Genomic DNA, 57,287 nt, shown 5'->3' on the forward strand with positions numbered 1-57,287 from the left:
TGCTCGACATGCAAACGGGCACGAAATATCCGCCAGATGACCCTGGTCAATTTGGTGTCACAGTCACTTTGTAAGGAGCAGTTATGCGAGTTCGTAAGTTAGAGATAGTGGCTGATGGCATTCAAAAGAATGGTCAGCCTGTCACTAAAGCGCAGTTGGAATCGGTGGTTCGCAACTACAAACCGGACGCTCGTCCACCGGTGACCCCAGGTCACCCAACCAAAGGCAGCGATCAGATTGCCGCGTTGGGGCGAGTGTCCAACCTTCGAACCGAAGCTGGCAGTGGCGATAAAGCCGGAAAGACCGTGCTGGTTGGGGAAATTATTTACACCCCTGAAATGGAAGCTCTGGAGGATTCGGGCAAGTTTGAAGGCTTCAGCGCCGGTATCCATCCGGTGCCGGACAAAGACGGTGAATGGTACATGCATCACACCGCGTTCTTGGGTCAACTTCCTCCGGCGGCTGAAACCAAAACCCGTGATGTGGTGAACCTAAGCGATAGCGACTTTTGCGATGGCGCTATCTATCTCAGTGCAGAAGTCGGCACTCAGTCTGGCTCTGATGACAATGAAACAGGAATAACGATGAAGAAAGACGAACTGAAAGCGCTGTTAGGCGATGCCGTCAAAGAGCAGCTCGAAGCGATGGGTATAAAACCCAATACGCCTGCACCGGCTAAAAAAGACGGCGAACCAAATAAGGATGGTGAAGTCACCACCGATGGCGATAAGTCAAACGTTGCGGTCACCGCTATGCAAGACACGTTAGCTGGCGATCGCAAAGAAACGCTGACTGAACTCGCGGACTCTCGTGAGATGAGCGATGAGCTGCGCAAGAGCGTGAAAGCCATGATTGATAGCGCTTCTGCTATTGAGCTTTGCGCCTCGGGTGATGGCAACCGCTACAGCCAACTCAAAGGCATGCTGACAGCCATGCCAGAGAAGAAAGCGGCTCCAGCGAAACCATCGACGTGGGACCAGTTAACCCAAAACTTAGAGCTGGCTGATAACGGCGGCGCTAAAAAAGACAACTTTGATCCGGAGGGTTGGTAATGGATTTTGGAATGAAAAAGACCATCAAAGGCGCACCTGCAATTGTCGGTAGTTACAGCGGTGGTAACGTCATCCAACAAATGATGGTTAATGGCGTAGCCGATTTAGAGCCTGGTCATGTAGTCGTTATTGCAGATGGTGTCATTACGGCGCGTTGGAACGGTTCCCCTTTAATAACCGCGCAGGATGATGGCGCAGGAAACCTAACTGTTACTCAAGTTACGCTGGGTATTGTGACCACCAAACAAATGGAAGGTGATGCATCGGTTTCTACACTTCGCCTTGGCGCTTACCTTCGCGATCGCGTTGTGCTTGCCGATGGCAGTGCGCTTTCCGCTTCCAATGAGTTCACGTTGTCACTATCTCATCTATTCACTGAAGGGGCTTGGCTATGAGTCCGTTAGAGCAACAAAAAGCCAAGCAAGATGGCGTTTTTTCAAAAGCGCTGCGTGAAGCCTCCAACGCCTTTGTTCAGATAGGAGCACACCCGCGTACCTTGCTGCATCACTCACGTCGAAACGATTTGATTGAGCAAGCCATTGCGAAATTGCAAATCCTAAAACGTGAAGGCGATGCGTATCACCAACTGGGTCAGCCTGCAGTGAAAGCCTCCACTGAATCTATCCAAGATAAAAGCCTTGAAGATGATTCAACGTTGGGGCACGTCGGCTTTGTGAAAGTGGATGATGTGCCAGTGCCTTACACCACTCTTGTGTTTTCTGATGGTGATAACGAAGGCAAGTTCAGTTTGGGCATCAACAACCCATACGAGCAAGTTGTGAAGTATTCATCCAGTGACACTTCGGTGGCCGCTGTGGATGAGAAGACAGGCGTCATCACCCCAGTGGGTAATGGTGAAGTCTCCATTCAAGTGGCGTTTACCAAAAAAGGTGACTACCCACGTGTTGAGGACAGTTTCGGCTTAGTGATTGAAGATGCATCACCAAACGAGAACGCCCCATCAACGGATGGCTCACCACAACCCAGCGTCGATGCGCCTGAGTCAAGCTCAGAGAAGTAACCACTCCCATTAATGCACACAGCCGTTCAATAGGCGGCTGTTATAAAGAGAAAAAAGTATGGATATTATTGATATTTTACGCGGCCTGTTAGCGCCACAAGAATGGGCAGAGCTGCTGAATAAGTACAAAAAACGTAAACCGGTGCCAATGCGCATCCGTAATAAAGTGTTTGGCCAAGCCATCTTTTACCCAAGTGTGCGTATCCCTTGGAGTGTGTTGAAAGAAACCCTTTCGAATATTCCGGTGGTGCGTCGTGGCACCAAGGCTTATCAGCTAGGTGGTGATGATGTAGAGACACAAGCCATCGAGCCTCAAGGTTTCTCAACCGTGTCATATATTTCAGCGGCAGAGCTGAACAACATGAAAGCGTTAGGTTTACAGAACATTCAAAAGTTCTTCGACATGCTTCAGTTTGGCGTGATGCGCAAGATTGAGTTCTCCACCGAAGCGCTGTGTGCTCAGTCATTGACAGGTAAAATTTCTTACCCAATGAAAACCGCTGAAGGTGCCCTAGAGACGTTTGACGTTGACTATGGCGAGACGCTGCGCCACAACTTTGCAACCTCATTGAATGCCGCAGATGCGACGATTGAAATGGTCTATACCGCACTGCAAGAAATGGATGAAGCCATTCAGGCAAAAGGCTATGGCATTAACGTAGAAACCTTGTGTGGTAAAACGTTGTTTGCTCGTATTGTCACGCTGGCAGGTAAAAATCAATCTAACGTGTTGGATGTCAAAGTGAGTAAAGGTCAGGTGAATGTGGGTGGCTACATTATTAACCTTGAAAATGGTTCGTACGAAACCATGGCAGGCGGTCTCAAAACGCGCGTAAAAACCGTTGATGACGACAAGATGGTGATGGTTGACCTCGATGCAGGTCACAACCTTTACTACGCCGCACTGGATGATTTAGATGCGGGTCTTCAGGCGTTGCCGTTCTTCTCGAAAGTGAAAAAAGTGGATGATCCAAGTGGAGCCGATGTCTACACCATGTCTAAACCTTTGCCTGCGGTTGTCGTTGATGCCATTTGCTGGGCGGATAACGCTCTGGCGTAAGGAGCGATAATGGCTGTTACCCTTACCCAGTTAAGAGCGATGGTCACCCCCCAGGGAGTATCTGACTCCCTGGAGGAGCAAATCTATCAATCGTTAACTTACAACGATGGCAATAGCGCTCAAACGGCCTGCCAATCAGCGGCCCGTTGGTGCTATGCCTACCTTGGTCAAAAGAATGCACTCGCTCGATTCTACAGCGATGATGATAACGAAGTGCTGGCTGAAGCCATGACTCAAATGGCTATCTATGAGTTGGGTGAAATCAGTGAGTTTGATTTTGACGATCGCAAAGATGAAGCCATCGCATTAATCAATTCGTTGCTTGGTCTTAATAACGGCGCTGACAGTGGCGCTCAATACACAGGAGCTGCGATTGCCCGTGATAAAGAATCTCACATTATCGTCCCTTATCGCTCGGCTTCCCACCGACGTTATCGTTAATCACTACCCATTGCCAACTGAGCTGGGCAATGCGCGATACCAAAGCAGTAACTACTATTTTGGTGCCATTCGTGCCATGTTACTCGATGAAGAGGTCGCCTCAGACATTGAAATGCGACATGCCACAGCAATGACAGTGCCTTATGTGATTGAAGGCTCAGCCAATGACATTGCGTTTTACAACGATGTGATGGCGGACTTTGATTTAGAAATGCTGATGGAGCAGATGCTCAGTGCCACCGAGTTTGGCTTTATGCCGGTGGAGCTGATTTGGGAGAAAGACGGCTCTCAGCTTGTTCTTACCAATTCTGAGCAAAAACGTCCTGAAGACTTTCGTCTATTAAAAGATGGCACCTTGGTGTACAGCGCGGTGGACTACACCGCAAGAACACCGGTGACAGGTAAAGTCATTCCCGTTCTGCGCAATGCGACCACTGAGCGTCCATACGGTGAGACCATCTTAGAATCGGTCTGGCCAATCTGGCAAAGTAAGTGGATTAGCTGGGCTAACATCGAGCGCTTGGGTGAGAAGTATGCCATTCCGACTGCCATTGCATTGGCGGAGAATGCCAATGGCGAAACTGACTTGCAAGCGATTGCAAACTCATTGGCTCCTGTGATGAACGGCGATGCGGTTGCCCTGTCTGGCGTGAAAGAGATTGTTGCGCTCGATGCGAACGGCAAGGTGGACGAACTGCTGCGCACCATTGAATACATCGACAATAAAATCTCCAAGCGCATCACTGGGCAGACTCTCACAGGCGGTAACCAAAAGTACGGCTCTCGCTCTTTGGGTGAAGTTCACGAGCGCGCAGCCATGCGCGTCTCCAAGCGTGATGCTCGAATGGTGCATAAGACGCTTAACGATACGCTGTTTAAGTGGATTTTCTTAGCCAACGGTCGTGAGGGTAATATCAAAATCCGAGTGGATGAGGAGGCCTACAAAGCCATGTTGGAATCGGCTCTGGCGAATGGCTCAGGGGTTGAACCCGTACAAGGTTTTAATCAACGTCCAAGTCTGGAGTTTTCAGACGTACCAGGAAAGCATCTATGTCTGCTTTAAAGAGTCTCGACAAGAAAGAGACCAGTAACCTCACCAAATTACAGCGCCTCGAAAATGAGGCGTTATCGATGACGATTAAGAGCCTTTCAAGAGAATTAGAAGCGGCTTTCAAAGCCCATTCAAACCCTGACGATATCGATATTACCCAAGCCACCAATCAGTACACCAATCTCTACGCCGCATCGATGATGGTGAGTTGGTTACTTGGTCAGGCGCATATTAATAATGCCATCACTGAAGCTGAAGATAAGCCCATCGAGCTGACCTATGCCCCCATTTATCTTGCCGTGGATGATGTACCTTTTCAGGAAGCGATTGATTCACTCAAAGCGATGATACCGACCGATACCAAAGAGTATCGTCAAATGGAAGCGGCGATGAAACTTCGTGCTTTTACGGTTGCGAACGTCTCCAGTATTGATGCGGTAAACAGAGTGAAAAAGCGCTATGAAGCTGCATTAGAAAGCGGTGCATCTCGCTCTGAAACCTTGGGCAATATCCGTCAGCTTCTCGAGCAAGAAGGAATATCTGAAGCCAGCCCGTACTGGCTAGAGTTGCATTATCGCAACAATATGATGACGGCGTACAACTCTGGCCGCTGGACCCAGATTGCGAATAACGACTTGGTTGAGTTCCTGGTTTATTCGTCCGTGCTGGACTCGGGAACAACAGAGCTGTGCAGAAAGCTCGATGGCGTGATCAAACCTAAGGACGACCCGTTTTGGGAAAGCTTCTATCCACCAAACCACCATAAATGCCGAGCCACTGTGTCTGTACTTTCACGTAAGCAGTATGAAGCACTGCCTGCATCGATGCGACAAGCCTCAGAACAAGTTAGTGGTAAAGCCTTAGATAAAGATGCGGTTACAGGTAAAGAGCATCAGTTCACCAGTTCGCCATTGGTATCAATGAAAACATTGCCTGCATCGATGATGGAGCGAGCGCAAGAGTATGGACTGACGCAAAGCATCTTGAATTACTCTCAGGCGCAGAGTAAAAGCGTATTAAAGGAACAAGCCAAAACGGTGACCAAGCAAGGCTTGTCTGCGGCAACACTCAGCAAAGCGATAACACAATCACCCGAACTAGAGCCGTTCCGCGAGATGATACAGGATAAGCTAATCAGATCTCCCGATGAAGTGTGGTTGGTTTTTGATGACCTCAAGGATGGAAACTTTTTACCTAGCTTGCAGTTTATGCTTGAGCTTGATGACTCACTCAGAGCCGTAGCCTTTGCAAGTGCATACGATAGTAGCCAAATTTACCGGCTTGTCAGCATGACGACATCCGAATTAGAGCAACAGACATTTGTAACACTAAAAATGTAGCAGAGGTCTCCTCGCAGAAAGGAGCCCCCAAACTGGATAACTAATCATGCTGACTTAAAGCCGAACACAACTCTTCATTGATCGCATACGTTCGGCTTGAATAACGACTGGAAATCTTTCGTTCACTTTTACATTCGACATAACTAGAAACATTAGATTTAGTTTGGCCGAATGTTACGATCGTTAGTAGAGGCGCAATAACAACAAATATCAGTATCCCCACTTTGTTGACATTGCCGATATTTATTGAAAGGTGAAACATGTCTTTTAAGTAATAAATCGTCAGATAAGTACAGATAAGTAAACCACTATAACTCGCCCAAACATTCAACAAGCCGTCCACCTTTATCACTGAATTGGTTGAGAATGCTGAACCTATTTGTTCATAAATCTGAAAATAAGCTAGCCCCCCCAGCAACCCCAAAAAGATGACTCTTAAGTAGTTCATTGAAAATATTCCTTAACTGCTTCAGTAATCGTTTCTGAATAACCGTTACTTTCATCAACTACATCTAATGCGTTGCCAAGTATAAATGACGCTGCCGCAAACGTCATTCCACTGAATAAAACACCAACTGTTGTTGGTACTACAACAGCGGTGAACAACGCAGCTCCTACCAGTGATATAAATCCTTTAGCTAAATCGCTAGCCGTATTGACTCCAAGCTCTGCCAACGTCGCCTCATCACGTAAAATGTAATCGGCAGCATTAATTCCCACCGCAAACGCGATTTCAATACCTGCGTTAAACCGAACATACCGAACTGCACCTTTGAGATCGTTCAAACCGAGTCCAGCTTGAACCACTTTTGGATTACTTGCTCCCCACTTATTTCCTTGCATTAAGGTTTGTTGATGACGACGAAAATCACGAATAATCACCCAGTCTTGACCATGAATGTTTTTCGTTGATGATTTAACACCGAGCCCACCCAGCCCTTTTGCAGTAGCGTAAGCTTCCGCTGTTCCTTTAGCTAAATCACTATAAGACTTAGTGGTGCCTATCGTTTCTTTCCCACCTAAATTGCTGTATAGCTCTTGGGCTTCCTCCAACGACAGCACCGCGATACTCACTATCGGTTTCACATACTCTATCTGGATGTCTTTCTTACCTTCTGGCGCTAAAGGGTTATAAGGTGGCCAATACATATTTTCTGCGGCGATCTGTGGTTTATTGCGTGCTTGCACCTCGGCAAACGCTCTATCATTGGCCTCCAGATTCGCTTTTCGCTGTGCTTCCAGCCTTTCTTTGGTGGTTTTTCTCGAAGGCTCAGGTGGTGTAACACTCCGAGTCATGGGCATAGCAGATCCCAATGATGCAAAATTTTTGGCTTCAGCCATTCTTAGAGCGGCAGCACTCTTGTCCCAATCTCTCTGCATTTGGCAAGAGCCGCATTTACAGAGCTCTGGATTTTGACCCACAGGACATTTGTACAGTTTATTTTTATCAAACATATCGTATATAGGCATTGAAGATCTCCTGACTGACATTGAATTCCATTTTCGCATGATAACCTTAAAAATCGACAGGCAAAAATTTGCCCGCTGCCCACTTTATTATTTATGTGTCCTCAATAAATAAGACTGGATGGTATGGTGTGCCAGAGTTAGTGTCGTGGTCTCGTTCATTGCAGGGGATACAACATGTTAACGATTGCACCTGGGGCACAAAAGCTTGTACAAACGATCGCAACCTATTCGCGTTATGGCGCGGTAAAACCACACATCATTGCCGCGCAACACCCCGAATACAGTGAACATCATATTGCTTTTGTACTGGAGCAGCTCGCACAAGTGCCATTCGCCGATTTACACCACCTGATTAAAAACACTAACAACTGTATATAATGACAGTATTAATGGTGATAAACTCTCTTGGTGTTTTGATGCCTTGAGTACCTGAGACCCAGAGCCTTTTAATAAAGGAATTGGAGAGGAAGCAGCAAAACGCCGCCAGCTTTAATTCGTTATGGCTGGCGGCTTCACTCGCTCTTTGTATTCAAGGCTCTTGCAACAGGAGATTAGAATGCACCAACACACTCTGCACGATGGTCGTGCAACCCTCATTCATGCCGACTGTTTAACTTACCTTAAAAAACTTGAAGACAATTCTGTGGATCTGATTTTAACCGACCCGCCATACTTCCAAGTTAAACGTCAAGCCTGGGATAACCAGTGGCCAGATGTCACTTCATTTTTAGCGTGGCTAGATGAGGTACTACTCGAATTCTGGCGAGTACTTAAACCTTCAGGAAGCCTTTATTTGTTCTGTGGTTCAAAACTTGCCAGTGACACGGAACTTCTCATCAGAAATCGTTTTGAAATGTTTAACCATATCATCTGGGCTAAACCATCAGGCCCATGGCGCAGAATGCACAAGCCTGATTTGCGTATGTTCTTCCCGGCAACCGAGCGTATCTTGTTTGCTGGCCACTATAATGCTGAAGGTTATGCAAAAGGCTGCTCAGGTTATGCCTCTCAGTGCAGCGAGTTAAAGAAACAAGTGTTCAAACCATTGATGGATTATTTTATTGAGGCTCGTCAACAGCTCGGAGTGACAGCGAAAGAAATCAATGAGGCTACAGGCACTCAAATGTGTTCACACTGGTTTAGTGAAAGCCAGTGGACATTACCAAGCAAAGAGCAGTACCAGAAGCTGCAACGGCTCTTTGCCAACAAAAAAGGGCTGTTGGCCAAAACACATGGCGAACTGGTAGAAGAGTATGATGCCTTAAAAAACAGCTATCAAAGTTTGGTTTTGGAATACGATGATCTAAAAGCCCAATACGAACATTTACGCCGCCCGTTCTCTGTCACCAGTGAGGTGCCTTATACGGATGTATGGCAGTTTGCTCCTGTGCAATATTATCCTGGTAAACATCCTTGTGAGAAACCGCAAGACTTACTGCAACATATCATCACCGCCAGCAGTCGTGAGAACGATGTGGTGCTCGATGCATTTATGGGCAGTGGCTCAACCGGTAAGGCTTGTTTGAGTTTGAATCGACGTTTTATCGGTATTGAAATGGAAGAGGAAACATTTGAACAAGCGTTGGCGTCGATAAAAAATATTAAATGTTAGTCCGCAACTTAAAAGAAAAGGCGCTTGATTGCGCCTTTGTTACCTTCAATAGTCATCTAATTGCCACTGGCATATTTTAGCCAATACGAGACCTGATATTCCTGAACTTCGCATAACTCACTCAGATGCTTGATAACTGTACAGCAAAGTTGGTGGGTATCTGACTCAAGATATGAAGGTTCCAAGCGGCACATCAAATGGCCACCAACAGAAATCAAGTTAATGAATCGACCAACTAAATCGGTCGTTTTCATTGAGTCGTGTTCAATGACTTCACTCAGTATGGCGAGATGGCAAAATACATCTCGGCTGGTATCCGTTGCGTGTTTACCATTACATGTGTGATCAATAAACTCGGATAACGTATCAACTAGGTTACGATACAGTTCATTGTTGTATTTCATAATTCCCCTGAAAATTACATCCACATACGTGGTGAGTTTGAAATCCCTAAGCGCTGTTCTGCTTCGTAAACCCTATTCGCATATGCTGCCTTAGCCGCAGCTTTGCTAGGATAAGATTTGGTATTTCCATCGACATCAATCACTTCGTATGAGATAGATAATACCATTCCATTGGCGTCAAGCTCTTCGACAAGAACAAGACTGCAACCGTGTTCGGGTGGTAGTAAAAGTGTTCTTCGCGCCATTTAATTTTCCCTCAATTCATAAAGATATAGCCATTAAACAATACATCACTTCTGGTTTCTAGTTGTACAACCATTCGTCCGCTTCGTTGAACATTTCTTCTAAAATCTCGTGGGCTTTCTCCTTGTTGTCTTTATTCTTGTCCATAATCTCAAGGTGATTATTTTCACCCTTACGTATACGAATCCGAACATCAGGATTAAGTACCGATAAGCGCCTTTGAATTTCCGGTTCAATCAAAGAGAACTTGTCTTTTGGTAAACCATCCGCTTTAACGATCATTTCAACACGCATAACAAACCTCGCCTCGAATTATACTGTATAGATAAACAGTATAATTATTTTTAGCCGAGGTCAACATGATCCATATCCTTCCATAGATCATCCATCACATCGTGGAGGGTTTGTTTGAGTTGTGGGGTCATATCTCGAAGTGCTGCCACTAAAGTTTGAGCCATCACATCCGGTTCGGTACTGGCGGATTCAATCTGAATGACGGGAGCAAAACTGACCTCAACGGTCGCTGGTGGTTGATTGATGATGGCTCTTGATTGAGCGCTTGCTGACTGTACGGTTTGTTCAACCTGGGCAACGGCTTGCTGGTTAACTTTATCGTCTCCACCATTGAAAACGTCATACAGCCAGCCTGCAATTTCATCACCTGCAATCGAGCCACCTATTGTTCCAGGGAGTGCGCCCACACCACCAAATAAGGCACCAGTCAGTCCACCAAGTCCACCGCCTACGGTAGAGCCGATACTACGCCAAACGCCTTCGGTATCACCATCCATTGCACTCATTCCGATGGATGCAGCGTTGAGCGCTGTACCAATAACAGGAAGCTTTTTGAGAACACCTTTACCACCACCTAATGCCTTTTGGCCTGCTGTAGACCAAAAGCTCGGTCCTTTGGCAACGTTCGCCACAGGCTCTGCTGCAGATTTGGTAAACAGCCCACTAAACATACCCGCAGGTTTGAAAGCACCTTGAGATCCCATTGCCGTGCCGAGAATTTTACCGACAGCTTTTTTACCTAACCGGCTTAAAAGTAAGCCGCCAAATGCAGCGGTTCCAACAGCTCCAGCAAGACCAGCGTAACCTAATGCGGAGTTATCGTTCATCGCTCCAGTAGTAGAGCCTGTTACATTAGAAACCGCATTCCCTAAGCCATCAAACTTATCAATTAATTTGGCTGCACTGTTAGATACGGTATCAGTCATTGAATTGAATGATTGTGTGGCTTTGTCTATGGATGTGGATATGCCTTTCGCAGCATCATCAAGTGAGTCCACACCTTCAAATACTTTAGCGCCTTCTTGCATCCCTTGCTGCATTGCATTTAAGCCTTTGGTGCCAATATCCTCAGACATAATGGTGCCACCAATCGCTTCAAGAATTGGTTTAACTGCGGCGGCATCTGTTTGGCTTACACTATTGACCAATGCCAACAATGCAGCATAGTTATTACCAGGAGCGGTTCCAGTTGCCACGTCATTGCGAACTCGGTAAGCGGCCTCCTTTATACGGTTGCGTAAATCGACATCCTCAATTGCATCAACGGTTCCTGCTTTGTCACCTTCACCAACAAGCTTGGCAAACTCACCTTCATCACTGAAACGAGCCATAAAAGATTCTTTGAATGAGTCCCCAACCTTATCAGTGTTCCAAACGCCTGCTTGACGTGCCCGAACGATGGAAGCTGCAAATTGGTCGAATGAAATCTTATCGCCAAGCAAAGGTGAGTATTCAGCAAAGGTGTCGAGTAAATCCCCGTTAGCATCACCAACCATTGAGCTGGTGGCGTAGAGTTTATTCGCCGCTTCCTCAATGCTGATACCAAAGCCTTTTGAAATATTGGCAAGTGCTCGAACGGTTTCAGGGGATGAATAGTCAGGGAAGATCTTTTGCAACTGGATAGTCGCTTTCGTTAGTGCCTGAGTGTCTTCTTCGCCCAAGTTCTGCTGCTTGGCTAACGCTTGAGCTGCAAATATGCTCTCCTGGTCTGCTCCATACATGCGAATTAAGTCTGTACGGAATTGACGTTGGGATGCTGATTGTACCTCCTCAAGTGAATAGCTACTGCGAGCAGCGAGAAGGCGCTCATTTCTTGCCTTATCGTTGCCTGCCCAAGCAAGTCCTGCTGAAGCCATAGCGCCGCCAGCAATCGTGCCTATCTTCTCTATATGCTGTAGAGCACTCCCTTGTTGCTTTAGTCCTTGGTTCGTTTTTTGGATTTCAGCTTGCAGTCGTCTTTCTTCCTGAGCGATGTTATTAACATCGACGCCCGTATTTTTAAGTGTTCGTCCAAGCCGCTCCAGCTCACGCTCTTGGGCTGTGATTGCTTTTTTGTTTTTGGTTTCTTGTTGATTCAATTCCTTCAGAGCGTTTTCGGCTTTCTTAAATGCATCAACATCAGCGGTGGTTTTCTGTAGCTGCTTAAACTCTCGCTCCAGCTTTTTCGACTCATTCTCAATCTTCTTTGACTGCTGCGTAAAGGCGTCTTTAACCCCAACAATGAGTTCTAATGCGTACCCGCTGTTATTACTTGTTGCCATGGTTAAAGACCTCTATGAAGTAGTTGTATTGCGCCCAATCGGTATTCATTAGCTCTCCGACAGAGACAATGCCTATTTTCTTATTCGTCAGTAGGTGAAAGGATTGGTCAAAGATTCTCGATTTGATTCGAGCGAGATTCAGCTCTTTCCCATCAAGTGAGCCAGATTGATGTGCTCTTCGTACGGCAGGTTAATGAGCATATCGACAGGAACGACCACTTCACTTTTCATGCTGAGGTTCGTAAGCTTTCCGTGTTCATCTCGCTTCTCATCAGTACGCTCACCAAACACCAAAATGCTCGATGCAATGTGCGCGGTGATGGCATCGTTTGACTCAAACCCGTATTGCTCTTTGGTGAAGCGTACTGCTTCAATTCGGTCTTTCACCAGCGCTTTACGAACCCGTTTCGCACAATTGAGTTCCATGCCGCCAAAGTGGATTGGGGTATTCAAAATACAGAGTTCAAATTCCATCATTGCTCGTGCAATGTCTTCCAACGTAAAAACCTTAGCTTCCGGTTTCAAGGCGGTTTCAACGGTGTTTTTAGTTTTATTTTCAGTGCTCATGACTCAGTCTCGATGTGAGTTATTCAGAGCCTGCATTGTGTCTTTATATAACACTGTCATCTGCCGAACGGAAATTAAGTTCTCGATGCTCGATATCCTGTAACCACTGGATAAACGAGACGTGATGATGCTTCCCAAAATCTTAAAGCAAGACATTCGACTAAGAACATTAAGCTGCCTGACTACCGAGGAAATGAACGATCTTCGCTCAGCTATTAAAGGGTTGCAGGTGCTTGATATTGACCATGTGCATGAGTCATATCTGCCATGGCTAGCTTGGTGGTTTCGTGTTGATACCTGGGATGATGCTTGGAGCGTCGAAAGAAAACGGGAAATCGTTAAAGATGCTCTGGCTCTCTACAAGTACAAAGGCACGATTTGGGCAGTAGAGCGAGCACTAAGCCTGACAGGCTTTGACCCTAAACTGACGGTATGGCACAAAATGCAGCCTCTGGGTACAAAAGGCACGTTCTTGGTTGAAGCAACTCAAGAGCAAGGCGGTCTGACTCAAAAGGATTACGAAAATGTAGTTACTTTAGTAGAAAGTAATAAACAAGGCTCCCAACACTGGAACATGATTGTGCGAAATCCCATAAGCCGTGGTGGACTCTATGCAGGTATACGGACTCGCAGCCGTAAAAGAATAACCGTAACTCTAATGGATTAATTATATGACCAATGAAGCTTTAAAATCAGCGGTGCTCACGCATGTAGGGATGGCAAAATTAGACGCTGCATACCAAGCGGGTACGAAAGTGAATATCGTTGAGATGGCTTTGGGAAACTCGAATCTTGAGTACGTGATACCCGACCCAACGTTTACACAACTGGTCAATGAATTTGGCCGTCAGGTTATCAATGAGGGTAATACAACGGAGAGCTGGATCAATGCCCTTGTCTATGTAGACAGCGTACGATTTGCAGGAGAGACCATTCTTGAGTTTGGCTTGTATGATGATGAAGGAGACTTGATTGTCTACAGTTCCTACACTCCAAGTTTAGTGCCATCACTTGAGCAGGCTTACATCCAGCTTGAAATCGAGTGCTCCGTTGATTTGTATAATGCATCCGTGGTCACTATTGAAGTCACCCCCATTTATCCTCAAGCTACAGAGCTAGAGCGGGGAATCGCTAAAATCGCAACGAACGCTCAAGTTGTTGAGGGCACGAATGATAATACGTTCTTAACCATTAAGAAGTTTCTTTACGCGCTCGATGTTGCTCACGTTATGGACAGGTTGGTTAACAACTTGTGGCTTAAGTTTGCGGCGAAAATCTTTCCAGTAGGTGGGGCTATTCCATGGTTTACCGATGTCGCACCCGAAGGATTTGGTATGTTTAAAGGTCAGGCATTTGACGTCAATGTGTATACCGAATTGGCTAAGGTATTTCCTAACGGCATTATCCCGGACATGCGTGGTTGTGGTGTAATTGGTAAAGAGGACGGAGAAGCAGTAGGTGCTTATGAAGAGGGTCAAGTGAAAAACCACGGGCACCCAAATTCAACGGTAAGCAGTATTGATTTAGGATCTAAAAATACCGCGAATGGTGGTAATCACACCCACTTCTCAGGCATCGCGGCTTTTGGTGGTGGTTCTCACCGTTACCAAACTGACGTAAATGGATCTGGTGGAAATATTAATACTAGCGCTGCAGGTAATCACTACCACTCTATCCCAATGGGATCTCACGCCCATGCTGTCACAATTGCACTGTTTGGTGCATTGAAAAATACGATCAACCATCGCAAAATTAACTGGATTGTAAGGCTCGCATAATGGAAACCTTCTTTAGTACATCTAAAACCGTTAACGTTTCACGCATGACTCGAGACGGTTGGTGGATTGAGAACACCGTAGAGCACGTAGTAAAAGGCACTGCGTTAGGCTCTGATTTTACTCAAAATATATACACACCATCAACGCCCAGCATGATTGCTCGTTACGACCGTGAATTAGATGCATGGTCTGATGAGATAGAAGATATGACCTGGAAAGAGTATTACAACGAGAATGGCCAACGATTTGTCGTTGGCTCTCCCAATGGGCAGTATCCAGAAAGCGCGATTCTTCTGGCTCCGCCGGAATATGATGCAGATATTCAAACCGTTTTGTATCAAAATGAGCAGTGGGTAATTTACGATATCCTCATTGGCCAGAAGTTTTACGACGAATATGGACAACAATTTATAGTCTCAGATTATAATTTTGAGTTACCAGATAAGCATACGTGGGAAGAGCCGCTACAGGCTGAAGATGGTTATGCGGTAAAACTCATTAATGGGCAATGGCAGTCCTTTATCGATCATCGCAACAAAGTCGCTTATGCCAAAGATCGTGATGAGGATGAAAACTACCTGATTGAAGAGCTTGGAGAACTACCTGAAACGCACACTCTGATAGAGCCTGAACTCTATGATTCTTGGCTTGATGGCATTTGGCAATACGACGTTAAACGCCACTACCCATTTAAAGCGTCAGAAGAAAGACAATGGCGTAATAGTGAATTAGCTAACGTATTGGATCGTATTGACCAGTACGAAAAAGACCAAGCTTATCCTGTTGAGCTCCGCACCTCACCAATTAAAGCAGAAGCAGATTATTTAAGATTACTTCAGGACAGAAAAGCTCTAAGTGATTACCCAGAGTCGATTGATTTCCCATTTGGCGAACGTCCAATGTTGTTTACATTGAAATAAATATCAAACGAGGGAGAAACATAGCTTGAAGGCGCGAAACTATCGCGTCTTTTTTATTTTCGTTACGCACTCACATTATTCAATTTTAATGTGGCTATATTTCGTTAAATTTCGCTTTGTTCCGCTTAATCTCGCATTGAAAAGTGTTTTAACTATTACGTTTAGAATGTTTTAATGCTCGCTCGCCGCTGTCAGCTGGCACCCAAGGGTTACGAAAGAAACTGTTTCCCACGCTAAAATCGAGCCGTTTGCTCATCGGCAAATTGGCCGCAGGAAGCGAGTAAGCATTCGGCCCAGCTTTGGTTGTACTGGTTTTGCCACCCGATTTCACCTCATCGGCATAAACGGGGTTGGCAAACAAGGTTAGGAGCGCGACGGTAAAAAACGATCTCATTGGGCTTTTCTCAACATCTTTATTCAGTGTAAACGTGGAAAAGGGCTCATCTGAGCCCTTGGATCTTTCATCTTATTATTAGAATTCGTGGTCTGCAGTATCTGGATTAAGGTTATCAATCCCAATCACTGAAGCGGTACGTTCTATCGAAGCGGTTTGAGCCACTAAAGCCATAATGGCTCCATTGACTATCGCGTTGCCTTGAGGATTGTTAGCCGCGATCAATTGATCGAAATGCTGATTATCTTTTTCAGCCGACGTGACTAATTTACCGACTTCAGCGCGCGCACTGTCAAACTGCTTTTGAATCTCTTTGGCTGCTTGTGCATCCTTTTGTGCCACTAAATCATTCAGGCTTGGGCCTGTTAGTACCTTTCCGTCTTGACGCTGGTAAGAACCCGTATAAAGGTTGTAAATACCTTGTTCATTATAGTAATGAGAGTTATGGGTATTATCCGAGAAACAATCGTGCTCATCTTCAGTCGAGTTTGCTTCTAGCGCCACTTTCATACGCTCGCCCGCTAATTCGCCCAGTGATAAAGACCCCATACCAAATAGCATCTTACGCAAACCATTGTCTGCTGATTCCGCAAGTAATTCGTGACGGTAATTGGCTTTTTCATCCGCAGACCACTGTTTTTCCATCCATGCCAAATCTTGCACGAGCAGTTGAGCAGCCGCTTTTAAGTATTGAGCACGGCGATCACAATGGTTATTAGTACATTCGCTACCCACGACAAAATCCGTGTAAGCACGAGCACCGGCTCCCGCATTGGTGCCATTTAAATCTTGGCCCCACAGTAGGAACTCAATGGCATGATAACCTGAAGCGACGTTAGCTTCAGAGCCACCGATTTCGTTTAAGCTGGCAATCAGCTCTGGTGTGATAGTGGAGACATCAATCGTTGTCGCACCAATTTTCAACGTTTGGTTGGCAATGATGTTGGCGCTGGCGCCTTCATTGCCCAGTTCATATTGGTAATCGGTAGCGACGTAGTCAATCAGCCCTTCATCAAGAGGCCAAGCATTGAGTTGTCCTTCCCAATCGTCAACAACGGCATTGCCAAAACGGAAGACTTCGGACTGCTGGTAAGGCACTCGCGATGCTAACCACGCTTGTTTCACCTCTTCCAATTTAGCCGCCGAGGGTGTCATCAAGAACTGATCGATTGATTTTTCTAATGATTGAGCGGTCGTCAGCGAATCAGCAAACACGGCATGGGCAATATTGGCATAATGTTCGACCACCTGCTCCTTAGTGACGGTAGCCGCAAATGACGCACTACTTGCGATGGCAAGTGAGGCCGCAATTGACTGAATAAGAAGCGTGTTAACTTTCATGGGAGCATCCTTGTTGAGGCGATTTGAGCGTTATCTTATGGTAGTGCTAATTATTATCATTTGCACTTTTAGTCGCCGATAATACAAATTATCCATTTTTTTGCAAGGTAAAAACGCCAAAAACCTCACCGAAATGAGGTTTTTGGCTGTCATCTATAAGTCTGAATTATAGTTTTAAGTTGTGTTTGCCATGGGAAACTTTGGCCTTGAGGTAATTTTCATTACCCGACTTAATATGTGCCGCGGTATTCACGACCTCTACAATTTCAATACCATGCTCCTTCAGCTCACGACTTTTTTTAGGGTTATTAGTGACTAAGCGAATCTTGGTCACATTTAACGCTTTCAACATCTGCGCCGCTTCAGTGAAATCACGCAGGTCGTCACCAAAGCCAAGATGATTATTGGCTTCATAGGTATTCATCCCCGCACTTTGTAAGCGATAGGCATCAATTTTGTTGTACAGACCAATGCCTCGACCTTCTTGACGCAAATAGAGGATAATGCCGCCAACTTCGCCCATTTTATTAATGGTTTCTTCTAATTGTTCACCACAATCACAGCGTGATGAGTGAAAAACATCGCCCGTTAAACACTCTGAATGCATACGGACTAAAGGAGTTTCCTGAGTAACGTCAGCGGATTTAAAAATGACCGCAACATGTTCTTTGTCTGTTTTCAGTCCTCTAAAAGAGAGTATTTCGGCGTCAATATTGCTTTTTAGACCGACTTTGAAATCCACTCTGGCTCGTACTTCCGCCATATCTACACTCACTTGAATAATTGCTTGTTGCAATGCTGAATTGATTTGCATTCGAATTGACCCATTGATGACATAACTATGGGGATAGATACTCCCCTTTTCAATAAAAAGATCACTTGCTGAGAAATGTTATAATATAACAATTTTCAGCAATCAAAAGAAAAAATCTCACCGCTTCACGTTATCTTGTTCGGTTCAAAGACAAAACACGTTGATTATTAGACTATATTCCATAGTCAGGACTCACACTCAACATCCAAAATAAGGAAAAATCATGCTGATAGGTTTCGACATTGGTGGCACCAAAATTGAAATTTGCGTACTGGATAAATCAGGAAACACCCTCTTTAAACACCGAACCCCTACCCCACATGAGTACGAGCTTTTTCTAAGCACCTTATGTCAACTGGTTGCAATGGCCGAAAGCGAAACGCAAACTCACTGCCAAATCGGGATTGGACTTCCCGGAGCCATCAGCCCAGCGACAGGGCTTATCAAAAATGCCAATTGCACTTTTTTAAATGGTCGAGATTTAAAAGCCGATCTGTGCGCTCGCCTGCAACGCAATGTTGTTATTGCCAATGATGCCAATTGCTTTGCGCTGTCTGAAGCGGTCGATGGTGCCGCCAAAGATGGTAACGTAGTCTTTGGCGCGATTTTGGGCACAGGTTGCGGCGGCGGTATTGTAATCAACAAGCAGGTATTGGTCGGTGCGAACGCCGTATGCGGTGAGTGGGGGCACAATCCGCTGCCAAGTTTTACCAATGAACGTGATGGGCCTAATCGCCACTGTTATTGCGGACGCGATAACTGCATTGAACTCTTTATCTCCGGTTCTGGCTTAACAAAGAGTGCTCAGTTGATTGGTCAACAAGAGTGGAATGCAGCCGAAATAATCACTCGCTACCAGCAGCAAGACCCACAAGCAACAAAGCTTTATCAACAATTGATTGATCAAATGGCGCGCAGCTTTGCTTGCATCGTTAATGTGTTGGATCCTGATGTGATAGTGCTTGGCGGAGGATTATCAAACGTAGCATCGCTGTATGTTGATCTACCTCGGGCAACAGCGAACTACGTTTTTTCTGATAGTGCACAGATTGTGTTTACCCAAGCGAAATATGGTGACAGCAGCGGCATCCGTGGTGCAGCTTGGCTAGGTTTGAACTAGCAGAAAGTGATTAAAGTCACAACTTTAGTCATCGAAAAATTAAGTAAAGCAAGTGTTTTACATATTAAATGACTGATATTTAAAACATACACTCCTAATTCTGTTTATATTTCACATTAACATACAAATACAAATGATAGTAATTACCATTTAGATCCAATATCATTGCGCACAGCTTGAATCTGTTATTGATGAATAAGGTAATAACTCAGATGTACACTAAAACACTACTATCAGCCTCCATATTGCTAGCGCTTTCCCCTGCTGCTCTCGCAGAAGAAGTTTCTCGATTCGATGAGGTTGTTGTTTCGGCAACGCGAACCGAGCAGAGTAAAAAAGATGTATCGTCATCCATTGAAAGTATCTCCTCTTCTGAGATTGCAGAAGTAATGGCTGATAATATTCAGCAAGCTCTAAATTCCACCCCAGGTGTTGAAGCGGAAGGTAATGGCCGCTTTGGAATAGCAGGATTTAATATTCGCGGCATGGATGGAAGCCGTGTAAAAATGATGGTTGATGGTGTACAGCAACCTGTACCTTATAACCCTGGCGCAACTGAACAACGAAAATATCCAAACGCAATAGAGATTGACACTCTACAAGCTATTGAAGTGAACAAAGGTGCGTCATCTACACTGTATGGATCTGACGCTTTAGGTGGTGTGGTATTGCTACGCACTAAAAATCCAGAAGACGTTCTCGTCACAGAAGGAAATGAGCAACGCTTCGGTATCAAGTCTGGTTATACGTCCGCTAACGAGCAATTTAAAACGACATTAACGTGGGCAATGCGTCAAGATAAACTGGAAACCTTACTGATGGCAACTTATGCCAATGGCAGTGAGACCCAAACTCATGGCTCAGGTTCAGAAATCGAAGGCCCTGATCGCGGCGCTCAAAACCCGGCTGACTCCAAACTTGGCAACCTGTTGGCAAAAGCATTTTATCAAGCCAATGATAACCATCGACTTGGGCTAACCGCCGAGTATTACAACAAACGGTATGATGAAGACGAGCTAAACTATAACGGTTATTCCATTATGCCCGGCTTTACCTATACCGATAACTACAACCAAGATACCAATGAGCGTCTTCGTGTCGGTATAGAGCATCAATGGTTGATGAATACCCTGCTTGCTGACTCTTTAGATTGGTCATTGAATTTCCAAGATTCTAGCGCTCTCGCTAAGAACTACGACACAACGCCATCTAATGGCCGCCGGTTACGTGAACGGGAATCATCAGATCAATCGATTCAATTTGATGGACAGCTCTCCAAAGCCGTAGATCTCAATGGCAACCTTCATGAATTTACCTATGGTGCCAGCTACATCAACAACGACTTCGACCTCGATAATACTGACTATAAATTAGATGCAGGTACATCTACCCCGGGTAGCTCTGGCATTCCTGATGCGACTATCGTGCAATGGGGGCTATTCCTACAAGACCAAGCCTACTTCATCCAAGACCGTTTAATATTAACCGCTGGTCTTCGATACGATTCTTTTGAAGCGACACCCAGCGTTGATGCTGGCTACACTCAGTCTTATGAAGCCAATAAAGACAGCGCATTCACTGCTCGATTGGGTTCTGTTTACCACGTCAATCCTAACCTAGCGGTATTTGGTCAAATTAGCCAAGGATTCAAGGCACCAACTGTTTACGACCTTTACTACTTCTATAATCAGGGGGCAATCATTGATGCGAACCCAGATCTTAAAGCAGAGAAAAGTTTGTCCTATGAACTTGGGCTACGTGGTCAAAATGACTCAACTAATTTTGAAATCACCACCTTCTATAACGAGTACACCGATTTTATTACTCAGTCAAAGACAGGCAAACAAGGTGGCAAGGATATCTTTACCAAAGAGAACTTGGATGAAGTCACGATTTATGGTGCGGAATTTAGCTCTCGAATTGATTTAGATAAAGCGTTTAATGCCCCACAAGGGACTTACACCCGTCTAGCCATTGCCTATGCAGAGGGAGAAGATAAGAAAACAGGTGATGCTTTAGATTCAGTCGCGCCTCTAACCAGTAATGTAGGCTTAGGGCTGGATCGCGACCAATACGGAGCACTGCTTAATGTTAAGATGGTTGCAAGTAAGACGGACTGGCAATCAAATACAAATGCAGATGCCGCTGGTTATACACTTATCGATTTAACGGCCTACTATAAACCAATGCAAGACCTAACCATCCGCGCTGGTCTATTCAATGCACTCGATAAAAAATATTGGCTGTATAGCGATCTCACGGGCCGAGATGCTACTGGCGAAACCTTTAACATCGATAGCAAATCACAGCCTGGGCGTAACTGGGGTTTAAATGTAGATTATCAATTCTAACGTTCTCTCATCCAAGCCACAAAGCCAAGCTCTACGCTTGGCTTTGTTTTATCTACATTTCTCATACTCGATTAACGATCCCACGAAGTCACAGATAAATCATTAACTCGTAACAACGGTAAATCACGATCAAAAAAGGCTAGATAACTAGCCTTTTCTTACAATGTCCAATGTATCTTGAGCGATTAAGATTACGCGTTGGAAATTTTCTTATGCCCTTCATCAAGGTGCACAAAATCAACCATGTCATCACCAGACACTTGATACGCCTGGCCAAAGCCTTTCACATAAAGACCTTTTTCTACTTTCAACTGGAATAAAGCAAAGTCTTGCAGCTGGCTTAAGCCGTCAATGATCTCGCCAAAACGAGCTTGCATTTGACCAATGACTTGCTGCCATAATGCCGTTTCACGTGGTACGACACTCGCAACGGCGTCAAACGTCAACCGTTGACGGGCAAAAATCTGTTTTGATGAGCTTTCGTCTGCAATCATCATCAAGGAGACGTGCGGGTTCACCTCTAAGTTACGCGCATGACGAGCGATGTGCGAAATCAGCACAAAGTAACCTTCTTGGTTTTGTACAAATGGCGCGTAACTCACATTCGGACGGCCTTCCGCGTCCACTGTAGCCAATTGCAATGTACGACGTTCTTGACGAAACTCTTGGATTTCAGGTTCCAATCGTCCTTGTAATCGCTCTTGTTTGATCTGCTGATCCATGACTTTCTCCTCGACCCTTTCGCACTGCGTTCAGGGCTTATCGTTATATCAATATTATTGGTTGGAATGAACGTCTTGTTGTAATGCTCTAAAACGTGCGACTTGCTCTGCAATCAGTTCGCGCTTTTCATCTCGGCCTAGATAAATTTTAAAAATGTTATCGCCTTGCTCACTAAAGAAACCAAAGTAATGACTTTCACGTCCCATAAAAGGCTTGCTGACTAAAGCAACGTGCTGGATGGATTCCAATTTTAAGTGGCCGTGTAACTCGCCCTCTTTACCCATCAAGTTATAATAGCCACGAGCCAACTTCCCTTTTGGAAAAGGCGCTTTCACTTCAAATATAGAGCCAAAAGAGTGGACAATCGTTGTGACCATTCCCCAATCCGCTAGTGATTCCAACAGCGATTGAGCTTGAGCCCCATCAACAATCGCAACCATCTCTTCAGGCAATGCCTGCACCACTTCAAATTCAGTCACATTCAACTCTTGCGCCATCGCTGCCGGCAATAAGGTCGGTTGTTGCTCTAATAAAGAGGCCACTTTCTGTTCAAGTAAATCCATATTCATTTCCAGTTCGTTCTTCGCTTTAAATCGCCTTACGCTGGCTCAGTACATCACATTAATCGCCACTAAAAACCCGATCCAGTAAGTAAAGTTATGGCAAAGGTGAATTAATTCAGATTGTTTATGATTAATTGTGGTTGATAGAAAACCCTGTGCTAACAAGGCGTTTCTAACCCATCTTTTCAAATTCATAAAATCATAATTTGATGCAAATGATAATGCAATTGATAATTGATCTTATTTAATTGATGGGTGATAATCCTCTCTCTGAACGCTTTGTTTTTATATGGAGTACAACGTGAATTTCACTAGATATCTTGTCGCTGGCAGCCTATCTCTCGCAATTCACGCGGCGATTTTGTTTGTTGACGACGAATCAAAAGTGTTTGCCATGCCTGCGGGAAATCAATCCACCTCAGTGTCGATTAACTTTGTGGCTCAACCTCAAGCTCAGGTAGTACAAGAGCAAGCAACAAAAACCCCACCTCCAGAAAAGAGAGCCAACAAGCCCAAACCAGCAAAAAAAGAGCCGCAAAAGGTGGTGCAGCAAAAGAGCCTGTCCAAACCTGTAGTAGACAAACCAGCACCTAAAATACCGACAAAATCAGCACAAGTGCAAACTCCTGTAAAGGAAGCCGTGACATCCTCTGTAGAGAATGAAAATAGCACTGAATCGACACCGAAAACCGCCGCCGCCCCAAGCAGCAGCGGCGCAACTAATCAACCGAAATTAGTCGATGCGCCGTCTTTTGTTACTCGCCCAACCCCTCCTGTTTATCCAAGGCTTGCACAAAAACGAGGAATTGAAGGCGTTGCGATGTATGAGGTTTGGTTAGACGAAAACGGCCGCCAAATCAAACAGGTGCTGCTCTCTTCGTCGGGCACGGCACTGCTGGATGAATCGGCTCTTAATGCCATCAAACAGTGGACATTCTCTCCTCAAGTGGTGAACGGTGAAAAAATAGCCCACCGAGTGCAAATCCCAGTACGTTTTAAATTGGAAGGATAATGGAACTACTTACTCAACTAGAACAACAACTTGGCCTGATGGCCTGGCCTCTTTTTGTCTGCTCAGCACTTGGGACTATGATCATTACTGAACGGCTTTTCCAAGTACTGCTTAGCCTTGGTGTCGGAAAAGGTGCGATTGGTAGTGCTCTCAACCAAATATCACCGACCAATACAGCGCAAATTGAGGCGTTAGCCAGTGAATTCTCAAGCAAGCGCCCATTGCTTTATAAAGGGGTTGCCATGCTGCTTGCTCATCACGATTTCGCCAAAGGATTACGTGAAGATGCGGCGGGCATTTGGTTGCAAGAAAAGCGTCATCAACTGCATTCTGGACTGCGCATTTTATCTTTGATCGGTGTGATCAGCCCGCTGCTAGGCTTACTTGGCACTGTGTTAGGTTTGATTGAAATGTTCAAAGGGGTGGCGCTCTCTTCTGGCAATATTACGCCAAACGACCTTGCGGATGGCCTAGGCATTGCGATGCGAACCACGGCTGCAGGTTTGCTGATCGCCCTTCCCGCAATTACCGGCGCTCAGCTGCTTGGCGTATGGGCTGACAGAGTGATGGCAAAACTTGAGCACACACTCAATTATGTCAACTTATGGCTCGAAGGTGTTTCTTTACAACATGATTGCACCACCAAACAAGAGCGTGTAGCTAAGTATGAGGACGTCTCTGACAATGATGTGGTAATACATCATGATTAAGACACCGCACTTTCACTCATCCCCATTAATGCCAGATTTAACGCCATTGTTGGATATCATTTTTATTGTCATGGTGTTTTTACTGCTTACAGCCGCGGTTAAATTTGAGTCATTAGACGTTTCACTGCCAACAACCGACTCACCAGCCGTGAGTGAAGTGAACAAGCAGTCAATCACAGTGAATCTTCTGGCGCACGAACCTTACTGGGCTATCGATGGCAAACAGTATATCGATTGGAATAACTTCACATTGGCGTTGTTAGAACAAAGCAAAACCAGTGATCGCCCTATCGTGATTGGCGCAGACAAAACCGCTGAAGTGCAGCAGTTGGTTAAATTGCTGGCGTTCTTGCAAGACAATGGCATCGCTGCCACTCAGTTATTAACCGACCATCCCCAATAGCCTATTCATACGCGCTTTTAAAAACCGTATGATTTTCATGAGTACAACACGATGACACACAACTCTCTTTCTCATTGGCTTGCTGCCATAACGCTCTTCATCTTCTCACCTTGGCTCTGCGCGCAAGAACGGATTATCAGTGCGGGCAGCGCGGTGACCGAAATCCTCGTTGCGTTAGGCGCACAAAATAAACTTGTTGCGGTCGATGTCACCAGTGAAATTCCAAACGATCTTGCTCTCCCAAAAATCGGTTATCATCGCCAATTATCCGCAGAAGGATTATTAGCCTTAGCACCAACACAATTGATTGGTTCTAGTGAAATGGGGCCAGAAAGCACATTGCAACAGCTTAAAGGCGCTGGCGTTAACGTCGAGGTGGTGAATGATGAATCCACACCACAGGGGTTGTTGGCACGCATTGACCAAATTGCGACGCTCGCTGATGCAAAGCCTCAAGCTAAAGCGCTCAAACAGCAAGTTCAAAGCACAATAGCGGCGTTAACCCACCATCAATCTACCCACAAGACACCGAAAAAAGTGCTATTTCTCCTTATCCACGAAGGAAGGGCAGCCAACGTGGCGGGCAGTGACACCACGCCAAACAGCATTATTGAGTTGGCTGGCGCGGTTAACCCCGCCGCTGAACAAGTGGCGTCTTATAAACCACTGTCGATGGAAGCGATAATTGAGATGCAACCGGACGTGATTTTAGTCAGTGGCCGCAGTTATGAAAAACTCGGAGGAGCAGACGCCATTTTGCAATCCATACCGACATTAGTAGCAACTCCGGCTGGGATAAATAAGCAGATCATCACCATCGATGGCCACGCTCTCGTCGGCGGGTTAGGCCTTAAAAGCTTGGCTGAAGCGCAACGTCTAAACGCATTGCTCTATCCTTAAGGGGCTTATTTTGTTACGTCATCTCTCAAAAAATGTGGTGAATGCAACGCTGTTAGTTTTGGTAATCTTAGTGAGCCTTTATTCTGTCACCGTTGGTCCAATGAATATCAGCTTCAGTGATAGTATAAAAAGCCTTGTGCTGCACTCCAATGACATTGCCGCGCACATTAATTTAGTCATCCACGAGATCCGCTTTCCGCGCACCCTACTCTGCTTGTTGGTTGGAGCAATTTTGGCGCTGTGCGGAACGGTGATGCAAGGCCTGTTTCGGAATCCATTAGCTGAGCCCGGCATCATCGGTGTTTCGGCAGGTTCAGCCCTCGGAGCCGCACTTGCGATTGTGCTATTCGCCAATTTAGCGCTGTTTTCCAACCCGTGGATGAGCGCTGCAGTGGTACCTATTTTTGCCTTTTTAGGCGGTGCATTGACTACCTTGTTAGTTTACCGATTAGGCACCAGTAAATTTGGTACTTCCGTCACCATCATGCTACTCGCAGGCGTCGCCATCAGCGCGCTATCGGGGGCGGGTATTGGCTATTTGAATTATGTTGCAGACGATCAAATGCTACGCGATCTCTCATTATGGTCAATGGGGTCACTGGCGGGTGCAAACTGGCAAAATATTCTCTTTTGCGCTGTGACCTTACTGCTGCTGCTCGTCTGTTTCTCTCGTCAAGCGATGGCGCTCAACGCATTATTACTTGGCGAGTCTGAAGCGCGTCATCTAGGCATTTCTGTGCAACGACTTAAGCGTTCAATGATTTTACTCAGCGCACTCGGCGTTGGAGTGACCGTCAGCGCGGTGGGCATGATTGGTTTTATCGGTTTGGTCATCCCTCATCTAGGCCGGATGCTGGTTGGCCCCGATCACCGTAGTTTGATCCCCATTTCGGCTTTACTTGGTGCACTCTTACTCACTGTCGCCGATATGTTTGCCCGTATAGCAGTGGCACCTGCGGAGCTGCCTGTCGGGATTGTGACTGCGCTGGTGGGTGCACCTTTCTTCCTTTATCTTCTGTTTCAACAAAAAGGCAAAGTATTTTGAGTACAACGGCAGCGATCCAAGCCAGTAATATATCGGTTAAATTTGGCCATCGAACCATTTTGGATAAGATTGATATTGAGATTTTTTCAGGTCAAGTCACAGCGTTACTTGGCCCCAATGGTGCTGGAAAAAGTACCTTGCTGAAAATACTCAGCGGTGAAATCTCATCAACAGGCAAAATGGCTTACTTCGGTGTTCCGCAAGCACTGTGGCAACCGAATGAGTTAGCAAAGCACTTGGCTATTCTTCCGCAGCAAAGTACGTTGAGCTTTCCTTTTATCGCTCAAGAAGTGGTGGAATTAGGCGCACTGCCATTAAATTTAAGCCACCAACAAATCAGTGAAGTCGCGCTACACTACATGCAACAAACCGATATCAGCGATAGAGCGAACAATCTCTACCCGGCTTTATCGGGTGGTGAAAAACAACGTTTGCATCTGGCGCGGGTATTAACTCAACTTCACCACTCCGGTGACAAAAAAATCCTGATGCTGGATGAACCAACGTCAGCGTTAGATCTGGCTCACCAGCACAATACACTGCGCATTGCACGTTCATTAGCACACCAAGAACAGTGCGCTGTTGTAGTCGTGCTGCACGATCTCAACCTTGCGGCTCAATATGCAGATCGCATGGTGATGCTGCACAATGGCAAACTGGTTTGTGATGCGCCACCTTGGGAAGCGCTCAATGCAGAAAGGATTGAGCAGGTATATGGCTACTCGTCGCTTGTCGCCGCACATCCAACCATGGATTTCCCAATGGTCTACCCCATCTAATATTGTCCTTAATAATTGTCCGTATTTGTGGGCGCGTCCCTTCGCTATAATGCGCCCCAATTCTTTATATCGTTTTTTAAAAGGTACCCCATGAGTCAGTACGTCGTCTGTGCACTCTATAAGTTTGTTGAACTCAATCACTACCAAGAGCTGCAAGCACCGCTTCTTGAACTAATGGAGGAAAACCAAATTCGTGGCACGCTATTATTAGCCAGTGAAGGAATTAACGGCACTGTGGCATCAACACGCAAAGGGATAGATGTGCTACTGGCTTGGCTTGATGCTGAACCGAACTTGAAAGGCACGGTTTACAAAGAATCACAAGCCTCAGAGCAGCCATTTAACCGTACCAAAGTGAAGCTAAAAAAAGAGATTGTCACTATGGGCGTTGAAGGTATTGACCCTCGTCACGTTGTGGGCACTTACGTGAAACCAGAAAACTGGAATGCGCTAATTTCAGACCCTGATGTGCTGGTTGTCGATACCCGTAATGATTATGAAATCCAAATCGGCACCTTCAAAAATGCGCTTAACCCACACACTGAAACCTTTCGTGAGTTTCCTGATTATGTGAAGAAGAACCTCGCACCAGAGAAACACAAAAAAGTCGCGATGTTTTGTACTGGCGGGATTCGCTGTGAAAAATCCACGGCTTATTTAAAAGAGCAAGGGTTCGATGAGGTGTACCATCTCGAGGGTGGTATTTTGAAATACTTAGAAGAAGTGCCGCAAGAAGAGAGCTTATGGCAAGGTGACTGCTATGTGTTTGATGGCAGAGTGGCTGTAGGGCACGCTTTAAAAGAGAGTCACTACGATGTATGTAACGCTTGCCGTTTGCCGATTACCGGTGAAGACAAACAGAGCGAAGTCTACGAGCAAGGCGTCAGTTGCCCATCCTGCTTCGGTACTCACTCTGCGGAACAACTGGCCCGTTTCCGTGAGCGAGAAAAACAAGTTCAGCTCGCAAAACAGCGTGGAGAAGCACACATTGGCGGCGATACCGCATCACTGATCGAACAAAAGCGTGCGCAAAAATTAGCACGTAAAGCTGAGCAGCGCGGCTCAAAACGCTAATATTTACCCCAATGCTTACTTCAAAGAATTCAACTCCTATTGGAATAGAAAAAGGCCGCAGCGTTAAAGTTAAAACTGCGGCCTTTTTTTTAAAAAAAATCACTGAATACCGTATTTCGCTAAAATGGCATCAAATGTTCCGTCAGCTTTAATCGTAGCTAACCCTTTGTTATACGCATCAATATATTTCTGCGCATTAGGGTTTGCTTTACCTGAGGTAACATGTAAAGGATTTTTAGACAAAGATGCCGTGGTAAACTGAAAATCACTGCTATTTAAGCCCGCCTCTTTCATGGTCGATAACGCGACCAACTTATCTTCAAGGGTAAGATCAATTCGTTTGGCTTGCAGTTTCTTCAAGTTAGTCGTGAGATCATTAGCGTCTGGTTTGTTGAAATTAGTGGCGGATAAAAAGTCATCCCCATAACCATAGCCCCTAACGATGCCAACTTGTTTGCCACTCAAACTATTTAAACCTGAAAATTCGAAAGCATCGCCTGCTCTTTTAATAAAGCTCAGTTCATTTTCTAAATATGAGTCACTGTAAAGTAAATAAGCCGTTCTCTCCTGCGTATACCAAGTTGCGGGCAACAGATCAATTCTGCCTTTACTCACCTCATCTAATGCTCGTGACCAAGGCATGATTTGAAAATTGACGTCATAGCCCTGTGTTTTCATAGCCGCAACAGCGATTTCTACCGATAGCCCCGGCATGCTTTTATCCGGTGAAATAAACGGTGGCCATGGATCTTGCGCAGCCGTAATAGTAGCAGCAAAGCTACTCGGTAAGGCCATCATCATACTGAAAATAAAGATCAACAGACGCTTCATACTTTCTTCTCCTTGAAGGTGGAACTTATGTTTTGAACTTACGCATATGAGTTTTAATGTTTGAGCTCAGTTGAAGAACTTCTCTCGTTCTCTGAGCATTATCTTGACCACTACTCGACAGCTCATTAGTGGCCTCTGATGCTTCAACAATCGCCTGACTGACTTCATCAATGGCTTGTTTCTGCTCTTCTGTGGCATGCGAAATCTCTCCATTTCTTTCAGAAATTTCAGAGATAGTATTTTTCACCTGCTCAACAGAATGTTGTGACTCTGATACCCGCTTAGCGGTGCTTTCTAACAAATTAGAGATGCGAATAATTTCTTGCTCAACCGATTCTGTTGCACTGCTAAGTGAGCGAATATTGGTTTGGATCTGTTCAGTGGATTGGCTAGTTTTGGTCGAAAGGTTGCGCACTTCGTCAGCCACTACTGCAAAACCACGACCATGCTCACCTGCGCGTGCCGCTTCAATAGCAGCGTTCAGTGCCAGCAAGTTGGTTTGCTCGGAAATGTCATTAATCACCCCGACCACGGTTGATATTTTCCGCCCTTCATCAAGTAGCTTATGCATTTCCGCGTTTACCGAACCCATTTCGGAACGCATGTTTACAATCTCGGCGGCAGAGCGTTCTATTGAGTGGTAAACATTATCGACCAATTGAGAAGCCTCACTTGCTTGCCTTGCGGCGTCATTAGCGGTTTCAGCCACTGTTGCCACCGACTGACTCATCTGTGTGGAAGCGGCAGCGACGGTCGATAAACTGTGCTTTTGTTGATCAATTTGCTGCGCATTTCTAATGGCAACCTGACCACTCATCTCTGCGGTGTCTTTTAACTGCACAGAAGCATTCGTTACTTGTACAACTATCTCCCTTAGCGACTCCGTAAAATGATTAATACTGCGGATGATCTGCGAAAACTCTCTATATTTGGGTTCTGGAATGATGCGACTTAAATCCCCTTCACCGGTTGCAAGATCGGCCACTCGCTCTGTTAAATCGTTGAGCGGGCGAAGGACGGTTTTCGTTAACGCCAAAATTAGGAATACAATCATTACGCTATCTAAAATCAGCAACTCAATCAGGCTATATTGCAGACTTTGTAACAAGGTTTTTTCTAGCCTATCTGTGTTATAGAAAAGCTCTACCTGACCAACTTCATTTTCCTTTTCATACTCAACAAAGGTGAGCTTTTGCACCGAAGAGAGCATGGATTCGTATTGTTTCCCCTCATTGGGCTCCATCTCTTTCACATCTTGAGACTCGGGTGATGTACTCAGGAAAAGAAGCGGTGTACCACCCGCATCTTTCACTCTAACCGCTTGTATGTCTGGGTTATTTAACTCTGCTGAAATAGTGAGTTTGGCGGCATGTAAATCAAAATCCCAAATTGCTTTAGGTAGGCTGTAGCTCAAACGCTCTTTTGCATTCAAGATTGATGTATCTAGGCTATGCTGCAACTCCGCTTTCTTTGACTGGTAATCAATGTAACTAGAAATGCCCAACACAATGGACACTGCCAGAACAACTTGGGTAACAAAGATCACTTTGACACTTTTCCACATACTTCATTTCGCCTTAATCAATGGTATGAGTTAAGCACTGTGCGTTGACTTCATCGCACCGCATGATAGCCATCTGACTCTTGTGTTTAATGAATAGGACGCAGACCAGAAGAGAGGTCAATATCATCTCTGCTATTGTCTGAACTCATACCGATCATATTGATCTCACTTATCTTTTACTTAAGGATAGACCAAGAAAGAAAAAGGTTATTATTTTTTAAGCCGAAAGTTTACTTTCGGCTTAATTTAGAATTGAGTAGCGAATGAAGAAGCGCTGACGGGCTGGATAGGAGAGTATTTGGCCGTAACCAACGCATTTAATAGTGATACCCCTGTCGCCTCTTGTTCGGTAAACACTCTTGCACTCATCACTGCTTTTCCGCCGTTGATGAACACTTCTAATGAAGAATTATCCGCGAGAATCTGCAGCTCAACCTGTTCACACTCTAAGGCCAATTCACGAATCACATCACCTTGACGTATCAAAGTATGGGAACGATCAAAACGTAATACTTTTTGCTGGGCATCCAAACTCAGTTCAACGTATTGCTCACCTTTTTCAAACAAACGTAAGCTTGCCCCCCACGGCAAAGTGATACACATTTCAAAACTTTTGGTGTTGAGAATGGTGCATTTATCGCTTAACTCCAAACTTACCGGCTGGTTACATAACTGCTCTAGCTCCTTTATAGGCCTTTGAATAAGTTGACCATTCTCAACACTCAACTCACGCAGTGCCGTAAGTTGATGCAGCCAGCCGTTGTCACAACTAGGATGATTAATTTCGTCAGGCAACCCCATCCATGCACACAAGACACGCCGCCCGTCTGCCGTTTGCATTGTTTGAGGAGCATAAAAATCAAAGCCGTGATCCAGTGGTTGCAGATGACAAAAGTGAGGATGATCATTTTCATCCCATAAGACTTTTGCAATACGATTCTGATGGATAACTGTGTGGTTCACGTTATCTGAAATAATCCCTTGAGGGCCAAAAACAAAATAACTTTGGCCCGCAATTTCAAACAGATCGGGACATTCCCACATGTAACCGAGCGGTGCGATTTCTTCACCAAATAGACCATCGAAATGCCACTCTTTAAGATCATGTGAATGGTAAATCGCCAGCCGACCTTGCAACTGCGTTGTTTGCGCGCCAAGCAACATGAGCCATCTTCCTCGGTGGCGCACTATTTTAGGGTCGCGAATGTGTTCCGTGACACCCGTTGGCAAATTACGGATCACTGGGCCACGTTTTTCAAAACAGAGGCCATCTTGCGACACAGCTAAACACTGCGTTGTTTGACGCAATCGCTGTTCACCTAACCGAACATTGCCAGTATAGAAAAGCATCAACTCATCGTTGTGACTTAAAGCATGACCAGAAAAAACTCCGTGACTGTCATACCAATCTGATGGAGTCAGTGCAATACCTTGCCATTGCCAGTGAATAAGATCAGTACTCGTCAGTTGTACCCAATATTTATCCTTGTGCTCACACCCATAAGGATACCACTGATAAAAAAGATGATATTTTCCTTGGTGATAAATGAAACCGTTTGGATCATTGAGCAGCCCTTGCGGCGGAGAAATATGCCACGTTGGACGAAAGGGACAATCGTTTGGCGAGGAATAGGCGTACGCATTAAGCCGCAGCTGAGAATCAATCATTCGACCTAAACTGTTGATCAGTTCATCGGCATATTCATTGATGTTATCTTGTTGAATCAAAAATGAAAGCTGCCATTCACCGAGCACTTCTCGCAAGCGCATATGACTCGGTAAAACATTGACTAAAGCTGGATCTCGCAGCGCAATAACGATTTCGCCTCTTGGTGCGAGTACTCGCTGAATATTGGCCGGGCCGCCAACTAATCTCACCATCTCTTCAAATGACATTTTTTCCACTGGCACTGTTTCTAATGACATGACTTACACTCAACTTATGGGAACGATTGCAAAATATAAAAAAATAAGCCTGCTTGCAAGCATTGGTGAAATATTGCCCTCAATTATGCGGGCTTCCCCTCAGCAAGCACCTTCAGCCTTAGCCGGTTTCACGTTCGATATTTTGGAATGTTAACACGACTTTACTCATCTCCTGCCCACGACCAGCAATACGTTCAAGCAACATCTTGGCTGCATTTTCACCTGCTTTATCAAAGGCATAGTTGAATGTTGATAAGCTTGGGTTACTGACAAATGCGAGCTCATCATTGCCAACTCCTAATACTTTTATTTGCGATCCAACCTGAACTCCAGACTCTTGCAGTGCTTTCACCGCTCCAACCGCAATTCTATCGGTTGCGCAAAAAAGACCATCTAATTGTGGGTATTGCGTGATTAATGTTTTAGCTTGTAAGTAACCAGATTCAATCGAAAAATCACCACGCACATGAAACAACAGGGTTAAATTGTTGATACCCAGTGCTTGCTCTAACCCTTGAGAACGCAAGCAATCCACCGCTACGTCATCGCTCTGAACACCAATAAAACCAATGTGTTGACAACCTTTTGCTATCAACCGTTTACCCGCTTCGAATCCAACGCGAAGATCATCATGAACAATACTCGGGATATCGTGCAGTGAGCCATCTTGCCCAACCAATACCACCGGGACATTAGATTGTTGGATTGCTTTCACTAATGGCATATCAAGGTGTGTGGCGTAAAGTACAATGCCTTCGACCCTCTTTTGATTAAATATTTGAATATATTCCAACTCTTTAGCGTGATCTTGATGAGTATTGGCAAGCAACACGTGTTTGCCCGCTTGTTCAAATATGGCACTTAAACCATCAACACCTTGTGCTGTCGCATGCGAAGAGACTCGCGGAACGATGACTCCAATTAAATTGGTTTTTTGTGATTTGAGATCTTTAGCGACTTGGTTGACCATATAGCCGCATTCGGAAATTGCCTTTAACACTTTGATTTTTGTAGACTCTTTAACACCATACTCATCATTTACAACGCGTGAAACCGTCGATTTAGAAACTCCGGCCAGCTTAGCGACATCGTGCAAACTCGACATACATAACCTTACTCATTCTGTTTTGGGATTGTTTGCAAAACTCAGCGCAGCAAACGATCGAATAGTGTGATTCTAACGCTGTTTGTAGAATTATCGATCTCTCTTTTACCGATCTAATTCACAGAATCAATGGTTGGCTTTTGACTACTTTGAATTATTCATCAAAAATCCATTCTGCAAACGTTCCCAAAAATACTTATTTTAACTTTATCCACCATGCTTATCTTAAAGAGATCAAGTCATCTGGATACCAAACAACAACCGGGGTGGGTTATGAACTATCCAGTCATAGCAAAACAATTATTAGAGCAATTAGGTGGCAGAGAAAATATCCAAGCCCTTGCTCACTGTGCAACACGTTTAAGATTAGCGCTAAAAGATGACACATTGGTTGATGAACAAGCCATTGATTCACTTGAAGGTGTCAAAGGACAATTCAAAGTCGCTGGCCAATATCAAATTATTTTTGGCTCTGGTATCGTTAACCAAGTTTATGCGGAAATGGCCAAGCTGACCGGCCTTGCCGAAATGTCAACCAATGATGTTGCAAGCGCGGGTGCACAAAAGCAGAACCTAGTTCAGCGCGCCGTTAAAGGGTTGTCTGACATTTTTGTCCCTATTATCCCGGCCATCGTCGCTGGCGGTTTATTGATGGGGCTGTTCAATGTACTGACAGCTACTGGGCTTTTTATCGAAGGGCAATCACTGATTGATGCTAACCCGGGCTTGGCTGATCTTGCCAGCATGATCAACACCTTCGCTAACGCCCCTTTTGTTTATCTTCCTGTTTTGTTGGCATTTTCTGCTTCTAAAAAATTCGGCGGCAACCCATTCCTTGGAGCTGCATTAGGTATGTTGATGGTTCACCCAGACCTGCTCAATGGTTGGGGATTTGGCGGCGCGTCCGTCGCAGGCACCATCCCTACTTGGAATATTTTTGGCTTTGAGATCCAGAAAGTCGGCTATCAGGGCTCTGTCTTACCCGTTTTAGTCTCCGCCTTTATTCTTGCAAAAATCGAAAATGGCCTGCGCAAAATTATCCCTTCTGTACTGGATAATTTACTGACGCCTATGCTCTCGATTTTCATTGCAGGCTTTTTAACCTTCACACTGGTAGGCCCGATTACTCGCGATATCGGCTTTCTATTGGGTGATGGGCTGAACTGGCTATACGATTCTGCTGGCTTCATTGGTGGTGCACTGTTTGGCTTTATCTACGCGCCGTTTGTGATTACTGGCATGCACCACAGCTTTATTGCTATCGAAACACAGCTATTAGCTGACATCGCCATTACTGGTGGTACGTTTATTTTTCCTATTGCGGCCATGTCAAACGTCGCACAAGGTGCAGCAGCTTTAGCAGTTGGTATGAACACCAAAGATATCAAATTAAAAGGCATTGCGATTCCATCAGGTGTGACCGCCCTTCTGGGCATTACCGAACCCGCTATGTTCGGTGTAAACCTGAAACTTCGCTACCCATTTATTGCTGCGATCATCGGTTCAGCTTGTGCCAGTGCATTCATTACCTTGTTTAATGTCAAAGCACAAGCGTTAGGCGCGGCTGGGCTTCCAGGAGTGATTTCTATTAACCCAGAGAAAATCAGCTACTACATCATTGGCATGCTGATTTCTTTTGTCATTGCCTTTACCTTAACACTTGTTTTGGGTGCCAAAGAGCGCGCAAAGCTTGATAAACAAGCAACAGCGTAACCCCCAAGGCTGTTATGCTCCTAAGCCCGCTCGATGTGAGTGGGCTTATTTCTTCAGCGAATAACACGGATATTGGAAGAAAAAATGAATCGAGTTTGGGTGACAGGCGACGCGGTCGTCGACTTAATTCCTGATGGTGAAGCACACTATCTCAAATGTCCGGGCGGTGCTCCGGCGAATGTGGCTGTTGCCATCGCAAGATTGGGGGGTAATAGCGCCTTTTTTGGCCGTGTGGGTAATGACCCTATGGGGCGCTTTATGCAATCCACATTAACCGAAGAGAAAGTGGACACCCGATATTTGCAGTTGGATGAGCAGCAAAGAACATCAACCGTCGTGGTCGATTTAGACTCGCACGGCGAACGCAGTTTTACCTTTATGGTGAAACCGAGCGCGGATCAATTCATCCAATGTTCAGATATTCCGACCTTTTTAGCGGGCGAATGGCTGCATTGTTGCTCCATTGCACTGGCCAGTGAACCGAGTCGCAGCACTACCATTGAAGCGATTAAACGCATCAAAGCCAACGGGGGATTTGTCAGTTTTGATCCCAATCTACGAGAAGAGGTCTGGCCTAACCCCGAAGAGATGATCCCAGTGGTGATGAGCGTAGTGGCAATGGCAGATGTGGTTAAGTTTTCTGATGACGAACTGATCTTGCTCACGCAGCGCCCTAGCCTTGAGCAGGGATTAATCTCAGTGAAAGAATTGAACATTCCGCTGGTTGTCATTACTCAAGGTGCAAAAGGAGCGCAGGTGATCACAGCAGAGATGCAAACAATGATTACGGGAAAAGCCGTAAAACCTATCGATACAACAGGTGCCGGAGATGCTTTTGTCGGTGGATTACTTTGCCAGTTGTCATTACATAAAGAGTGGTTTAATAAGGGTACTATCATAAACGCAGTGCAATGGGCTAATGGCTGCGGAGCATTAGCCACCACCCAAAAAGGGGCAATGACAGCGCTACCAGATAAACACATGCTTGATCAATGGATTGGCTAAAATGATGGCTTGTACTTACAAGGACGTAAGTCGTGCTGAAGTTCAAGCAAACTGCGAAATAAACGGATGATTTTCAGAGGATGTTTGCTACGCTTACTGCATGATTAAGCAAACAACCCTCGGATAAGATGCAGACATTTGTTAAATATGAAAGATGTAAACGGTGGGTATTAAGCTTACTAGCTTTCTTACTACCCATTGTGATTGCTAGTCCAATTATCGCTTGGCAAACACGAGCTGATTTAAATGATCATATGCAGAACATACTACTCAAAGGTACGGATTATATGGATCTGTTGCTTAGAAATGCTTATGTCGCAAATGAACGTGCAGCACCGTACCTAGGCACAAGTTGCTCAGAGGCTATTCCTTATTTACGGGAACTGGTGGCAACAACTCCAGATATACGAACACTTAATCTAGCCAAGAAGGGAACCATTTACTGTAATTCGCTACGCGGTGAAGCCAACGAACACTACCGTATTGATAACTATATAGGTAAAGAATTATATCTAATGTCGGGAAACCGACTTACACCGTTACGACCTGTATTAGCTTTTAAACGCGACTATGAGCAAGGTACTGTCATCACTGGCGTTACCGCCTACTACTTGACTAATATACTTATCTTACTTGATTACTATGGGCACCTCTCTTTCCATGTCGGAGATAATTATCTCGATCAAACAGGGGCTGTGATGACACAACCACTATCACCGACACTGCGAAATACTTCACATCACTATCCCTACTCGCTAGCCGTAAAATTAACTATAAATGACTACTGGCTTTATTTTAAAAACACCAAACAAACCAGCACGATGTTAGTTCTTCTTATGAGTATTGGTTTAGGCGGCTTTGCTTATTGGAAACTCGGCCAAGCTTCGTCAATGCAAGGAGAAGTGAAACGTGCTATTCAATCCAACGAGTTCATTCCGTATGTACAACCGATTGTTGATGGTAGTGGTCAGCTCTGCCATATCGAAGTGCTTGCCCGCTGGCAACATCCTGTTCATGGATTAGTGAGGCCCGATCTTTTTATTCCCTTAGCGGAGGAATCTGGGCTAATCATTCCTATTACGACTCAGTTAATGTCCCAAGTAGAGCATGAACTTTCATTGCATCAAGCACAGTTTCCAGAGCATTTCAGTATTGGATTTAATATTTCAGCCAAGCACTGCGTAGCTTCCAATTTGTTTGATGATTGCAAACATTTCATTGAAACCTTCAACAATCGTAAACATATTTTAACGCTAGAGCTCACTGAGAGAGAGTTGGTTATTGATAGTGATGAAGCAAAAAAGCTCTTCCAGTCATTGGATAAAATAGGTGTGTTGCTAGCAATTGATGATTTTGGTACGGGTCATTCTAGTTTGAACTATTTGCAAGAGTTCAAGTTTGACATTTTAAAAATCGACAGAAGCTTTATTACCATGATCGGTAGTGATGCGATCTCTAGCCATATTGTTGAAAACTTAGTCGATTTGGCTAAGCGACTTGGGTTAAAAACCATCGCCGAAGGTGTGGAAACCCAAGATCAAATTGATTTTTTGAACGAAAGAGAAATTGACTATTTACAAGGCTATTTCTTTTATAAACCTATGCCGCTCAGTAAGTTTATCACTTTGCTTAAAACCACCTAGATCAATCTCTGGCATTCCAATACGATGATAACTAGAACTTCAGTGGTTATTTCTTATGACGAGAGGCCAACTGAGCACGGTAGCGAGCTAAATGAAAACGCTTGCGAACAGGTTGTTGAACAGAAAGTTGTTTTAACACTTTATTAAGCTGTTTCGTGTGATGTGCACTATTATGCTCTGCTGATTGCCCATCTTCTTCAATGAAAAATGAGGCGACACTCGCGGTCAATAAACCGAAAAGTGTAATACCCGTCAACATCAGAAACACGGCAACACCACGCCCAAATGGAGTGATTGGATACATATCGCCGTAACCAACAGTAGTAATCGTGGTCATTGCCCACCAAATCGCATCAGAAAAATCATTGATTGGGCTATCAGTTCCTTTTTCGACCAAATAGACAAAAGCCGCGGAAAGAAGCACTGTCGATAAGCTGGTTAGCCCAATAAAGCTGAGCGTTTTTTGTCTCAGTACCGCCTTTGTTTGACGCCATGCTCTTGGCAAGATCAGTAAAATGCGTAAAAAACGGAGCGGACGTAGGAATGGCATGGCCACAATCAACACGTCTGGCCAGTTTTTTACCATGTAACGCACTGGATGTGGGCTGAGTAAAACCTTAACCAGTAACTCCGTTGCAAACAATGCCCAAATAATCCAAAGCAGGTGCTCCAGAAAATCAAGCTCTTCGGGCTGTAAAGGTGCAATATCTGGTAGTAAAGCGACGATCACATACACTACCGATAGCAGCAGCATCGGAATTTCAGTTTTATGTTCGATCGCAGACAGTAGCTGTAAACGTGTTTTTAATTTCATGATTCAAATACCTTTTTCCGTTTACCTTAACGCCAAAAGTACCAAGTGAACAGTACAACCATCCCTTTTGTTACCCAATTAGCACCCAATTCAAAATGGAAATCACTATAAACTAGGTGGTTGAGATGTAAAGAATTGTGACCTTAACAAAGCTTAAAATAACCGTCTTGATCGTTATTCTAAGCTCTCCACACCCAATATCTCACTCACAAAAATCTCAAAAACACCATAGGAGTCAAGTTTCAATTGTGATACGATGCACAACTTTATGGATATCTCTCTATTTTCATATGGACGTGACCCGATACCCAAGCCACTTAGGATGCTGTCGATGACCAGTAAGTGAGGCCGAAAAAACATCAATAAAATGGTGGAATTGGCGTCAATGAACGTGATCAATACAGCAATACTGCAAGTGGGACAGGTATAACTCCGTTGTTTTACTCCGAGGTCACTTATTACCATGTCTTTTTTAAAAGATTTAGCCATTCGCAAAAAAATTGCGCTTGCCTTTACTATTATCGCGTTAGTCAACATCGCCTTCGGTTATTACCTATATCGTTCATTGAACGAAATACAAGATGACCTACTCAATCTAACGGATGACACACTTCCATCAATGATGATGGTCAATAACGTCAAATACAATATGGCTTCTGTGCGACGTGCTCAAATCAGTTTGCTTTCCGCAACCGATCAAGCCGAAATTACGGAGGATATTCGTTGGATGCAGGAACACTATCAAGCAATTGATAGTGCACTAGCCACCTATGAGCGTGCGGTTTGGACCGATCACGAGCGTTCGATTTTTATGCCAGTTAAAAACCTCTGGCGTGACTACTTGACTGCGCTTGGCTCTTTTAATGACGATATCCTCAATCAAAATATCGTAAAAGCTCAAGGGGATATTTCAGCCTCATTGGTTACATTTGAACGCCTAGAGAGTGCGATTGACGATCTTCTCAATTTAAACCAAACCTTTGTTGCCAAAAATCGCTCTGAACTGATGACGCTTATTCAAGCTATCACCTCATTTTCCACCGGCAGCATCGTTGCGCTGATAGCATTTATGGTGTTCATTACACTATTACTTTCTCGCTTAATCTGCCAGCCACTACAGTTGGTTGTACAGCAAGCGAACGCCATTGCTGGAGGTAATTTAAGCCATCGATTAGCACGTCAGCATATTGGACAAGATGAGCTAGGTGAATTGGCCGATGCGTGTTCAAGTATGCAAGAGAATTTACGCTCAATGGTGGAAGAGATCATCGCCGGAGCGACTCAACTATCTCATGCTGTCGATGAAGTTAGCGCCGTCTCTGAACAGACATCACAGGGCATGCAAGAGCAACAGGTCGAGGTGATGCACATTGCTACGGCCATGACGCAAATGAAATCAACGGTTGCAGAAGTGGCACGAAGCACAGAAGTCGCTTCTGACGCCGCTCGTGAAAGTAACCAACAATCTATCCTTGGATCAAAACAGATGGATTCCGTCGCGAATGCTATCTCTCTTGTGACTCAAGAAATTGATCAAGCAGAACAACGCGTATTAGAGCTTGAGCAGCAAGCGCAGCAAATTAACGTTGTCGTTGACGTGATAAGCAACATCGCCGACCAAACCAATTTGCTTGCACTTAACGCAGCAATTGAAGCGGCGCGTGCTGGTGAACAAGGGCGTGGTTTTGCGGTTGTGGCTGATGAAGTCCGTGCTTTAGCTGGCAAAACTCAGCAATCGACGGGCGACATCGTCAATATTATCCAAAGCCTACAAACATGCGCACTGCGTGCTCGTGAAGCGACGTCACAAAGCAGTGCACTTATGGGACAATGTGTGGAGCAAAGTGGCCAAACTCAAATCGCGATTGACCACATTAGTAATCAAAGCGCGCATATTGCTGATATGACCATTCAAATCGCCAGTGCGTGCGGAGAGCAAGATTCGGTTAGCGAAGAGCTCAGTCGCAATATCGAACGCATTAGTGAATCAGCTAAGCAAGTTGCACAAGGTTCTTCCAGCGCCGCTCAAGCGTGTGCAGAGCTGAGTCAGTTGGCAGCAATGCTACAAAATACGGTACGTCGCTTCCAAGTCTAACCTCATATCGTGGGTTTAAAAATAACGGCCTCTTTTGAGGCCGTTATAGTATCCATTCTCTTGCTATTTATAGCTTAAATCTGTCGATTTACCTTTAAAGATTCGGTAAACCACAAAGGTGTACAGCAAGATCATCGGCATCACAATCACGACACCAATGCCCACTACCAATAAGCTAGCAGTAGAAGCGGCTGATTCTTGAGCCGTCATTATCCCGGGGACGACATCAGAGAAAAAGCTATAGGCTAATCCAAGAAAGCTTAATGCAAAAATTAGCATCACACCAAAAAATGGCCATTGAACTCCCATATCATTCACTACAGGTACTCTTTTTAAATAGCGATCAACCATAAAAATCGTGACTAACACCACCAGCGGAACAGGAGCTAATAACAGCATTTCAGGGAAGCTAAACCAACGTTCCGCGACCAGTGGATTAAATAGCGGGTTAACAATACTGACTGAGAAAATACCCAGCGCGGCCAACCAACCCGCGCGGCGTGACCAGCGCGCCGCTCGAATTTGTAACGCGCCTTCAGTCTTTAACACCAGCCAAGCACCACCGATATAAACATAAGCGGCCGTCACGCACAGCGAACTGAGTAGTGCAAAGCCATAAGCCTGCATCGACTCCTCAAAGCTCATCACATACCGTCCAATCATGTAACCTTGGGTTAATGCGGCAAGTAAAGAGCCGGTTTTAAAACACAAGTCCCAGTGGTCTTTATGATCCGCTTTCGCTTTTGCACGAAAATCAAACGCTACACCACGCATAATCAATGCGATCAGCATCAGTGCGGTGGGCAAATACAGCTCTGTCAAAATCAAGCTATGTGCACTTGGAAACGCAATCAATAAAATACCAACGCCTAGCACTAGCCATGTTTCATTGGCATCCCAGAAAGGGCCAATCGAGGCGATCATTCTATCGCGCTGTTGCTCATTATTTTGGGGTAATAAAATACCGACACCCAAATCATAACCATCAAGTACCGCATACATGAAAACACTAAAGCCAAGCAATAAAAGATAAATTTCCGGTAGATAAGAGATCATAATGGTGCCTTTTGCTCGTCAATCGGTTGAATCGTTATGCCTGTAGAGAACTGCCTTGCTAAATAAAACAGTGTATGGATATAAGCAACTAGCAATACGGCATAAATGGTTAAATACATCACTAATGACAGCACAACAGAACCACTTCCAATCGCAGTAACTGCATCAGAAGTACGCAATACACCACTAACAAGCCATGGTTGACGGCCAATTTCAGTAACATACCACCCTGCTAATGTGGCTACCCATCCTGAAAACGTCATCGCGACAACGGTATAAAGATAGAACTTGGGTAAGGTTTTTTTACGAATTAAACGCCATGCACCAAACCAACTCACTAGCAGCATCAGCACGCCAATTCCGACCATAATTCGAAAGCCGAAGAACAGTGGCTTAACCGGGGGATGATCCGGTGCAAATTGATTTAAACCCACAATTTCACCGTCGAGGTCATGTGTGAGTATCAAGCTGGCTAATTTAGGAATACCGAGTTCAAAGTGATTGCTACGCGTGGCTTCATCAGGCCAAGCGAACAAGAGTAACGGTGCTCCTTGCTCCGTGTCCCACACCCCTTCCATCGCAGCAATTTTAGCGGGTTGGTGTTTTAACGTATTTAAGCCGTGTAAATCGCCAACAAAAATTTGTATTGGTATAGCAATGGCCGCGAGAATAATGCCGACTTTAAGGCCCACTTTCGCTGCTTCCAGTTGCGCATTACGCAAAAATTGGTAAGCAGAGATCCCTGCAATGACAAAACTTGCGGTGAGTAAAGAAGCCAGCAACATATGTACAAGCCGATACGGCATAGAAGGATTAAAAATAACCTCCTTCCAACTGGTGACATGAACAATGCCTTCAATCACTTCATAACCAGCAGGTGTATGCATCCAACTATTTAAAACTAAAATCCAAAAAGCAGAGAGTGATGTGCCTATCGCCACCAGCACGGTTGCTAAGGTATGCACCCATTCAGGTACTCTTCCACGCCCAAAAAGCATCACGCCAAGGAAGGTCGCCTCCATAAAGAAAGCCGTCATCACTTCGTAGCCTAACAATGGCCCAGCGACGTTACCGACTCTCTCCATAAATCCTGGCCAGTTAGTCCCAAATTGAAAACTCATCGTGATACCAGAAACAACACCGAGCGCAAAAGTCAGGGCAAATATCTTGACCCAGAAATAATATAAGTCCAACCACAACTGAGCTTGCGTTCGTACAAAACGCCACTTAAAAAACACCATCACCCATGCAAGCGCAATCGTAATGGTTGGAAATAAAATATGAAAACTGATATTGGCGGCAAACTGGATCCGCGACAACATGAGGGTCTCTAACATCACTCTTTCCTCAATCAAAAAAGACTAGGCAATCAAATAACAACAATTTACTTAATTGTTAATTACGTTGTTCGACCTAATTAAGTTCACTGTCTGAGGATTTTCTTACTTAAATTAACTAAGCCTTCTCATCGATTAATGAAAATGAAAAATCCACAGCAGTGCAGCCAATGAGTTGTACCAATCATCAGCTGTAAGACCGAGGAAAAAGATGTATCAAATTACGGAAGAATTATGACAAAAAATAACCGTGCCCCATAACAAGCGTTAGGTTTGAGTAAGCAGTAAGCCTTGCTTCGGCTTACAACGCAAAAAGGGTCGCATTTGATGCGACCCTTTCCTCCTTAACAAACGGTTAAAACTGAGCAGTTAGCTTTATATACACTTCATCTTTGCCTAATTTACTGTCTAATCCATGAGCGTAACCAATCCGTACTGGTAACGTGCCGCCATAAAGTACTATTGTATCGATCTGCACTTCAGCACCAATCCCCGTCAGGGCTTGGTAGTTTTGGTTATCGTTCCAGCTTGATCCTGAGTCGACAAATACAGAACCTGAAATATCCCCCAAGCCAATTGGCCACAAATTCCAGTTTCGTTCAGCGCGATACAATAAGCGGCTTAGTTCAACACTTTGTGTCGCGTAAGCTTGCCCTACTTGAGCCGCAGAGCTGTAGCCACGCAACGCTATCTGTTGGCGGCCATAAAGCTGCTCACTATCCCCTTCATAACTGCCTAGCTCAAACGGTTTGGCTTTTGAGTCCGCATAACCTGCCGCAAGATGAGTGGTAAGGTTGAAGCTCCCCGGGAGGTCCCAATGTGCTTGCCACTGCGCCTGCCATTTTTGTCCAGAGTAATCACCGCCAACATTGGACTCCCATACCAAATCAGCGTAATGACCCCACGCATAACCGGGAACATTCAATAAGCCTTCACGGTTATCCCATTGCAATGCAGCCCCTGCCAGCCACTCATCACTGGCTTGTGTATAGCGCGTACCTTGAGGCGCTTTGATCAGTGACTCTTTCTGCCAATAAGTGCCGATACCAAACGTTAAGTTATCATCGAGGCCATGCCATAAATAATTACGTTGTAACGTTAAGTCATCTTGACGGACAATGCGATCGTCTTTATTGGTCAATGGGTTTAACTTAAACTCATGCTCTCGGCTGAGCGTCGCTTGCCAACGGTTGTCATATTGATATCCCAATTGGTACGTCGCCAACGCATTTTTTGTATCCCAAGCCGCTTGGATCTCATATTGATGTCGCCCTAACACATCTGAACCACTGGTCGAGAAACCAAGTAACGATTGGTTATCATCCCCTTGCCAAACGGGAACCCAATAACGTGGCGTTAAAGTCGACAACGGTGAGTAGTCGGTAGTGTCACTTTTTTCGACCTGAGATATCGGCGTCGAAGCAGCGGATGTCACCTTGGCAAAGGAAGACAGCGGAGCCTCATTGAAAGCCGTCACCGTCGGAATATGGCGCAAATGGTAACCATCATGCTCATAAGCTTGGTAGATAAGCCCTTGCGATTGATTCCATTGCGGAGAAAAAGCACCTCCAATTTCATTGGTTAACTGCTCTAGCTGCAGACTGGTTAAGTCCATTCGGTAGATCTGATAACGCCCCGTGTAATCGGCGCTGAACAGCAACTCACCCTCTTGGGTAAAACTCAATTGATGCTCGGTTGCTGATGTTTCAGTGACAGCCAACCAGCGCTGCTCTTTGGCGACAAAACGCATGATATTCCACGCGCTAGACGGATGCTTCACGGAAGCATAAATGTCGCCTGTCGGAGACAGCGCCATATCACCAATGACCCAACCATATGTGCCTTGCCATAAGCGAGTTTGCTGCCCATCCAGCGTCACCTGCCATAACTCAGGCAACCCTTGTTCATGACGGGTAGCGAAAACACTTTGCCCATCTCGGCTCCAACGTACTTGGATAAAGCGCTGTTGCTCGGTTAAACGCTGCCACTGCCCATCAACGTAGCGATAAAGATCATTCAACACTCGTCCATCAAGATAACTATTCACTTGTGACGCGACGATACCTTGCTGGGGATGAACATCGAGGCTAGTTAAGCTTTTTGTAGTCAATAAATGCTGCCATTGATTTTGCTTACTATCCCACATCGCTAAATTTGCTCGATCAACCCCATCACGACGCCAAGCCAGTAATTGCTCTGATCCACCATTGGCTAATAGATATTCAAACGGCTGGCTATCGAGAGATTGAGCCTCCGAAGGCTGTTCCTTACTTTGCACAATTTGATCTGAAAACTGCGTGATTAGATCGGCACGGAACTCTTGCCAAAGCGCAAAAAAGTCTTTACCAAAAGCACGTTGAGCGCTTCGGTTTAAGAAAACGCCCGGAATTAGGTAGCCACTGTAATCGCTTAAAAAATGTTGGAGTGTGTCTTCGCCATACGTTTTGGCTAAATAATCAATAAAATACGCGCCGTAGAGGTAATTACTGCCAAGCGGTAAACGTTTGTTCGCTACTACGATTTGGTTGAGATCAGCCAGTTGTCCGCTCGCCACTTCCATGCGCATTTGCATCGCAAAATGGCTATTGTGCAAACGTCCATAACCTTCTTCATTTTGGCTTTCCATGTAAACCGCTAACCCTTCTAACAGCATCGAGGGTGTCATTGCATGCGGGAAAAGCAGTGTGTGGCGGCCAAAAATACGTCGAGCTCCAGTGACCGCACGCTCATTTAATTCCATATGAACAATGTGAGTGTACTCATGGCGGATGAGCATGTGCAACCATTCATCATTGCCTTCCAATCCATTAACATCGCTGGGAGGATTTAAGATCAAGCGAATTTGAGCATAAGGCAGCGGCGTTGCCCAACCGTTGGAATAGTCGTAGTCATCCACCAGCGTTAGGTGCGTTTTTTCAGCTGGCATCTTTGAGAATTGACTGGCAAGGTCTTGATGCACTTTCTCGGCAATATCTAACGAACGCGCCGCGTACTGGGCCAATTCACTGCGAAAGTGCACGATAAAATGTTGCGATTGTTGAGTCTGCCATTGCTGACCAGCTTGATCCCAAGCGACTGACTCAGCCAATACTGTTGGTGTATGCATACCCAAACAAACCATCAAACCCATAATGGGTGAGAGTACAAATTTTGCTGACATCGTTACAACAACCCTTTTCAATAATTAAGTGCGGCGATTGTACGTTGAATGAGAAAAGGATTGGGTATCGAAATGTATGGCTTTGTCAGGATAAGGCCTGACTATCATTTGCCCCCCATTTAAGGAGATGGCACTTAACATTGCTAAGCAATCTATTTTATATCGCACTCTATTTGACTGATCGGAACGCTCGATTGACCAAAACAGACATAAGCGGTAATTGGTTGATTTACCTTCATTTTCACGTAGCCAGCTTTTACATCATCCTCTCGAAATCGAACCATATTGGACGTTGCTTCTGAACCATCGACATAAATCGCCGTGAAATCATCATTCATCCAAGCAACCACTTTGTCGTAACTCTGTTTGGTCTTAAACACGATCTCGGCGCAGCGAATAGGCGGATTGTCACGAACGCTGTACCCGTCAGAATGTTCAACCGCTTCAGAGCCATTGCTCACATCGCGTAACTGGCTGGAAATCACATCACACTGACTGTCAGCCGCATGGACATTAAATGCAATAAGCATAGGAATCACGTAATAGCTTGGCTTCATCTTCATCATAAACATTACTGACATCATAGGTATTTGTAAAAAATAATAGCTTTACCCTATTCAAAACCACCCAAAAATAACATCACTTAAAAGTAAACGTGGGTTAAATATCACTGAACACTGCAGTGATGCCGTTCTAAATAGAACATTTGTTGTTTTTTTATGTGTATTAATTGGTTCTGGCTATGCGGTACAAACCTAGAATCTAACAGGCTTATCATTGCATCACACCACATCGTTCAATTTACCTTAACCAATAGGTAAGAAAATTAAGATTGACCAAACATCCTCGTAAATCATATCTTTCACCTACACCTTGACGAGAATCAAAAAGCTTGCACTTTTATCGCAAGTCTCTTTTCGCCCTAGGTATCCACATATCATAAAAAAGACAATCAAAAGGTAGTCAGCATGAAACAACCACTCAAGGCGCTGGTGCTCGCAATCAGTTTGTCGTGCGGTGCCATCGGTGCTTACGCAAACTCGTTAGAACCGCTCGACAAAGAATTCACTTTACAAGTTTTAGGATCGGGAGGGCCAATTTCAGATGATCTGCGCTCTTCTTCAGCGGAAGTAATTTGGTGGAAAGGCAAATCTAAAATCATGATTGATGCTGGCGGCGGCGCGTATCTGCGCTTTGGCCAATCCGGCTCTAAACTGGAAGATTTGGATTTTCTAGGCATTACCCATTTTCACACCGACCACGTTGCAGACTTGCCCGCGCTACTTAAAGGTGGCTACTTCTTTAACCGTCAAGATCCGCTAGATATTGCTGGGCCGCAAGCGGGATCAGCCTTCCCTAGCCTATCAGGCTATATGGACGCACTCTTTAATAACAAAGATGGCGCTTATGCTTATTTGAACGGTTTGTATGATGGCAGCGATGGTTTGTTCCCAGTCACCATCACTGATGTTTCTTACCAAACCACGACACCAACTAAAGTGTATCAACAAGACGGTTTAACCATTTACGCACTCGGTATTCCTCATGGGGACGTGCCATGTTTGGCTTATCGTATTGAAAGTGATCAGGGCGTTATTGTCATTTCTGCCGATCAAAACGGCAGTAACCCAGCATTTCTCGATTTTGCTCAAGGCGCTGACATCTTAGTCATGCCGATGGCTGTTCATGAGTCAGCCGATGAAGTTTCCGCATTTATGCACGCTAAACCTTCAGTGATTGGCGAAATTGCAGCCAAAATCAATCCTAAACTGCTCGTGCTCAACCACTGGATGGGAGTCGGCCTTAAACATAAATCAGAGTCCACCAAGATCATCAAACAGTTTTATCACGGCGAAGTTATTGCCGCCCGTGATCTCTCAAGCTACCCAATGAGTTCCGTGAAGGAGATAACCCATGAATTGTAAAATTGTTTTGTCTATTGCGATGACTTCGGCCATTGCTCTTCATCCTGCAATGAGCGTTGCAGAAACGTCAACGGAAGCACCAGTGAGTGCGCAACCCACCTCTCAAAATGGTGGCAAATGCGCGGCTGGCAAATGTGGTACTGAAAAACGCTTTGAGAAACAGGATTTAAAAAGCGATCCGCAAGGACGTTTAGTACGCGCCAGAGATGGTAAATGCGGCTTAACCGCAGAGGGAATCTCACCTTCCGCTGAAACCATTACTCTAACCAACAGCAAAATCACTGGTGGTGTATGCGGGCAATAGATCGTACTTCAAAAGGCATCGGCTTGCGTAGCGAACACATCGATTTGCTATGCCAGTTGCCTGACCATCCCGACATCGATTTCCTTGAGCTTGCTCCGGAGAACTGGATGAACATGGGCGGACTTAAACGCGAGCAGTTACAGCAGATAGCAAAGCACTATCCTCTGGTTGCACATGGGCTGAGTTTGTCGATTGGCGATTGTCAGCCACTGAACAAAGCGTTTGTGAAAAAGGTAGCGGCATTTTTAGATGAATTTAACATCGACATTTACAGTGAGCATTTGAGCTTTTCGCGTGATGCCCAAGGGTACTTGTATGAACTGCTGCCTATCCCGCGCTATAAAGAGAGCATTGCTTACTTGGTCGATCGCATTCACTGCGTTCAAGATATTGTGCAACGTCCTTTGGTGCTGGAAAACATCTCCTACTACCACAGTTACGGCAAGGAGATCCCCGAAGGCGAATTTATTGCTGAGATAGTCGAGCGCAGCGGCTGCCAGCTGCTGATTGATATCAATAATGTGTATGTGAATAGCCGTAACCACAATTACTGCCCGTTTGACATGCTGGCCACTTTACCGAGCGAAGCGATCTGCTATTACCACATCGCAGGTCACTTAAAAGAGCGCGAAGATTTCTTGCTCGATACCCATGGCAAACCAGTACAGCAAGAGGTGATTGACTTGGCTCGTTATGCTTACGCTCAACAAGGTAGCCGTCCTTTGCTGCTTGAACGTGATCATCATGTGCCTCCTCTGGTGGTTTTGACTGAAGAGTTGCGCACTATCCATCACGATATTATGCAACCAGCGCCATCATTAGTTATCGATGTGGAGCGTAGCCATGCTTAAACCACCAATGAACATGAGTATGTCAATGCACGCACTGACCTGCGTGATCCGCTCTCCTGTCGCGCAAGGCGAACCGCCCTGCCGTTATCGAGAGTTCATTCGAGCGAATATCTACTCTGTCATTAAGCACACTTTTCCTCTGTTTTACGCTCAACTTAACGAGGAAACACTCTACATTTTGACGGACGAATGGCTGGTAATACATGGCGCTATGGAGCCTGAGTTCCATCAGATTGCGACTGAATTTGTTCAGTTTATCCAACAGCACAATGGCCATAATGCCGACATTAACCTCAGTACTGACCAGATCGCACTGCTTGAATATGAATGGATCGCTTTCAACGCTGAAATGGATAGCGCCGATGTGCCGGATCTCAACGTGTGGTGGGATGATGTTGAAGCTCAACCGGAGGCGTTTTGCATACAGCTTAACCCAACGTTAAAACTGGTCGAAGTGCCTTTTCTTGTCCATCCAGAATCGGTCACTTTCCTAACTCAAGAACAGAAAACGGTCTGTTACGGGGTATTTCGTCATGCATCGCATCAGGTGGTATCACAAAAACTCAGAGAAGTGGATATCGCCCTGATTCAGATGATTCAAAACGCCCCAGCGCAGTCACTAACGCAACTAGAACAACAGATAGCTCAACACCTATCCAACTTCCATTTTTTGGCTTGGGTTCAAACGTTTCAGCAACAAGGACTCATCAGCCTGTATTTATTAGGAGAAACTCTATGATTCACTCAGCCCTCAATTGGTACGATGGCGTGATCGAAAAATTTAAAAAATTCGATTTTATCGTACTACTTGCGATTCGACTTTTTCTCGTGCCGGTGATTTTTGTTGGCGCTCGTTCTAAAGTGGTTGGTTTCGCTGGAACCGTTGCTTGGTTTGGCGCCTCAACCGCCGATGGTGGTTTAAATCTACCTTTTCCTGAACTGCTGGCATTTTTAGCCGCCGCGACGGAAGTACTCGGCTGTATTTGCATTGCACTTGGTCTTTTTACTCGCATTATGGCGATTCCAATGATTTTCATGATGAGCGTGGCGAGCGCAATGGTGCACTGGAAACATGGCTGGGACGCGATTGCCACCAGCAGTATGGAAGCGACGGTGCGCTTAAACGGTTTTATTGAATGGTTAGCGGTCAATTTTCCGGGCCGCTACAACTACATCACTGAGCTCGGTGACCCTGTGATGCTCAATAACGGGATGGAATTTGCGGCGACTTACTTTGTGATGCTGATGGTTCTTTTCATTTATGGTGGTGGCCGCTACGTCAGCCTCGACTACTGGCTAAAAAAACCATTCACTCGCACGCCTCAAACCGCTTAACACCTAATGATGCCGACTAACTTGAAGTTGCCGCCCGCAGCTTCAAGTGGCAGGCGTTATCAATCACACATTCATCTCTGACTATCTTACCTGCCATTTTGCTGGCGGGAGGGAGACTTTATGCTTACAGATGTGGTGGAACTGTCACGGTTCCAGTTCGCCAGTACGGCGCTTTACCATTTTATTTTTGTTCCGCTGACCATTGGCTTATCGTTTTTACTGGCGATCATGGAATCACTGTATGTCATGACCGGCAAAACCGTTTACAAAGACATGACTCGTTTTTGGGGTAAGCTGTTTGGCATCAACTTCGCCGTTGGCGTTGCCACCGGCCTCACTATGGAGTTTCAATTTGGCACCAACTGGGCGTACTACTCTCATTATGTGGGTGACATTTTTGGTGCTCCACTGGCGATTGAAGCTTTAATCGCTTTCTTCCTTGAATCAACACTCGTTGGATTATTTTTCTTCGGCTGGGAGCGCCTTTCTAAGCGTCAGCACTTAAGTGTGACTTGGTTAACCGCTTTAGGCTCTAACTTTTCTGGATTGTGGATTTTGATGGCCAACGGCTGGATGCAAAACCCCGTCGGCGCCGAGTTTAACTATCAAACCATGCGTATGGAAATGACCAACTTTACTGAGGTCATTTTTAACCCAGTAACCCAAGTGAAGTTTGTGCACACCGTTGCGGCGGGTTACACCACAGGCGCACTGTTTATCATGGGTATCAGCGCATACTACCTATTGAAAAAGCGCGACCTTCCCTTTGCGCGTCGCTCATTTGCTGTGGCTTGCGCTTTTGGCATGGCATCCATTAGCGCCACTTTATTGCTAGGTGATGAGTCAGGTTACACCTTAGGTGAAGTGCAACAGGTGAAACTGGCCGCCATTGAAGCCGAGTGGGATACCGAACAAGCCCCAGCCTCTTTTACTCTGTTTGGGCTACCTAACCAAGAAACCATGCACACAGACGCGGCGATTAAAGTCCCTTATTTGATGGGTATTATCGCCACGCGTTCATTGGATGAGCCCGTCATCGGCTTAAAAGATTTGATGGCGCGCAGTGAAGAGCGCATTCGCAATGGCATGCTCGCTTACGGGTTATTGGAAGCCTTACGCAATGGTGACGATTCACCGCAAAACATCGCTCAGTTTGAAACGCTAAAAGAGGATTTGGGGTACGGTTTATTACTCAAAAAATACACCGATAAAGTAACTGATGCGACTGAAAGCCAAATCAAACAAGCCGCGCAAGATACCATTCCGCAAGTTGCACCTCTGTTTTGGAGCTTCCGCATCATGGTGGCCTGCGGTATGGCGATGTTCGCTGTGATTGGGCTCTGTTTCATCCAAATTTGTCGGCGAAAAATCGGCACTCAGCCTTGGTTACTTAAGGCGGCATTATTCGCTATTCCACTTCCCTGGATTGCCAGCGAAGCGGGTTGGTTTGTCGCTGAGTTTGGCCGCCAACCTTGGGCTATCGGTGAAGTACTTCCGGTTAATATGGCTGTATCTAACCTATCACCCAGCGATTTATGGATTTCACTGGGCCTAGTTTACTTACTCTATAGCGCATTTTTGGTGGTGGAAATGTACCTGATGGTGAAGTTTGCTCGGCGCGGACCAAGCGCCCTACATACCGGACGTTACCATTTTGAAACGCAAGATGGGCACGGATCTCTATCTCACGTACACCATTAAGGGAGAACACAATGTTTGATTACGAAACCTTACGTCTGCTGACTTGGGCGATTGTCGGTGTGCTATTGATTGGTTTTATCATCACCGATGGCTTTGATATGGGCGTTGCAGCGCTACTGCCGATGTTGGGACGCAGTGATGTTGAACGAAGAGTGATGCTCAACAGTATCGCGCCTCATTGGGATGGCAACCAAGTGTGGTTGATTACTGCTGGCGGTGCGATTTTCGCCATCTGGCCACTGGTTTACGCCACCGCATTTTCTAGTTTCTATTTAGCGATGATGTTGCTACTTGCCACGTTATGGCTGCGCCCAATTGGTATGGATTATCGCTCGAAAATCGATAATCCCTCATGGCGCAAGGCGTGCGATAACGCACTGTTCATCAGTGGCGTTGTGCCGCCGCTCATCTTTGGCATTAGTTTTGGAAATTTATTGCTGGGAGTCCCTTTTCAGCTCAATAACTTATTGATGCTTGATTACCAAGGCCATTTTTGGGATCTATTCACGCCATTTCCGCTACTGTGTGGCCTGCTCAGCCTTGCCATCGTCGTCACTCAAGGCGCAACGTTTTTACAGCTCAAAACTTGTGATGCGTTACGTGAGCGAGCCCATAACGCGTCGGTGGTCAGTGCCAGCATTGCCGTGGCTTTATTTCTCATCGGCGGATTCTTTGCCGCCAACATGGCGGGTTATATTATCGTGAGCCCGATTGTCACGGATGCCGCTTCAAACCCCTTGCATAAAGAAGTGGTTAGCGTCGCTCGTCATTTACTGCATAACTATCAAGCACACGCCATGCTGTGGTTGATCCCTTGCGTGGGCATCGCGAGCTTATTGGCGTGCATATGGGCAAGCCTGAAAAGAGCATCTGGCTGGGCCTTCTTATTCTCTAGCCTTGCTATTGCATGCATTATTTTAACGGCAGGCGTGGCGCTATTTCCGATTATCATGCCGTCAAGCTTAATGCCATCACACAGTTTGACGATTTGGGATGCCACATCCAGCCAAAAAACACTCAATATCATCACGCTTGTCGCCATCTTAGTGGTGCCAGTTATTCTCAGTTACACCGCGTGGGGTTATTACAAAATGTTCGGTCGATTGAATGATGATTATATTCGCAACCACAGCGTATCGCTGTACTAAAGGAGATGACTGATGTGGTATTTCTGTTGGGTTCTTGGCGTATTACTCGCCTGTGCATTTGGCATAATCAATGGATTGTGGCTTGAGCAAGCTGAGCATTTCGATGAATCGTAACTCACTCATATGCAAGCCGATAACCTGTTAACAAGGTTTAAGATCATCAAGCTTTGAGATAAAAAAATGGCGCAAATTGTAGCGCCATTTTTCATCACATAGTAAGAAACGTATTTACTGAAATTTTGAGCCAGCTGCGGCAACAAAAGCCATTTCAACCAGATAGTCAGGACTTGCCAGTTGTGCTTGAACACAGGCTCGGCTTGGTGCGCATCCTTCTGGAAACCAGCGATCCCACACTTCATTCAAAGCGGCGAAATGAGCAAAATCTGTGACATAAATCGTCACCGATAACACGCGACTTCTGTCGCTGTCGATCGCCATCAACTGCTGCTCAGCTTGGGCTAAGATCTGCTCAACCTGCCCTTTCATATCGGCTTTTGTATCGCTATCAGCCACTTCCACAAAGTGGGCAATGCCGTTGAATACGGTGATGTCAGACCAACGTTTACTTGGATTAATACGATGAATAGTCATTAATTTCTCTCTTTATAGTAAAGATAACTCGCAACAGTGCTGTTCGATCACACAGACTGGCGCGCCGACTTTGCAGCTAAAGCCGCTGGCAACCAACCTGCCTGTGGTTTCATCTCGGCGATAACTGGTTATTGTGTTTGAATGTTGGCTAGCAACCAACAACCAATCTCCATCCGCAGACAAAGTGAAGTCACGCGGGAATTGGCCACCGACGTCAAATGCGGCAATCCATTGCGGTTGTGGCTGGCATAGTTCAAAAAGAACGATTTTATTTTGCTCTCGGCAGGAAGCATAGAGAAAACGTTCATCGGGCGACAACTTAATCGCCGCAGCCGCTCCACTTTTCGCCTCATTCGGCAAGAGATCGCACTCAGTCTCTATTTGCCATTGTGTCCCGGAAAATACTAAGGTGACCAAAGTCTCCGACAATTCACAGACCACAAAAGCTCGGGTTTCTGCGTGATTAAACACCACATGGCGCGGCCCACTCCCCGCAGGCATCTCTACAGTTTGCGCCAATGAAAATGCCTGATTATCACTGTTGATGGCGAAAAAATGAATTGCATCACTCCCTAAATCGACCACAACCAGTTGCGACGACTGTTTAAGGAAAACCACCTGATGAGCGTGAGGTGAGGTTTGGCGCTCTGCATTTGGCCCCTGACCATTAATCCATAGATCAGCGATACATAACTCCGGTTTGCCAGTGTCGTCCAAACGAACAATGTTCACATTACCCGACCCATAATGCGCCACGGCGCAATAGCGCTGCTTGGCATCAATAGCAAGATGACATGCATAGCTACCCGACAGTGGCACTTGAGAAACAGAGCCCTTGTTAATGTGTATTAATTGTGGGTTGTCGCTCGCTTCTACCTCATTAAAAGTGTAAAAGCCCTTGGTGGTTTCAAGAAGGTAGGAAGGGTTACGCGTCGCCATCACCTCTTGCAAAACACTAAGTTCACCCGTGATGGTGTTAAGCTCAATCAGCTCAACGCCGTTACTACTGCTTGGTGCATCCGTATAAGTACCAATGTAAAAACGCGCGGCAGTGTGTGTGCTCATTTTCCACCTATCATAAAAAATAAAACACTATACCCAAATTTCACCTTAATCTGGGATAATTTAATTGAGCTACCTGTGTGGCAGTGATGAAAACCGCCATACAGTCCAAACTTACATCCAATCGGGCGATTGCGGAACATAATCAATGAACATGCTCGGAATAATGTTTATTTTTCCTAGAGGATAAAATCCATCTTCGCTGTTAAATAATTTTCCGCGATAACGTTACGTGGGTTTTTAGATACAACAAAGCCCGCACGTGGCGGGCTTTGTTTGAATTTGGTGGGTCTTATTGGATTCGAACCAACGACCTTCTGGATGTCGACCAGACGCTCTAACCAACTGAGCTAAAGACCCAAATTTTTGTTCTTGAGCATGATACATGCAACTGAAATGGTGCGTCCGAGTGAACTCGAATCACCGACCCCCACCATGTCAAGGTGGTGCTCTAACCAACTGAGCTACGGACGCATATCTTCAGAACGGAGTGGATATTAACGGCTGTTTTTGCTGTGTGCAAGTCTATTTTCTTTGTTTTTGAGCCAGTTGGCTTATCTATCACCAGCTTGTCTGTTTTTTATTCACAACTCTGGGTTTAAGCACAATAACCCGATTAACAATAGGTGTAAGCTGTCCAATTTATTTCATTGTATAAGTTATGTGAGATTATCCATTGATTCGGACCAATTATCTCGTACTATAAGCTTTATCAATATCTTCGATATGCAATACGGTGACGTAACATGGATGTGCGATTATTCAATCATTCTCATCATTTGAGAGCCTCTGTACTTTGTGGGTTAAGCTTACTGCTGACCGCTATTGCATTTTTCTTCGTCCTATTTAACGTTTTTTACACTTACAGCTACGGGCTAGCAGCATTAGAATTTGTCTTCATGTGTTACTCCTATTACGTTTACTTGATTGCAAAGCAACAAACACATTCAGCTACTCATATTCGTGTCTACGTTTATTTTCTAATCTTTATTATCAGCGCAGGGACTTTTATCCAGCCTTTAAGTAATGGTCTATTTTTATGGACCACGTTTTTCCCAGTACTTTTTTACCTATTGCTAGGGGTTAAGCATGGCCGCCTCGCTACGGGCATCGCACTCATTCCGCAACTGTTCAACATTTATTATCAAGCCTTATGGAATGAAGCTTATGATCCAATCCCGTTGATGATCAATCTGCTTCTTTGCTACTGCGGAATTTGGACAGTGGCTCATATTTTTGAATCTAGCCGTAAAAAAACCGAAAACTCACTACGCTATCTTGCTTCTCGTGATGCGTTGACGGGCTCTCACAATCGTTTAGCACTCACTCATGCCTTCGCTCACTTTGTGCAAAATAAGGTAGATACCACTTTATGTCT

At 45.3% G+C, this 57,287-nt stretch carries 57 protein-coding genes, 2 tRNA genes and 1 pseudogene (2 of these 60 cut by a window edge); 35 read left to right on the forward strand and 25 right to left on the reverse strand.

Going from position 1 to position 57,287, the window contains the following annotated elements:
- The 8 genes in view from AACT18_RS12570 to AACT18_RS12605 are tightly spaced (at most 58 nt apart) and all read left to right on the forward strand, a layout consistent with a single transcriptional unit that may run on beyond the window.
- Nucleotides 1–74, forward strand: partial view of a phage major tail tube protein gene (locus tag AACT18_RS12570; RefSeq protein ID WP_094143083.1) — the 3' end only. It extends 439 nt beyond the left edge of the window; only the last 74 of its 513 coding nucleotides appear in the window; its start codon lies beyond the left edge, outside the window; the stop codon is at nt 72–74.
- Between the two features lie 9 nt (nt 75–83).
- Nucleotides 84–1,052 (forward strand): hypothetical protein, encoded by a 969-nt coding sequence (locus tag AACT18_RS12575; RefSeq protein WP_094143081.1) that lies wholly within the window; start codon nt 84–86, stop codon nt 1,050–1,052.
- Between the two features lie 11 nt (nt 1,053–1,063).
- Entirely contained in the window at nt 1,064–1,447 is a 384-nt protein-coding gene (locus AACT18_RS12580; protein WP_094143110.1) for a hypothetical protein, read from the forward strand.
- Nucleotides 1,444–2,073, forward strand: coding sequence for a hypothetical protein (locus tag AACT18_RS12585; RefSeq protein WP_094143079.1), 630 nt, complete (start codon nt 1,444–1,446; stop codon nt 2,071–2,073). Before AACT18_RS12580 ends, AACT18_RS12585 begins: the two co-directional genes overlap by 4 nt.
- 58 nt (nt 2,074–2,131) lie before the next feature.
- Nucleotides 2,132–3,133: a major capsid protein gene (locus AACT18_RS12590; protein ID WP_064626345.1), complete on the forward strand. Its 1,002-nt coding sequence runs from the start codon at nt 2,132–2,134 to the stop codon at nt 3,131–3,133.
- A 9-nt stretch (nt 3,134–3,142) separates the two neighbouring features.
- Nucleotides 3,143–3,574, forward strand: coding sequence for a hypothetical protein (locus AACT18_RS12595; RefSeq protein ID WP_094130215.1), 432 nt, complete (start codon nt 3,143–3,145; stop codon nt 3,572–3,574).
- Nucleotides 3,513–4,637 (forward strand): phage portal protein family protein, encoded by a 1,125-nt coding sequence (locus AACT18_RS12600; RefSeq protein ID WP_254917421.1) that lies wholly within the window; start codon nt 3,513–3,515, stop codon nt 4,635–4,637. Before AACT18_RS12595 ends, AACT18_RS12600 begins: the two co-directional genes overlap by 62 nt.
- Nucleotides 4,625–5,965: a phage head morphogenesis protein gene (locus AACT18_RS12605; RefSeq protein ID WP_094143077.1), complete on the forward strand. Its 1,341-nt coding sequence runs from the start codon at nt 4,625–4,627 to the stop codon at nt 5,963–5,965. Before AACT18_RS12600 ends, AACT18_RS12605 begins: the two co-directional genes overlap by 13 nt.
- A 40-nt stretch (nt 5,966–6,005) precedes the next feature.
- Here the strand turns inward: AACT18_RS12605 and AACT18_RS12610 are convergent, their stop codons facing one another.
- On the reverse strand, nt 6,006–6,413 hold the full coding sequence (locus tag AACT18_RS12610; protein WP_064626347.1) for a hypothetical protein: 408 nt from the start codon (nt 6,411–6,413) through the stop codon (nt 6,006–6,008).
- A complete protein-coding gene (locus AACT18_RS12615) occupies nt 6,410–7,435 on the reverse strand; it encodes a hypothetical protein (protein ID WP_237666625.1) in 1,026 nt (341 codons plus the stop codon). The genes AACT18_RS12610 and AACT18_RS12615 overlap by 4 nt, the downstream gene beginning before the upstream one ends.
- Nucleotides 7,436–7,609: 174 nt before the next feature.
- Here AACT18_RS12615 and AACT18_RS12620 point away from each other — a divergent pair, with 174 nt between their 5' ends.
- On the forward strand, nt 7,610–7,813 hold the full coding sequence (locus AACT18_RS12620) for a hypothetical protein (protein ID WP_094143075.1): 204 nt from the start codon (nt 7,610–7,612) through the stop codon (nt 7,811–7,813).
- A 178-nt stretch (nt 7,814–7,991) separates the two neighbouring features.
- Nucleotides 7,992–9,047, forward strand: a complete 1,056-nt coding sequence (locus AACT18_RS12625) for a DNA-methyltransferase (protein ID WP_064626350.1) — start codon at nt 7,992–7,994, stop codon at nt 9,045–9,047.
- 56 nt (nt 9,048–9,103) lie between these two features.
- Here the strand turns inward: AACT18_RS12625 and AACT18_RS12630 are convergent, their stop codons facing one another.
- From AACT18_RS12630 to AACT18_RS12650, 5 genes are all read right to left on the reverse strand, one after another.
- Nucleotides 9,104–9,451, reverse strand: coding sequence for a hypothetical protein (locus AACT18_RS12630; protein ID WP_001900867.1), 348 nt, complete (start codon nt 9,449–9,451; stop codon nt 9,104–9,106).
- A gap of 14 nt (nt 9,452–9,465) precedes the next feature.
- A complete protein-coding gene (locus tag AACT18_RS12635; RefSeq protein WP_044144328.1) occupies nt 9,466–9,696 on the reverse strand; it encodes a hypothetical protein in 231 nt (76 codons plus the stop codon).
- 58 nt (nt 9,697–9,754) lie between these two features.
- A complete protein-coding gene (locus AACT18_RS12640; RefSeq protein WP_064626351.1) occupies nt 9,755–9,988 on the reverse strand; it encodes a DinI-like family protein in 234 nt (77 codons plus the stop codon).
- Nucleotides 9,989–10,038: 50 nt separating this feature from the next.
- Nucleotides 10,039–12,249 carry a phage tail tape measure protein gene (locus tag AACT18_RS12645; protein ID WP_094143073.1) on the reverse strand — a complete coding sequence of 737 codons (2,211 nt, stop codon included), beginning with the start codon at nt 12,247–12,249 and terminating at the stop codon, nt 10,039–10,041.
- Nucleotides 12,250–12,387: 138 nt separating this feature from the next.
- Nucleotides 12,388–12,816 (reverse strand): hypothetical protein, encoded by a 429-nt coding sequence (locus AACT18_RS12650; RefSeq protein ID WP_094143071.1) that lies wholly within the window; start codon nt 12,814–12,816, stop codon nt 12,388–12,390.
- A gap of 124 nt (nt 12,817–12,940) precedes the next feature.
- On the opposite strand from AACT18_RS12650, the gene AACT18_RS12655 reads away from it, so the two are divergent.
- Genes AACT18_RS12655 through AACT18_RS12665 form a run of 3 tightly spaced genes read left to right on the forward strand, consistent with a single transcriptional unit; the run spans nt 12,941 to nt 15,514 of the window.
- Nucleotides 12,941–13,483 carry a phage tail protein I gene (locus tag AACT18_RS12655; protein ID WP_237666624.1) on the forward strand — a complete coding sequence of 181 codons (543 nt, stop codon included), beginning with the start codon at nt 12,941–12,943 and terminating at the stop codon, nt 13,481–13,483.
- Nucleotides 13,484–13,487: 4 nt separating this feature from the next.
- A complete protein-coding gene (locus AACT18_RS12660) occupies nt 13,488–14,594 on the forward strand; it encodes a phage tail protein (RefSeq protein ID WP_094143069.1) in 1,107 nt (368 codons plus the stop codon).
- Complete coding sequence (locus tag AACT18_RS12665) at nt 14,594–15,514, forward strand: hypothetical protein (protein ID WP_094143067.1); 921 nt, start codon at nt 14,594–14,596, stop codon at nt 15,512–15,514. The genes AACT18_RS12660 and AACT18_RS12665 overlap by 1 nt, the downstream gene beginning before the upstream one ends.
- A gap of 175 nt (nt 15,515–15,689) precedes the next feature.
- Here AACT18_RS12665 and AACT18_RS12670 read toward each other — a convergent pair.
- The 3 genes and pseudogenes from AACT18_RS12670 to AACT18_RS12680 form a co-directional block, all read right to left on the reverse strand.
- Nucleotides 15,690–15,908, reverse strand: a pseudogene (locus AACT18_RS12670) (di-heme oxidoredictase family protein); the annotation flags it as partial.
- Nucleotides 15,909–15,986: 78 nt separating this feature from the next.
- On the reverse strand, nt 15,987–17,249 hold the full coding sequence (locus AACT18_RS12675) for an imelysin family protein (RefSeq protein ID WP_047691824.1): 1,263 nt from the start codon (nt 17,247–17,249) through the stop codon (nt 15,987–15,989).
- A gap of 166 nt (nt 17,250–17,415) precedes the next feature.
- A complete protein-coding gene (locus AACT18_RS12680) occupies nt 17,416–18,063 on the reverse strand; it encodes a GTP cyclohydrolase II (protein ID WP_013856740.1) in 648 nt (215 codons plus the stop codon).
- 223 nt (nt 18,064–18,286) lie between these two features.
- Here AACT18_RS12680 and AACT18_RS12685 point away from each other — a divergent pair, with 223 nt between their 5' ends.
- Together AACT18_RS12685 and AACT18_RS12690 are read left to right on the forward strand one after the other, a co-directional pair.
- Nucleotides 18,287–19,183, forward strand: coding sequence for an ROK family protein (locus AACT18_RS12685; protein WP_017050566.1), 897 nt, complete (start codon nt 18,287–18,289; stop codon nt 19,181–19,183).
- 212 nt (nt 19,184–19,395) lie between these two features.
- Nucleotides 19,396–21,534, forward strand: a complete 2,139-nt coding sequence (locus tag AACT18_RS12690; protein ID WP_094124606.1) for a TonB-dependent hemoglobin/transferrin/lactoferrin family receptor — start codon at nt 19,396–19,398, stop codon at nt 21,532–21,534.
- 191 nt (nt 21,535–21,725) lie between these two features.
- On the opposite strand, the gene hutZ is transcribed toward AACT18_RS12690, so the two are convergent.
- Both hutZ and hutX read right to left on the reverse strand, forming a co-directional pair.
- Nucleotides 21,726–22,256, reverse strand: coding sequence for a heme utilization protein HutZ (gene hutZ / locus AACT18_RS12695; protein ID WP_094124607.1), 531 nt, complete (start codon nt 22,254–22,256; stop codon nt 21,726–21,728).
- A 54-nt stretch (nt 22,257–22,310) separates the two neighbouring features.
- Nucleotides 22,311–22,820 carry a heme utilization cystosolic carrier protein HutX gene (gene hutX / locus AACT18_RS12700; protein WP_094124608.1) on the reverse strand — a complete coding sequence of 170 codons (510 nt, stop codon included), beginning with the start codon at nt 22,818–22,820 and terminating at the stop codon, nt 22,311–22,313.
- 301 nt (nt 22,821–23,121) lie between these two features.
- On the opposite strand from hutX, the gene AACT18_RS12705 reads away from it, so the two are divergent.
- From AACT18_RS12705 to trhO, 7 genes are all read left to right on the forward strand, one after another.
- Nucleotides 23,122–23,832, forward strand: a complete 711-nt coding sequence (locus AACT18_RS12705; RefSeq protein ID WP_094124654.1) for an energy transducer TonB — start codon at nt 23,122–23,124, stop codon at nt 23,830–23,832.
- Nucleotides 23,832–24,542, forward strand: coding sequence for a MotA/TolQ/ExbB proton channel family protein (locus AACT18_RS12710; RefSeq protein WP_094124648.1), 711 nt, complete (start codon nt 23,832–23,834; stop codon nt 24,540–24,542). The genes AACT18_RS12705 and AACT18_RS12710 overlap by 1 nt, the downstream gene beginning before the upstream one ends.
- Nucleotides 24,535–24,945: an ExbD/TolR family protein gene (locus tag AACT18_RS12715; RefSeq protein ID WP_094124649.1), complete on the forward strand. Its 411-nt coding sequence runs from the start codon at nt 24,535–24,537 to the stop codon at nt 24,943–24,945. Before AACT18_RS12710 ends, AACT18_RS12715 begins: the two co-directional genes overlap by 8 nt.
- 51 nt (nt 24,946–24,996) lie before the next feature.
- Nucleotides 24,997–25,845: a heme/hemin ABC transporter substrate-binding protein gene (locus tag AACT18_RS12720; RefSeq protein ID WP_094124650.1), complete on the forward strand. Its 849-nt coding sequence runs from the start codon at nt 24,997–24,999 to the stop codon at nt 25,843–25,845.
- A gap of 10 nt (nt 25,846–25,855) precedes the next feature.
- Nucleotides 25,856–26,890, forward strand: a complete 1,035-nt coding sequence (locus tag AACT18_RS12725) for a FecCD family ABC transporter permease (RefSeq protein ID WP_094124651.1) — start codon at nt 25,856–25,858, stop codon at nt 26,888–26,890.
- Nucleotides 26,887–27,669, forward strand: coding sequence for a heme ABC transporter ATP-binding protein (locus AACT18_RS12730; protein ID WP_094124652.1), 783 nt, complete (start codon nt 26,887–26,889; stop codon nt 27,667–27,669). The genes AACT18_RS12725 and AACT18_RS12730 overlap by 4 nt, the downstream gene beginning before the upstream one ends.
- 90 nt (nt 27,670–27,759) lie before the next feature.
- Nucleotides 27,760–28,743 (forward strand): oxygen-dependent tRNA uridine(34) hydroxylase TrhO, encoded by a 984-nt coding sequence (gene trhO, locus AACT18_RS12735; protein WP_094124653.1) that lies wholly within the window; start codon nt 27,760–27,762, stop codon nt 28,741–28,743.
- A 99-nt stretch (nt 28,744–28,842) separates the two neighbouring features.
- Here the strand turns inward: trhO and AACT18_RS12740 are convergent, their stop codons facing one another.
- From AACT18_RS12740 to AACT18_RS12755, 4 genes are all read right to left on the reverse strand, one after another.
- On the reverse strand, nt 28,843–29,574 hold the full coding sequence (locus AACT18_RS12740; RefSeq protein ID WP_013856728.1) for a transporter substrate-binding domain-containing protein: 732 nt from the start codon (nt 29,572–29,574) through the stop codon (nt 28,843–28,845).
- A 25-nt stretch (nt 29,575–29,599) separates the two neighbouring features.
- On the reverse strand, nt 29,600–31,138 hold the full coding sequence (locus AACT18_RS12745; RefSeq protein ID WP_094125140.1) for a methyl-accepting chemotaxis protein: 1,539 nt from the start codon (nt 31,136–31,138) through the stop codon (nt 29,600–29,602).
- A 246-nt stretch (nt 31,139–31,384) separates the two neighbouring features.
- Nucleotides 31,385–33,064, reverse strand: coding sequence for a glycoside hydrolase family 32 protein (locus AACT18_RS12750; RefSeq protein WP_094125141.1), 1,680 nt, complete (start codon nt 33,062–33,064; stop codon nt 31,385–31,387).
- A gap of 118 nt (nt 33,065–33,182) precedes the next feature.
- Entirely contained in the window at nt 33,183–34,169 is a 987-nt protein-coding gene (locus AACT18_RS12755; protein ID WP_010319758.1) for a LacI family DNA-binding transcriptional regulator, read from the reverse strand.
- A gap of 273 nt (nt 34,170–34,442) precedes the next feature.
- On the opposite strand from AACT18_RS12755, the gene AACT18_RS12760 reads away from it, so the two are divergent.
- The 3 genes from AACT18_RS12760 (at nt 34,443) to AACT18_RS12770 (ending at nt 38,530) form a co-directional block, all read left to right on the forward strand.
- Nucleotides 34,443–35,882 (forward strand): sucrose-specific PTS transporter subunit IIBC, encoded by a 1,440-nt coding sequence (locus tag AACT18_RS12760; RefSeq protein ID WP_094125142.1) that lies wholly within the window; start codon nt 34,443–34,445, stop codon nt 35,880–35,882.
- A gap of 84 nt (nt 35,883–35,966) precedes the next feature.
- Nucleotides 35,967–36,887 carry an aminoimidazole riboside kinase gene (locus tag AACT18_RS12765; RefSeq protein ID WP_094125143.1) on the forward strand — a complete coding sequence of 307 codons (921 nt, stop codon included), beginning with the start codon at nt 35,967–35,969 and terminating at the stop codon, nt 36,885–36,887.
- A 287-nt stretch (nt 36,888–37,174) separates the two neighbouring features.
- The gene (locus AACT18_RS12770; protein ID WP_237666696.1) at nt 37,175–38,530 is read left to right on the forward strand and encodes an EAL domain-containing protein; all 1,356 of its coding nucleotides are present in this window, start codon (nt 37,175–37,177) and stop codon (nt 38,528–38,530) included.
- Between the two features lie 46 nt (nt 38,531–38,576).
- On the opposite strand, the gene AACT18_RS12775 is transcribed toward AACT18_RS12770, so the two are convergent.
- Nucleotides 38,577–39,344, reverse strand: coding sequence for a potassium channel family protein (locus tag AACT18_RS12775; RefSeq protein ID WP_017044802.1), 768 nt, complete (start codon nt 39,342–39,344; stop codon nt 38,577–38,579).
- 463 nt (nt 39,345–39,807) lie between these two features.
- On the opposite strand from AACT18_RS12775, the gene AACT18_RS12780 reads away from it, so the two are divergent.
- Complete coding sequence (locus tag AACT18_RS12780) at nt 39,808–41,439, forward strand: methyl-accepting chemotaxis protein (protein ID WP_094125145.1); 1,632 nt, start codon at nt 39,808–39,810, stop codon at nt 41,437–41,439.
- A gap of 63 nt (nt 41,440–41,502) precedes the next feature.
- Here AACT18_RS12780 and AACT18_RS12785 read toward each other — a convergent pair whose 3' ends face one another.
- The 4 genes from AACT18_RS12785 to AACT18_RS12800 all read right to left on the reverse strand — a co-directional run bounded on the left by AACT18_RS12785 (nt 41,503) and on the right by AACT18_RS12800 (nt 47,564).
- Entirely contained in the window at nt 41,503–42,495 is a 993-nt protein-coding gene (locus AACT18_RS12785) for a cytochrome d ubiquinol oxidase subunit II (RefSeq protein ID WP_094125146.1), read from the reverse strand.
- Nucleotides 42,492–43,832 carry a cytochrome ubiquinol oxidase subunit I gene (locus AACT18_RS12790; RefSeq protein WP_094125147.1) on the reverse strand — a complete coding sequence of 447 codons (1,341 nt, stop codon included), beginning with the start codon at nt 43,830–43,832 and terminating at the stop codon, nt 42,492–42,494. Before AACT18_RS12790 ends, AACT18_RS12785 begins: the two co-directional genes overlap by 4 nt.
- A gap of 355 nt (nt 43,833–44,187) precedes the next feature.
- Entirely contained in the window at nt 44,188–46,992 is a 2,805-nt protein-coding gene (locus AACT18_RS12795; RefSeq protein ID WP_094125148.1) for a BamA/TamA family outer membrane protein, read from the reverse strand.
- Nucleotides 46,993–47,144: 152 nt separating this feature from the next.
- The gene (locus AACT18_RS12800; RefSeq protein ID WP_094125149.1) at nt 47,145–47,564 is read right to left on the reverse strand and encodes a hypothetical protein; all 420 of its coding nucleotides are present in this window, start codon (nt 47,562–47,564) and stop codon (nt 47,145–47,147) included.
- Between the two features lie 396 nt (nt 47,565–47,960).
- On the opposite strand from AACT18_RS12800, the gene AACT18_RS12805 reads away from it, so the two are divergent.
- The 8 genes from AACT18_RS12805 (at nt 47,961) to cydX (ending at nt 54,370) form a co-directional block, all read left to right on the forward strand.
- Entirely contained in the window at nt 47,961–48,917 is a 957-nt protein-coding gene (locus tag AACT18_RS12805; RefSeq protein WP_094125504.1) for an MBL fold metallo-hydrolase, read from the forward strand.
- The gene (locus AACT18_RS12810) at nt 48,907–49,221 is read left to right on the forward strand and encodes a hypothetical protein (protein WP_094125505.1); all 315 of its coding nucleotides are present in this window, start codon (nt 48,907–48,909) and stop codon (nt 49,219–49,221) included. Before AACT18_RS12805 ends, AACT18_RS12810 begins: the two co-directional genes overlap by 11 nt.
- A complete protein-coding gene (locus tag AACT18_RS12815; protein WP_094125506.1) occupies nt 49,209–50,072 on the forward strand; it encodes a DUF692 domain-containing protein in 864 nt (287 codons plus the stop codon). The genes AACT18_RS12810 and AACT18_RS12815 overlap by 13 nt, the downstream gene beginning before the upstream one ends.
- On the forward strand, nt 50,065–50,811 hold the full coding sequence (locus AACT18_RS12820; protein ID WP_094125507.1) for an HvfC family peptide modification chaperone: 747 nt from the start codon (nt 50,065–50,067) through the stop codon (nt 50,809–50,811). The genes AACT18_RS12815 and AACT18_RS12820 overlap by 8 nt, the downstream gene beginning before the upstream one ends.
- The gene (locus tag AACT18_RS12825; RefSeq protein ID WP_094125508.1) at nt 50,808–51,407 is read left to right on the forward strand and encodes an HvfX family Cu-binding RiPP maturation protein; all 600 of its coding nucleotides are present in this window, start codon (nt 50,808–50,810) and stop codon (nt 51,405–51,407) included. The genes AACT18_RS12820 and AACT18_RS12825 overlap by 4 nt, the downstream gene beginning before the upstream one ends.
- A gap of 120 nt (nt 51,408–51,527) precedes the next feature.
- Nucleotides 51,528–53,108: a cytochrome ubiquinol oxidase subunit I gene (locus tag AACT18_RS12830; RefSeq protein WP_094143553.1), complete on the forward strand. Its 1,581-nt coding sequence runs from the start codon at nt 51,528–51,530 to the stop codon at nt 53,106–53,108.
- A gap of 11 nt (nt 53,109–53,119) precedes the next feature.
- Nucleotides 53,120–54,256 (forward strand): cytochrome d ubiquinol oxidase subunit II, encoded by a 1,137-nt coding sequence (cydB, locus tag AACT18_RS12835; RefSeq protein ID WP_094125593.1) that lies wholly within the window; start codon nt 53,120–53,122, stop codon nt 54,254–54,256.
- Nucleotides 54,257–54,268: 12 nt separating this feature from the next.
- A complete protein-coding gene (gene cydX / locus AACT18_RS12840; RefSeq protein ID WP_013856710.1) occupies nt 54,269–54,370 on the forward strand; it encodes a cytochrome bd-I oxidase subunit CydX in 102 nt (33 codons plus the stop codon).
- A 114-nt stretch (nt 54,371–54,484) separates the two neighbouring features.
- On the opposite strand, the gene AACT18_RS12845 is transcribed toward cydX, so the two are convergent.
- From AACT18_RS12845 to AACT18_RS12860, 4 genes are all read right to left on the reverse strand, one after another.
- Nucleotides 54,485–54,847, reverse strand: a complete 363-nt coding sequence (locus tag AACT18_RS12845) for a RidA family protein (RefSeq protein WP_094125592.1) — start codon at nt 54,845–54,847, stop codon at nt 54,485–54,487.
- A gap of 12 nt (nt 54,848–54,859) precedes the next feature.
- A complete protein-coding gene (locus AACT18_RS12850; protein WP_094125591.1) occupies nt 54,860–55,912 on the reverse strand; it encodes a lactonase family protein in 1,053 nt (350 codons plus the stop codon).
- A 280-nt stretch (nt 55,913–56,192) separates the two neighbouring features.
- A tRNA-Val gene (locus AACT18_RS12855) sits at nt 56,193–56,269 on the reverse strand.
- A 37-nt stretch (nt 56,270–56,306) separates the two neighbouring features.
- A tRNA-Val gene (locus tag AACT18_RS12860) sits at nt 56,307–56,383 on the reverse strand.
- 272 nt (nt 56,384–56,655) lie between these two features.
- Between AACT18_RS12860 and AACT18_RS12865 the strand changes: the two genes are divergently transcribed.
- Nucleotides 56,656–57,287: the 5' portion of a GGDEF domain-containing protein gene (locus AACT18_RS12865; protein WP_094125590.1), read on the forward strand. Its footprint extends 430 nt past the window's final position; only the first 632 of its 1,062 coding nucleotides appear in the window; it begins with the start codon at nt 56,656–56,658; the stop codon falls past the right edge of the window.

The organism is Vibrio sp. V04_P4A5T148, from assembly GCF_963875605.1.
Taxonomy (GTDB): Bacteria; Pseudomonadota; Gammaproteobacteria; order Enterobacterales; family Vibrionaceae; genus Vibrio; species Vibrio anguillarum.

What these genes read in the sequence shown, in the direction of transcription:
- AACT18_RS12575 (WP_094143081.1), top strand. Translation starts at nt 84, where the DNA reads ATGCGAGTTCGTAAGTTAGAGATAGTGGCTGATGGCATTCAAAAGAAT.
- AACT18_RS12580 (WP_094143110.1), top strand. Translation starts at nt 1,064, where the DNA reads ATGAAAAAGACCATCAAAGGCGCACCTGCAATTGTCGGTAGTTACAGC.
- AACT18_RS12585 (WP_094143079.1), top strand. Translation starts at nt 1,444, where the DNA reads ATGAGTCCGTTAGAGCAACAAAAAGCCAAGCAAGATGGCGTTTTTTCA.
- AACT18_RS12590 (WP_064626345.1), top strand. Translation starts at nt 2,132, where the DNA reads ATGGATATTATTGATATTTTACGCGGCCTGTTAGCGCCACAAGAATGG.
- AACT18_RS12595 (WP_094130215.1), top strand. Translation starts at nt 3,143, where the DNA reads ATGGCTGTTACCCTTACCCAGTTAAGAGCGATGGTCACCCCCCAGGGA.
- AACT18_RS12605 (WP_094143077.1), top strand. Translation starts at nt 4,625, where the DNA reads ATGTCTGCTTTAAAGAGTCTCGACAAGAAAGAGACCAGTAACCTCACC.
- AACT18_RS12610 (WP_064626347.1), bottom strand. Translation starts at nt 6,413, where the DNA reads ATGAACTACTTAAGAGTCATCTTTTTGGGGTTGCTGGGGGGGCTAGCT.
- AACT18_RS12615 (WP_237666625.1), bottom strand. Translation starts at nt 7,435, where the DNA reads ATGCCTATATACGATATGTTTGATAAAAATAAACTGTACAAATGTCCT.
- AACT18_RS12620 (WP_094143075.1), top strand. Translation starts at nt 7,610, where the DNA reads ATGTTAACGATTGCACCTGGGGCACAAAAGCTTGTACAAACGATCGCA.
- AACT18_RS12625 (WP_064626350.1), top strand. Translation starts at nt 7,992, where the DNA reads ATGCACCAACACACTCTGCACGATGGTCGTGCAACCCTCATTCATGCC.
- AACT18_RS12630 (WP_001900867.1), bottom strand. Translation starts at nt 9,451, where the DNA reads ATGAAATACAACAATGAACTGTATCGTAACCTAGTTGATACGTTATCC.
- AACT18_RS12635 (WP_044144328.1), bottom strand. Translation starts at nt 9,696, where the DNA reads ATGGCGCGAAGAACACTTTTACTACCACCCGAACACGGTTGCAGTCTT.
- AACT18_RS12640 (WP_064626351.1), bottom strand. Translation starts at nt 9,988, where the DNA reads ATGCGTGTTGAAATGATCGTTAAAGCGGATGGTTTACCAAAAGACAAG.
- AACT18_RS12645 (WP_094143073.1), bottom strand. Translation starts at nt 12,249, where the DNA reads ATGGCAACAAGTAATAACAGCGGGTACGCATTAGAACTCATTGTTGGG.
- AACT18_RS12650 (WP_094143071.1), bottom strand. Translation starts at nt 12,816, where the DNA reads ATGAGCACTGAAAATAAAACTAAAAACACCGTTGAAACCGCCTTGAAA.
- AACT18_RS12655 (WP_237666624.1), top strand. Translation starts at nt 12,941, where the DNA reads ATGATGCTTCCCAAAATCTTAAAGCAAGACATTCGACTAAGAACATTA.
- AACT18_RS12660 (WP_094143069.1), top strand. Translation starts at nt 13,488, where the DNA reads ATGACCAATGAAGCTTTAAAATCAGCGGTGCTCACGCATGTAGGGATG.
- AACT18_RS12665 (WP_094143067.1), top strand. Translation starts at nt 14,594, where the DNA reads ATGGAAACCTTCTTTAGTACATCTAAAACCGTTAACGTTTCACGCATG.
- AACT18_RS12675 (WP_047691824.1), bottom strand. Translation starts at nt 17,249, where the DNA reads ATGAAAGTTAACACGCTTCTTATTCAGTCAATTGCGGCCTCACTTGCC.
- AACT18_RS12680 (WP_013856740.1), bottom strand. Translation starts at nt 18,063, where the DNA reads ATGCAAATCAATTCAGCATTGCAACAAGCAATTATTCAAGTGAGTGTA.
- AACT18_RS12685 (WP_017050566.1), top strand. Translation starts at nt 18,287, where the DNA reads ATGCTGATAGGTTTCGACATTGGTGGCACCAAAATTGAAATTTGCGTA.
- AACT18_RS12690 (WP_094124606.1), top strand. Translation starts at nt 19,396, where the DNA reads ATGTACACTAAAACACTACTATCAGCCTCCATATTGCTAGCGCTTTCC.
- hutZ (WP_094124607.1), bottom strand. Translation starts at nt 22,256, where the DNA reads ATGGATCAGCAGATCAAACAAGAGCGATTACAAGGACGATTGGAACCT.
- hutX (WP_094124608.1), bottom strand. Translation starts at nt 22,820, where the DNA reads ATGGATTTACTTGAACAGAAAGTGGCCTCTTTATTAGAGCAACAACCG.
- AACT18_RS12710 (WP_094124648.1), top strand. Translation starts at nt 23,832, where the DNA reads ATGGAACTACTTACTCAACTAGAACAACAACTTGGCCTGATGGCCTGG.
- AACT18_RS12715 (WP_094124649.1), top strand. Translation starts at nt 24,535, where the DNA reads ATGATTAAGACACCGCACTTTCACTCATCCCCATTAATGCCAGATTTA.
- AACT18_RS12720 (WP_094124650.1), top strand. Translation starts at nt 24,997, where the DNA reads ATGACACACAACTCTCTTTCTCATTGGCTTGCTGCCATAACGCTCTTC.
- trhO (WP_094124653.1), top strand. Translation starts at nt 27,760, where the DNA reads ATGAGTCAGTACGTCGTCTGTGCACTCTATAAGTTTGTTGAACTCAAT.
- AACT18_RS12740 (WP_013856728.1), bottom strand. Translation starts at nt 29,574, where the DNA reads ATGAAGCGTCTGTTGATCTTTATTTTCAGTATGATGATGGCCTTACCG.
- AACT18_RS12745 (WP_094125140.1), bottom strand. Translation starts at nt 31,138, where the DNA reads ATGTGGAAAAGTGTCAAAGTGATCTTTGTTACCCAAGTTGTTCTGGCA.
- AACT18_RS12750 (WP_094125141.1), bottom strand. Translation starts at nt 33,064, where the DNA reads ATGTCATTAGAAACAGTGCCAGTGGAAAAAATGTCATTTGAAGAGATG.
- AACT18_RS12755 (WP_010319758.1), bottom strand. Translation starts at nt 34,169, where the DNA reads ATGTCGAGTTTGCACGATGTCGCTAAGCTGGCCGGAGTTTCTAAATCG.
- AACT18_RS12760 (WP_094125142.1), top strand. Translation starts at nt 34,443, where the DNA reads ATGAACTATCCAGTCATAGCAAAACAATTATTAGAGCAATTAGGTGGC.
- AACT18_RS12765 (WP_094125143.1), top strand. Translation starts at nt 35,967, where the DNA reads ATGAATCGAGTTTGGGTGACAGGCGACGCGGTCGTCGACTTAATTCCT.
- AACT18_RS12770 (WP_237666696.1), top strand. Translation starts at nt 37,175, where the DNA reads ATGGATCTGTTGCTTAGAAATGCTTATGTCGCAAATGAACGTGCAGCA.
- AACT18_RS12775 (WP_017044802.1), bottom strand. Translation starts at nt 39,344, where the DNA reads ATGAAATTAAAAACACGTTTACAGCTACTGTCTGCGATCGAACATAAA.
- AACT18_RS12780 (WP_094125145.1), top strand. Translation starts at nt 39,808, where the DNA reads ATGTCTTTTTTAAAAGATTTAGCCATTCGCAAAAAAATTGCGCTTGCC.
- AACT18_RS12785 (WP_094125146.1), bottom strand. Translation starts at nt 42,495, where the DNA reads ATGATCTCTTATCTACCGGAAATTTATCTTTTATTGCTTGGCTTTAGT.
- AACT18_RS12790 (WP_094125147.1), bottom strand. Translation starts at nt 43,832, where the DNA reads ATGTTAGAGACCCTCATGTTGTCGCGGATCCAGTTTGCCGCCAATATC.
- AACT18_RS12795 (WP_094125148.1), bottom strand. Translation starts at nt 46,992, where the DNA reads ATGTCAGCAAAATTTGTACTCTCACCCATTATGGGTTTGATGGTTTGT.
- AACT18_RS12800 (WP_094125149.1), bottom strand. Translation starts at nt 47,564, where the DNA reads ATGTTTATGATGAAGATGAAGCCAAGCTATTACGTGATTCCTATGCTT.
- AACT18_RS12805 (WP_094125504.1), top strand. Translation starts at nt 47,961, where the DNA reads ATGAAACAACCACTCAAGGCGCTGGTGCTCGCAATCAGTTTGTCGTGC.
- AACT18_RS12810 (WP_094125505.1), top strand. Translation starts at nt 48,907, where the DNA reads ATGAATTGTAAAATTGTTTTGTCTATTGCGATGACTTCGGCCATTGCT.
- AACT18_RS12815 (WP_094125506.1), top strand. Translation starts at nt 49,209, where the DNA reads ATGCGGGCAATAGATCGTACTTCAAAAGGCATCGGCTTGCGTAGCGAA.
- AACT18_RS12820 (WP_094125507.1), top strand. Translation starts at nt 50,065, where the DNA reads ATGCTTAAACCACCAATGAACATGAGTATGTCAATGCACGCACTGACC.
- AACT18_RS12825 (WP_094125508.1), top strand. Translation starts at nt 50,808, where the DNA reads ATGATTCACTCAGCCCTCAATTGGTACGATGGCGTGATCGAAAAATTT.
- AACT18_RS12830 (WP_094143553.1), top strand. Translation starts at nt 51,528, where the DNA reads ATGCTTACAGATGTGGTGGAACTGTCACGGTTCCAGTTCGCCAGTACG.
- cydB (WP_094125593.1), top strand. Translation starts at nt 53,120, where the DNA reads ATGTTTGATTACGAAACCTTACGTCTGCTGACTTGGGCGATTGTCGGT.
- cydX (WP_013856710.1), top strand. Translation starts at nt 54,269, where the DNA reads ATGTGGTATTTCTGTTGGGTTCTTGGCGTATTACTCGCCTGTGCATTT.
- AACT18_RS12845 (WP_094125592.1), bottom strand. Translation starts at nt 54,847, where the DNA reads ATGACTATTCATCGTATTAATCCAAGTAAACGTTGGTCTGACATCACC.
- AACT18_RS12850 (WP_094125591.1), bottom strand. Translation starts at nt 55,912, where the DNA reads ATGAGCACACACACTGCCGCGCGTTTTTACATTGGTACTTATACGGAT.